At 62.4% G+C, this 57,671-nt stretch carries 49 protein-coding genes, 1 tRNA gene and 1 pseudogene; 35 read left to right on the top strand and 16 right to left on the bottom strand.

Features of this window, described 5'->3' with window-relative positions; all coding sequences use genetic code 11:
- Positions 1-30 precede the first annotated feature (30 nt).
- Complete coding sequence (locus tag GCN74_RS17720) at positions 31-1,917, top strand: propionate--CoA ligase (RefSeq protein ID WP_152257898.1); 1,887 nt, start codon at positions 31-33, stop codon at positions 1,915-1,917.
- A 44-nt stretch (positions 1,918-1,961) separates the two neighbouring features.
- Here the strand turns inward: GCN74_RS17720 and GCN74_RS17715 are convergent, their stop codons facing one another.
- Positions 1,962-2,675 (bottom strand): helix-turn-helix transcriptional regulator, encoded by a 714-nt coding sequence (locus GCN74_RS17715; protein WP_152257897.1) that lies wholly within the window; start codon positions 2,673-2,675, stop codon positions 1,962-1,964.
- A gap of 149 nt (positions 2,676-2,824) precedes the next feature.
- Here GCN74_RS17715 and GCN74_RS17710 point away from each other — a divergent pair, with 149 nt between their 5' ends.
- The 19 genes from GCN74_RS17710 (at position 2,825) to GCN74_RS17620 (ending at position 22,821) form a co-directional block, all read left to right on the top strand.
- Entirely contained in the window at positions 2,825-3,238 is a 414-nt protein-coding gene (locus GCN74_RS17710) for a FeoC-like transcriptional regulator (protein ID WP_152257896.1), read from the top strand.
- A 24-nt stretch (positions 3,239-3,262) separates the two neighbouring features.
- Positions 3,263-3,805, top strand: a complete 543-nt coding sequence (locus GCN74_RS17705) for a hypothetical protein (RefSeq protein WP_152257895.1) — start codon at positions 3,263-3,265, stop codon at positions 3,803-3,805.
- Between the two features lie 340 nt (positions 3,806-4,145).
- The gene (locus GCN74_RS17700; protein ID WP_152257894.1) at positions 4,146-5,351 is read left to right on the top strand and encodes a phage tail tube protein; all 1,206 of its coding nucleotides are present in this window, start codon (positions 4,146-4,148) and stop codon (positions 5,349-5,351) included.
- A 78-nt stretch (positions 5,352-5,429) separates the two neighbouring features.
- The gene (locus GCN74_RS17695; protein WP_152257893.1) at positions 5,430-5,873 is read left to right on the top strand and encodes a hypothetical protein; all 444 of its coding nucleotides are present in this window, start codon (positions 5,430-5,432) and stop codon (positions 5,871-5,873) included.
- A 140-nt stretch (positions 5,874-6,013) separates the two neighbouring features.
- Complete coding sequence (locus GCN74_RS17690) at positions 6,014-6,217, top strand: hypothetical protein (RefSeq protein ID WP_070289667.1); 204 nt, start codon at positions 6,014-6,016, stop codon at positions 6,215-6,217.
- A gap of 88 nt (positions 6,218-6,305) precedes the next feature.
- The gene (locus GCN74_RS17685) at positions 6,306-9,548 is read left to right on the top strand and encodes a hypothetical protein (RefSeq protein WP_152257892.1); all 3,243 of its coding nucleotides are present in this window, start codon (positions 6,306-6,308) and stop codon (positions 9,546-9,548) included.
- Positions 9,545-11,014, top strand: a complete 1,470-nt coding sequence (locus GCN74_RS17680; RefSeq protein ID WP_152257891.1) for a hypothetical protein — start codon at positions 9,545-9,547, stop codon at positions 11,012-11,014. Before GCN74_RS17685 ends, GCN74_RS17680 begins: the two co-directional genes overlap by 4 nt.
- A complete protein-coding gene (locus GCN74_RS17675) occupies positions 11,011-12,588 on the top strand; it encodes a hypothetical protein (protein ID WP_152257890.1) in 1,578 nt (525 codons plus the stop codon). Before GCN74_RS17680 ends, GCN74_RS17675 begins: the two co-directional genes overlap by 4 nt.
- Entirely contained in the window at positions 12,585-12,869 is a 285-nt protein-coding gene (locus GCN74_RS17670; RefSeq protein WP_152257889.1) for a hypothetical protein, read from the top strand. Before GCN74_RS17675 ends, GCN74_RS17670 begins: the two co-directional genes overlap by 4 nt.
- A gap of 239 nt (positions 12,870-13,108) precedes the next feature.
- Entirely contained in the window at positions 13,109-13,582 is a 474-nt protein-coding gene (locus tag GCN74_RS17665; protein ID WP_152257888.1) for a hypothetical protein, read from the top strand.
- 20 nt (positions 13,583-13,602) lie between these two features.
- Positions 13,603-14,433 (top strand): hypothetical protein, encoded by an 831-nt coding sequence (locus GCN74_RS17660; RefSeq protein WP_152257887.1) that lies wholly within the window; start codon positions 13,603-13,605, stop codon positions 14,431-14,433.
- The gene (locus GCN74_RS17655) at positions 14,433-16,271 is read left to right on the top strand and encodes a hypothetical protein (protein ID WP_152257886.1); all 1,839 of its coding nucleotides are present in this window, start codon (positions 14,433-14,435) and stop codon (positions 16,269-16,271) included. Before GCN74_RS17660 ends, GCN74_RS17655 begins: the two co-directional genes overlap by 1 nt.
- A 183-nt stretch (positions 16,272-16,454) precedes the next feature.
- Complete coding sequence (locus GCN74_RS17650; RefSeq protein ID WP_152257885.1) at positions 16,455-17,309, top strand: hypothetical protein; 855 nt, start codon at positions 16,455-16,457, stop codon at positions 17,307-17,309.
- Positions 17,310-19,109, top strand: coding sequence for a hypothetical protein (locus GCN74_RS17645; protein WP_152257884.1), 1,800 nt, complete (start codon positions 17,310-17,312; stop codon positions 19,107-19,109).
- Between the two features lie 68 nt (positions 19,110-19,177).
- Positions 19,178-19,606 (top strand): hypothetical protein, encoded by a 429-nt coding sequence (locus GCN74_RS17640; protein ID WP_152257883.1) that lies wholly within the window; start codon positions 19,178-19,180, stop codon positions 19,604-19,606.
- Between the two features lie 14 nt (positions 19,607-19,620).
- Complete coding sequence (locus GCN74_RS17635) at positions 19,621-20,118, top strand: glycoside hydrolase family 19 protein (RefSeq protein ID WP_152257882.1); 498 nt, start codon at positions 19,621-19,623, stop codon at positions 20,116-20,118.
- Positions 20,115-20,465, top strand: coding sequence for a hypothetical protein (locus tag GCN74_RS17630; RefSeq protein WP_152257881.1), 351 nt, complete (start codon positions 20,115-20,117; stop codon positions 20,463-20,465). The genes GCN74_RS17635 and GCN74_RS17630 overlap by 4 nt, the downstream gene beginning before the upstream one ends.
- The gene (locus GCN74_RS17625) at positions 20,462-20,797 is read left to right on the top strand and encodes a hypothetical protein (RefSeq protein ID WP_152257880.1); all 336 of its coding nucleotides are present in this window, start codon (positions 20,462-20,464) and stop codon (positions 20,795-20,797) included. The genes GCN74_RS17630 and GCN74_RS17625 overlap by 4 nt, the downstream gene beginning before the upstream one ends.
- A gap of 524 nt (positions 20,798-21,321) precedes the next feature.
- Positions 21,322-22,821 carry a nucleobase:cation symporter-2 family protein gene (locus tag GCN74_RS17620; RefSeq protein ID WP_193317139.1) on the top strand — a complete coding sequence of 500 codons (1,500 nt, stop codon included), beginning with the start codon at positions 21,322-21,324 and terminating at the stop codon, positions 22,819-22,821.
- A gap of 50 nt (positions 22,822-22,871) precedes the next feature.
- Here GCN74_RS17620 and GCN74_RS17615 read toward each other — a convergent pair whose 3' ends face one another.
- The 4 genes from GCN74_RS17615 to GCN74_RS17600 all read right to left on the bottom strand — a co-directional run bounded on the left by GCN74_RS17615 (position 22,872) and on the right by GCN74_RS17600 (position 29,721).
- On the bottom strand, positions 22,872-27,926 hold the full coding sequence (locus GCN74_RS17615) for a diguanylate cyclase domain-containing protein (RefSeq protein WP_152257879.1): 5,055 nt from the start codon (positions 27,924-27,926) through the stop codon (positions 22,872-22,874).
- Positions 27,927-28,324: 398 nt separating this feature from the next.
- Complete coding sequence (locus tag GCN74_RS17610; protein ID WP_152257878.1) at positions 28,325-28,726, bottom strand: hypothetical protein; 402 nt, start codon at positions 28,724-28,726, stop codon at positions 28,325-28,327.
- Between the two features lie 274 nt (positions 28,727-29,000).
- Entirely contained in the window at positions 29,001-29,279 is a 279-nt protein-coding gene (locus GCN74_RS17605; RefSeq protein ID WP_152257877.1) for a baseplate J/gp47 family protein, read from the bottom strand.
- A gap of 88 nt (positions 29,280-29,367) precedes the next feature.
- Positions 29,368-29,721, bottom strand: a complete 354-nt coding sequence (locus GCN74_RS17600; protein WP_226939098.1) for a phage tail protein — start codon at positions 29,719-29,721, stop codon at positions 29,368-29,370.
- Between the two features lie 167 nt (positions 29,722-29,888).
- Here GCN74_RS17600 and GCN74_RS17595 point away from each other — a divergent pair.
- The 8 genes and pseudogenes from GCN74_RS17595 to GCN74_RS17570 all read left to right on the top strand — a co-directional run bounded on the left by GCN74_RS17595 (position 29,889) and on the right by GCN74_RS17570 (position 36,029).
- Positions 29,889-29,975 (top strand) — tRNA-Leu (locus GCN74_RS17595).
- Positions 29,976-30,148: 173 nt separating this feature from the next.
- Positions 30,149-31,357, top strand: a complete 1,209-nt coding sequence (locus GCN74_RS17590; protein WP_152257875.1) for a tyrosine-type recombinase/integrase — start codon at positions 30,149-30,151, stop codon at positions 31,355-31,357.
- Between the two features lie 319 nt (positions 31,358-31,676).
- Positions 31,677-32,069, top strand: a complete 393-nt coding sequence (locus GCN74_RS17585; protein ID WP_152257874.1) for a plasmid mobilization protein — start codon at positions 31,677-31,679, stop codon at positions 32,067-32,069.
- Positions 32,059-32,424: pseudogene (locus GCN74_RS29725) on the top strand (relaxase/mobilization nuclease domain-containing protein); the annotation flags it as partial. The gene GCN74_RS17585 and the pseudogene GCN74_RS29725, both read left to right, overlap by 11 nt.
- A 376-nt stretch (positions 32,425-32,800) precedes the next feature.
- Positions 32,801-33,301 (top strand): IncQ-type mobilization protein MobB, encoded by a 501-nt coding sequence (locus GCN74_RS29345; protein ID WP_226939104.1) that lies wholly within the window; start codon positions 32,801-32,803, stop codon positions 33,299-33,301.
- On the top strand, positions 33,286-33,897 hold the full coding sequence (locus GCN74_RS29340) for a DNA-primase RepB domain-containing protein (protein WP_226939103.1): 612 nt from the start codon (positions 33,286-33,288) through the stop codon (positions 33,895-33,897). Before GCN74_RS29345 ends, GCN74_RS29340 begins: the two co-directional genes overlap by 16 nt.
- A gap of 381 nt (positions 33,898-34,278) precedes the next feature.
- Positions 34,279-35,337 carry a DUF262 domain-containing protein gene (locus GCN74_RS17575; RefSeq protein ID WP_152257872.1) on the top strand — a complete coding sequence of 353 codons (1,059 nt, stop codon included), beginning with the start codon at positions 34,279-34,281 and terminating at the stop codon, positions 35,335-35,337.
- Positions 35,338-35,342: 5 nt separating this feature from the next.
- Positions 35,343-36,029: an MAE_28990/MAE_18760 family HEPN-like nuclease gene (locus tag GCN74_RS17570; protein ID WP_152257871.1), complete on the top strand. Its 687-nt coding sequence runs from the start codon at positions 35,343-35,345 to the stop codon at positions 36,027-36,029.
- A gap of 391 nt (positions 36,030-36,420) precedes the next feature.
- Here GCN74_RS17570 and GCN74_RS17565 read toward each other — a convergent pair whose 3' ends face one another.
- From GCN74_RS17565 to GCN74_RS17545, 5 genes are all read right to left on the bottom strand, one after another.
- Positions 36,421-36,669, bottom strand: a complete 249-nt coding sequence (locus tag GCN74_RS17565; RefSeq protein ID WP_152257870.1) for a hypothetical protein — start codon at positions 36,667-36,669, stop codon at positions 36,421-36,423.
- A gap of 3 nt (positions 36,670-36,672) precedes the next feature.
- Positions 36,673-38,943 (bottom strand): TonB-dependent receptor, encoded by a 2,271-nt coding sequence (locus tag GCN74_RS17560; protein ID WP_152257925.1) that lies wholly within the window; start codon positions 38,941-38,943, stop codon positions 36,673-36,675.
- 119 nt (positions 38,944-39,062) lie between these two features.
- A complete protein-coding gene (locus tag GCN74_RS29650; RefSeq protein ID WP_193317138.1) occupies positions 39,063-39,635 on the bottom strand; it encodes a hypothetical protein in 573 nt (190 codons plus the stop codon).
- Positions 39,636-39,834: 199 nt separating this feature from the next.
- Positions 39,835-40,236, bottom strand: a complete 402-nt coding sequence (locus GCN74_RS17550; protein WP_226939097.1) for a DUF4440 domain-containing protein — start codon at positions 40,234-40,236, stop codon at positions 39,835-39,837.
- 5 nt (positions 40,237-40,241) lie between these two features.
- Positions 40,242-40,454: a hypothetical protein gene (locus GCN74_RS17545; RefSeq protein ID WP_010399127.1), complete on the bottom strand. Its 213-nt coding sequence runs from the start codon at positions 40,452-40,454 to the stop codon at positions 40,242-40,244.
- A 269-nt stretch (positions 40,455-40,723) separates the two neighbouring features.
- Here GCN74_RS17545 and GCN74_RS17540 point away from each other — a divergent pair, with 269 nt between their 5' ends.
- A complete protein-coding gene (locus tag GCN74_RS17540) occupies positions 40,724-42,061 on the top strand; it encodes a polysaccharide deacetylase family protein (protein ID WP_152257868.1) in 1,338 nt (445 codons plus the stop codon).
- A 30-nt stretch (positions 42,062-42,091) separates the two neighbouring features.
- Here the strand turns inward: GCN74_RS17540 and GCN74_RS17535 are convergent, their stop codons facing one another.
- Both GCN74_RS17535 and GCN74_RS17530 read right to left on the bottom strand, forming a co-directional pair.
- Positions 42,092-42,592, bottom strand: a complete 501-nt coding sequence (locus GCN74_RS17535; RefSeq protein WP_193317137.1) for a DUF2939 domain-containing protein — start codon at positions 42,590-42,592, stop codon at positions 42,092-42,094.
- A 128-nt stretch (positions 42,593-42,720) separates the two neighbouring features.
- Positions 42,721-43,167 (bottom strand): DUF2939 domain-containing protein, encoded by a 447-nt coding sequence (locus GCN74_RS17530; protein ID WP_152257866.1) that lies wholly within the window; start codon positions 43,165-43,167, stop codon positions 42,721-42,723.
- A gap of 112 nt (positions 43,168-43,279) precedes the next feature.
- Here GCN74_RS17530 and GCN74_RS17525 point away from each other — a divergent pair, with 112 nt between their 5' ends.
- Together GCN74_RS17525 and GCN74_RS17520 are read left to right on the top strand one after the other, a co-directional pair.
- Positions 43,280-44,116, top strand: a complete 837-nt coding sequence (locus GCN74_RS17525; protein ID WP_152257865.1) for a hypothetical protein — start codon at positions 43,280-43,282, stop codon at positions 44,114-44,116.
- Positions 44,117-44,130: 14 nt separating this feature from the next.
- A complete protein-coding gene (locus GCN74_RS17520; protein ID WP_152257864.1) occupies positions 44,131-46,353 on the top strand; it encodes a penicillin acylase family protein in 2,223 nt (740 codons plus the stop codon).
- A gap of 78 nt (positions 46,354-46,431) precedes the next feature.
- Here GCN74_RS17520 and GCN74_RS17515 read toward each other — a convergent pair whose 3' ends face one another.
- Together GCN74_RS17515 and GCN74_RS17510 are read right to left on the bottom strand one after the other, a co-directional pair.
- Positions 46,432-47,613 carry a trans-sulfuration enzyme family protein gene (locus GCN74_RS17515; protein ID WP_152257863.1) on the bottom strand — a complete coding sequence of 394 codons (1,182 nt, stop codon included), beginning with the start codon at positions 47,611-47,613 and terminating at the stop codon, positions 46,432-46,434.
- Complete coding sequence (locus GCN74_RS17510; RefSeq protein WP_152257862.1) at positions 47,610-48,989, bottom strand: pyridoxal-phosphate dependent enzyme; 1,380 nt, start codon at positions 48,987-48,989, stop codon at positions 47,610-47,612. The genes GCN74_RS17515 and GCN74_RS17510 overlap by 4 nt, the downstream gene beginning before the upstream one ends.
- Positions 48,990-49,300: 311 nt before the next feature.
- Between GCN74_RS17510 and GCN74_RS17505 the strand changes: the two genes are divergently transcribed.
- Positions 49,301-49,849: a thymidine kinase gene (locus GCN74_RS17505; RefSeq protein ID WP_099667472.1), complete on the top strand. Its 549-nt coding sequence runs from the start codon at positions 49,301-49,303 to the stop codon at positions 49,847-49,849.
- A 2-nt stretch (positions 49,850-49,851) separates the two neighbouring features.
- On the opposite strand, the gene GCN74_RS17500 is transcribed toward GCN74_RS17505, so the two are convergent.
- The gene (locus tag GCN74_RS17500; protein WP_152257861.1) at positions 49,852-50,124 is read right to left on the bottom strand and encodes a putative signal transducing protein; all 273 of its coding nucleotides are present in this window, start codon (positions 50,122-50,124) and stop codon (positions 49,852-49,854) included.
- A gap of 49 nt (positions 50,125-50,173) precedes the next feature.
- Positions 50,174-52,144 carry a Cache 3/Cache 2 fusion domain-containing protein gene (locus GCN74_RS17495; RefSeq protein ID WP_193317136.1) on the bottom strand — a complete coding sequence of 657 codons (1,971 nt, stop codon included), beginning with the start codon at positions 52,142-52,144 and terminating at the stop codon, positions 50,174-50,176.
- A gap of 521 nt (positions 52,145-52,665) precedes the next feature.
- Between GCN74_RS17495 and GCN74_RS17490 the strand changes: the two genes are divergently transcribed.
- From GCN74_RS17490 to GCN74_RS17480, 3 genes are all read left to right on the top strand, one after another.
- Positions 52,666-54,933 (top strand): carboxy terminal-processing peptidase, encoded by a 2,268-nt coding sequence (locus tag GCN74_RS17490; protein WP_152257860.1) that lies wholly within the window; start codon positions 52,666-52,668, stop codon positions 54,931-54,933.
- A gap of 534 nt (positions 54,934-55,467) precedes the next feature.
- Positions 55,468-57,135, top strand: a complete 1,668-nt coding sequence (locus GCN74_RS17485; RefSeq protein WP_226939096.1) for a ShlB/FhaC/HecB family hemolysin secretion/activation protein — start codon at positions 55,468-55,470, stop codon at positions 57,133-57,135.
- Positions 57,136-57,279: 144 nt separating this feature from the next.
- On the top strand, positions 57,280-57,671 hold a 392-nt coding region (locus tag GCN74_RS17480), incomplete at its 3' end, for an ESPR-type extended signal peptide-containing protein (RefSeq protein WP_193317141.1).

Genomic DNA, 57,671 nt, shown 5'->3' with positions numbered 1-57,671 from the left:
ACGACAGATTGCACGCCTACCGGAGGAGACATGAATTTCGCAGCATTTTATCAACGCTCGATCGACACGCCTGACGCTTTCTGGCGCGAGGAAGCGGCAAAGATCGATTGGCATGCCCCGTTTTCGCAAGTGCTCGATTATTCGCGCCCGCCGTTCGCCAGATGGTTCGTCGGCGGCACCACCAATTTGTGCCACAACGCCGTGGACCGCTGGGTGGACAGCCAGGGCGATGCCGCTGCGCTGATCGCCATTTCCACGGAAACCAATACGGAGCGCAGCTACAGCTTCCGCGAGCTGCAGCGCGAAGTGGAGCGCTGCGCCGCCATCCTGCAGTCGCTGGGCGTGGTCAAGGGCGACCGCGTGCTGATCTACATGCCGATGATCGCCGAGGCGGCTTTCGCCATGCTCGCCTGCGCCCGCATCGGCGCCGTGCATTCCGTGGTGTTCGGCGGCTTTGCCGCCAACAGCCTGGCCAGCCGCATCGACGATGCGCAGCCCAAACTGGTATTCTCCGCCGATGCCGGCTCGCGCAATGGCAAGGCGATCCCCTACAAGCCGCTGCTCGACGAAGCCATCCGCCTGGCCAGCCACAAGCCGCAGCACGTGCTGCTGGTCGACCGCCACCTGGTGCCGATGGAACTGGTAGAGGACCGCGACGCCGATTACGCGGCGCTGCGCGCGCAGCATCTCGACGCGCAGGTGCCCGTCGCGTGGCTCGAATCGAACGAACCGTCGTACGTGCTGTACACCTCGGGCACGACGGGCAAGCCCAAGGGCGTGCAGCGCGACGTGGGCGGCTATGCGGTGGCGCTGGCGTCGTCGATGCAGTACAACTTCTGCGGCAAGCCCGGCGAGACCTTCTTTGCCACCTCGGATATCGGCTGGGTGGTGGGCCATTCCTATATCGTCTACGGCCCGCTGATCGCCGGCATGGCCACCATCCTGTACGAAGGCCTGCCCATCTGTCCCGATGCGGGCATCTGGTGGAGCATCGTCGAAAAATACCGGGTTACGCGCATGTTTTCGGCGCCCACGGCCATCCGCGTGCTGCGCAAGCACCCGGTGGAACTGATGCGCAAATACGACTTGTCTTCCCTGAAGGCGCTGTACCTGGCGGGCGAGCCGCTCGATGAAACCACCTCGCAATGGATCGCCGATGAACTGCAAGTGGACATCATCGACAACTACTGGCAGACGGAGACGGGCTGGCCGATCCTGTCGGTGGCCAAAGGGGTGGCGGCCACGCCCACGCGCCTGGGCAGCCCGGGCATGGCCATGTATGGCTACCAGGTCAAGCTGCTCAACGAGGCGACGGGCGAAGAGTGCGGCGCCAACGAGAAGGGCGTGCTGGTGCTGGAAGGCCCGCTGCCGCCCGGCTGCATGCAGACCGTGTACGGCGACGATGAGCGTTTCGTCGACACCTACTGGTCCACCTTCAGCGGCCGGCAAGTGTATTCCACCTTCGACTGGGGCGTGCGCGACGCGGACGGCTACTACTTCATCCTGGGCCGCACGGACGATGTGATCAACGTGGCCGGCCACCGCCTGGGCACGCGCGAGATCGAGGAAAGCATCACCAGCCACCCAAACGTGTCGGAAGTGGCGGTGGTGGGCGTGGAGGACAAGCTCAAGGGACAGATGGCGATGGCCTTCGTGATCCTGAAGGACCCGCAGGGTGTCGACGGCGTCGAAGCGAAAGCGGCGCTGGAGCGCGAAGTGATGGCCGTGGTCGACCGCCAGCTGGGCGCCGTGGCGCGGCCCGCGCGCGTGCTGTTCGTGGCGCAGCTGCCGAAGACGCGTTCGGGCAAGCTGCTGCGCCGCTCGATCCAGGCCATTTGCGAAGGGCGCAGCCCGGGCGACCTGACGTCGATGGATGACCCGGCATCGCTGCAGCAGATCCAGGCAGCACTGGCGTAAACGCCAAGTTGAGAGCGAAGTTTATCAATCGATAAATTTCGCTCTCAGATGCGGTCGCTTTCCTTGCGCACGACCCTGCCCACGATCAGGCATTCATTGCCGCGGCACAGCTTGCGGTGGTATTTGCGCTGGTCCGGGTTGTCCGAGGTCAGCCACCACTCGCCGATGTCGCGCGCCATGCGCTTGACCACCGGTTCGCCTTCGTAATTGACGGCAAACACGATGCCGTCGGCCGGCCGGTTGTCGGCCGTATTGATGATCACCACGTCGTCCTCGTACAGGGCCGGCTCCATGCTCTCGCCCTTGACCTTGATCGCCACCAGTTTTTCAGGGCGGTAGCCGTTGCGCTCGACCCAGCTGCGCGGCACGCTGATGGTGCTGCCGTCGTGCGTTTCCGGTTCGATGGCAAAGCCCGTGATGCCGGCCGACAGGCGCAACTTGACCTTGCGGATCGGGTAGAAGCGCTCGTCTTCGCCATCGACCACCTCCACCGGCTGCACCTCGCCCAGCGCGCGCGCGGCCAGCGCCGCCTGGTCGGGCGCCGCGCCCTGGTCGAAGTACATGCTGTCGAGCTGCAGGTCCGCTTCCAGCTTGCGCGCGATCTTTTCGCTGAACGCGCGTCCCTCGCGGTAGGTGGGCGAGAGGATTTGCGAGATGCGCGCCTCGCTCCAGCCGCTGACGTCGGAAATTTTCTTGCGCGTGTTGTCGTAGCGCTCGCCGATCAGGGCCAGCAGGCGGTCGCGTCTGTATTGATACATATCCATCTCCACATTAAACCTGAAATTTACCGTTTGATAAATTACCAAATGCTTGACTTTAACATTAGCGATTGATAAAGTCTACATGTTGCCTGTCGCAAACGCACTACAGCGTCTGCCGGTTGGCGACACCACGGGAGGTCAGGCAGATGTTGAACAGCAGTCAGTTGGTTGAAAGCAGGGCGGCGCCGCGGCAGGGGCGCCAGTTACAGGGACGCAGCAAGAAGTCGCAGCTGCATATCGCCCGCATCGCGCAATACATCCGCGAGCAGGGCCAGGCCAGCGCGGCGCAATTGTCCGCCTTGCTGGGACTCGATGCGGGCACCATGAGCCGCTATCTGCGCCACATGTGCGGCATGGGACAGATCCACCTGGCGCAGCGCCACTGCACCGAGCCGGGGCGCCAGCGACCCGCCCTGTACGCGCTGGGCGAACAGGATGACGACGCCGATGGCTGGGCCGAGCTGCCGCCGCAGGTGCGCCGCACGGCCTGCTGGCCCAGTGGCGCGGCGCGCCGCGATCCGCTGGTGGCGGCCCTGTTCGGGCCGGCGCAGGAAAACTGAGACAAGAATCAACGAGGAGAAATCATGGGATTTGCAGAAAAATTCATCGCATCGCTGTCATCGCAGAATTTGCGCGACGATGCCGTCCACCACGACCTGGATGTCATCGCGGCGGCGGCGCTGGCCGGCGACATGGGCGCCTTGCTGTGCCGCGTCAAGTACGCGGACGGCACCGTCAGCCGCCTGTTCGAAGGCAATGCGGGCAACCTGGCGCAGCTGCTGCGCGCCTGGACGGCAGCCGTCGCGGAAAAAGGCCGTGCGCGGCGCTGGGTCAAGGCGCAGACGGCCTGGGATGCGCAGGCCGCCGCTACCCTGTACCGCCGCGTGGCCGAAGCGTCGCTCGCGCATTGGCTCGACAGCAAATGCAAGGTCTGCCACGGCACGGGCGTGGTCGCCGCCATGCAGGCTGGCGCGCCTGTCGCCTGCAAGGCTTGCCACGGCGCCGGCGAAGCGGCCATCAGCTGCTCTGGCGGCTTCGAGCTCGAACGCATCAAGGACATGGTCAGCGAGCTGGAGTCCATCTTCCAGTCGCACGGCGCCCGTGCCATGCGCCGCCTCGGTCATTAAAAAGATTTTGCAATATGCCTGGCACGGAAAAAAATGCCCCTACAATAGAGTCTCGATCACGCAGCAACAGCAACACCGGCAACATGGCAGTACGGCAGCACCACATGCTTCTCCACTCGTAATAGACGCGCTCACGGCGCGACACCGATAGGAGAAATCAGCGCAGCGAACGGCCTTCACGGTCCTTACGCCCATTTTTCGTCCGGCACGGCCCCGCGCCGTCCGGACGCCAGCCCGCCGCCTCACCGTGCGCGGGCTTTTTATTTTCCTGATTATCGGCAGTTCCCCCCTCAAGACCGCAGACGCGGTCTTTTTTTTCATCCCACGAAAGGTATTACTTATGGCATCGACAGCAAACGGCATCGACAGCTTGATCGTTATCAGCAAACAAAGCGCGGAAGGCAGCAAGGCTGCCGCCGGCGGCGGCCAGATCTATCCCCGCGTCACGGCCACCTTCGACACGGAAGCGGACAAATACGCAAGCGCCGAAATCGACGCCAGCCAGCAGCAGGGCGATACCCGCCTGGGCAATTTCCGCACCACGGGCGCCATCAAGGCCGAAGCGGCATGCGGCACGTATGCACCGCTGATGGCCGCGCTGCTGCGCCGCGACTTCACGGCCGGCGGCGTCGCTGCCGCGCAAACCACCATCGCCGCCGCCGCCACGGGCCTGACCCGCAGCGCCGGTTCCTGGCTGTCGGAAGGCTTCCGCGCCGGCAGCGTGGTGCGCATCACCGGCATGACGGCGCCGGCCGCCGCCAACAATGCGAAGAACTTCTTCGTCACGTCGGTGACGGCCACCAACCTGAATGGCCAGTTCATGGACGGTTCGGCCATGATCGTCAAGGCGGCCGGCGATTCCGTCGGCGTGGCGGCGGTGGGCAAGCGCAGCTTCACCCCGTTGACGGGCCATACCACCGACTGGTTCACGGCCGAAGTGCAGGACCCGAAGATCGGCGTGCACCGCAGCTTCGTCGACCAGCTGGTCAGCAAGATGGACATCGCCGTGCAGCCGAACGGCATCACCAGCCTGGACTTCACCCTGATGGGCAAGGCGGAAGGCCCGACCACGGCCGTGCCGTATTTCCCTACGCCGCTGGCCGCGCCGGGCAACGGCAAGTTCTCGGGCGCCACGGCGATGCTGTCGGTGAACGGCATCCCGTCGCAGATCTGCACCGGCATGTCCGTCTCGCTCGACGGCCAGGTCAAGGTCGATCCCGTGATCGGCTCGAAGTACGCGACGGCTGCCTCGCGCGGCAAGGTGATGGGCTCGGGCCAGTTCACGGTGCTGCTGCAGGACGCCACCTACCTCGACTACTTCAAGTCCGAGACGGAAATCCCGCTGGCCTACGCCATGGCGTCGGGCACGGCGCCGACCGCCGACGTGCTGGCGCTGGCCATGGGCCGCATCAAGATCACCTCGGCCAAGATCGACGACGGCGAGAAAAACAAGATCGTCACCTGCGCCTTCGACGTCCTGCGCTACAAGGGCACGGACGCGCAGCACGAAGCGACCACCTTGAGCATCCAGGACAGCGCGCTGTAAGCGGCTAGCACCTGCACCGGGGCCGCCGTGATGGCGGCCTTTTTTATACTTTTCTACTTCATCCAGAAAGCAGCACACATGAACAACGCACAAAAAATCCAGGCAGGTTTCGACATCGGCAACATCCACGCGGCTGCCACTCCCGTCACCTTCGACGTGCCCGTCATCTTTGACGCGGATGGCGAAGCGGTGGCCGGCCTGACCATCGTCGGCAAGAACAGCGAACAATACCGCCTGGCCAACAACGCCGTGCGCGCCGAGGGCTACAAGAAATCGGCGCGCCGCAAGACCGCCATCGACGCGTCCACCGACGAAGGCGCGGAGCTGCTGGTGCAAGCCATCGACGGCAACCAGAAGCGCCTGGCGTTGGCCGTGGTCACCGGCTGGTATGGCTTCACCAGCAATGGCGCGCCTGTGCCGCTCGATCCGGCACTGCTGGAAGCGGCCTTTGAAAAATACCCGACCTGGCAGGAAAAGGTCACCACGGCGCTGGAAAACGAGGCCAATTTTTTGAAACTCTGACGGCTAGCCTGCTGCGCTACGCCGGGCACCAGTTCGAGCGCGGCGCGCGGGCTGCCGATGGCCATGCGAAGGGCGAGCATATCGATGCGGCCCGGCGCCATCCGCTGTACCGCGCGCCGCCCGAAGAGGCGACGCCGCCCATGCCGTTCGAGCTGGCCCACGTGTGGGAGTGGTTCGCGCAATTGAACCGCAAGCGCCAGAACGGCATGGCCGTCAACCCCATCGCCAGCACGGAAATCCTCGCCTGGCAGGCGCGCCACGGCATCGCCATCGAGCCGTTCGAGCACCAGCTGCTGGACCAGCTCGACGCGTTGTTTTTGTCGCACCAGCATGCGGCGGGCTGACCCGCATTTTCCAACCCGGCCGCCATGCGCGGCTTTTTTTTATGGGCCAACCATGCCAGAGATAACAGAATTAAAACTTGTCATTGATTTGACGAAGGCGACCGACACCGCGCAGGTACTGAAAGCAATCAGCGAGGCCAGCCTGGCTGCGGCCGAAGGCATGAAGGCGGCCAATATGGAGGCGGAATCGTCGGCGCTGTTGCTGCGCGCCCTGGCGGAGCAGGCACGCGATGCCACTGCCGCCTCGAAGGCCTTGGGAGCACTCAATAGCGGCGAGGCGAAATCGCTGGCCGATGCATTCAAGGTGGTCAATGGACTGGGCAATGCCTATACGCGGCTGGCGGCCTTCCGCGCCGCAGGGAGCGCCGCCACAGCCGGCGCAGGCGCCAAATATGGCGCTTTTGCGTTTGATGAACAGCGCCAGGACAAGCTCGATACCGCCGGAAAAGACGCGGCGGATGCCAAGGCAAAGGCGGCACCGGCGGCGCCCGCGCGCAAATATAGCGAGGCGGAGTGGAAGGAAACAGGGGAATTTGCCGATAAGTTGGCGAAAAAACTGGAGAAGGCCTTTGGCAAGGTCGGCGGCACCATCGGCAAAATGACCACAGCCTTGCTGGGCTTCAGGAAGGCGCAAGATGATATCGATTTCACTTTTTCCAAGGAAATGGGCGAGGCGAAGACCGACAAAGACAAGGACAAGGCACAAGACAAAAAACACATGTCGACCGTCAAGCAATACCGCGAAATGGCCACGGCGGCGAAAGGCTTCTTCAAGGAGCACTCGACCGGTTATGAAGTCATGGAAAAGGTGGAGAAGGGTTTTCGTGCCTATGAGTTCGCCATGAATGCCAAGTCGCTGTTTGAAAAGCTGACGAATATCACCCTGGTGACGACGGCGAAAACAGCCGCAACGACGGCTGAGATTACCAGTGCCGCAGCCTCAGTTGGTCCGGTGGCTGCCGCGGAAGCGGCCAAGTCCAGCGCCTTTGGCACGTCGGCCCTTGCCGCTTCGCTGGCAGCCCCATTTCCCGCCAACATAGGCGCATTTGCCATGGTGGCCGGCATGCTGGCGGCAATCGGTGTCGCCGTTTCCGGCAGCGGTGGTGGCGATACCACTGCCAAGGACCGACAAACGGCAACTGGCACGGGCACGGTATTGGGTGACAGCAGCGCAAAGAGCAATTCGATCGAGAATTCGCTGGAAATCATGGAGAAAAACTCCGGACTTGGGCTCGCTTATTCGGCATCGATGGCCTACTCGCTGCGCCAGGTGGCGGCGGGCATAGGTGGCTTGGGCGGACTGTTGATGCGCAATTCCGGCGTGACAGGCGCCATGGCGCCGGATAGCAAGGGCAGTGCGGCGACGTTTGGCTCTTCCGCGCTCGCCGTTGCCATCACGGGCGGCGTCATTGGCCTGACACTCGATAAGCTGACGGGGGGCCTGGTCGGGAAAATCACGGGCGGCGTCCTGGGTTCCATCTTTGGCGGCAAAACGACGACGATCGACACAGGCTTGATATTGAACAAGGCCTCTCTGGATAGCATTCAGACGGGTGGTGTGTCGGCGAGCCAGTATACGGATACCAAGACGTCGGGTGGCTGGTTTTCCAGTGACAAGAAACGTACGGCGTTGAGTGGCCTTGACCGCGAGGCGAACGACCAGTTCGGCAAAGTCATTCTCGGCCTGTCCGATACCGTCAAGGCGGCTGCCGGCATGCTGGGCATGGGCGGTGACGCATTTAACGCACGGCTGAAGTCCTTCGTGGTCGATCTGGGCAAGATATCGCTGAAAGACTTGAAGGGGGACGAAATCCAGAAGGCGCTGGAAGCAGCATTCTCCAAGCTGGGCGACGACATGGCCAAATTTGGCGTGGGAGGACTGGAACAGTACCAGAAAGTCGGCGAGGGTTATCTGGAGACCCTGGCGCGCGTTGCGAATGACTACATACAAGTGGCGGATGTGCTGGCGGTGCTGGGTAAGTCGTTTAATACGACAGGCCTGGGCGCCGTGAAATTGAGTGAGCGTCTGATCGAAGTGACCGGTGGCATCGACAAGCTGACCAGCGGCACGGCGTTCTTTGTGCAGAATTTCCTTACTGAAGCGGAGCGTATGGCGCCGATTAGCAAATCGGTCAATGACGCCATGGGTAAACTGGGCATGGCGGGAGTGACGACCATGGAGGGTTTCAAGGCTGCCGTGCTCGCGGCTGCCGATGGTGTCGCAATGGGCCGGGATGGGGCTGCCGAGCTGTACGCGTCTTTGTTGGCTCTTGCGGAACCATTTAAGACTGCCGCGGACTATGCCTCCGACCTGGCCGGGGCCACGGGCGAGCTGGCCGAAGCAAGCAAGACGGCCAGCGAGATCGCCAGCGAACGGCGGGACCTGCAACAGCAGTTGAATCAGCTGACGCAAAGCGAAGCGCAGCTGCTGGCCGCCCAGCGCGCCAGCATCGCGGAAGGCAACCGGGGCTTGTTCGACCAGATCCAGGCCGTCAAGGCAGTGACCAGCGCGAAGGATGCGCTGGCCAAGGCGTATGAAACGGAATCGGCGGCGGCCAAGTCGGCGCTGGAGAAATCGAAATCGTGGGTGACGACCTTGAACGGACTCAATTCCAGCATGGCGCTGGGCGCCCAGTCGACGCTCACGCCGGAGCAGAAGTATGCGGAGGCGCGGGCCCAGTTCGAGAAAACCCTGGCGGCCGCGAACGCGGGCGACGCGACGGCGCAATCGGGCTTGTCCGCCGCCGAGCAGGCCTTCCTGACGGCGTCGCAGGTGGTCAACGCTTCCGACGCCCGCTATGCGGCCGATTACGCCCGCGTGGTGGAAGCGAACAAGGAAGCCTTGAAATGGGCTGCCGCGCAAGTCGACGTGCAGCAGGCCAGCCTCGATGCGCTCAATGCCCAGGTATCGGGATTGGTCAAGATCAATGACAGCGTGCTGACGGTGGCGCAGGCCATTGCCGGCTTGCGGGCGGCGATGGGCGGTGCGGCAGATCTTGGCGTGCAGTTCAGCAATCCTCCCGCCGTCGCCGCGCTGGCGGCGATGACTTCCCCCGTGACGGCGGCCGTGTTCGACCCCGTGCGCTACTCGTCGTCGGCGAACGTCGGTGCCGACGTCCTGGTGGCGGAAATCCGCGGCCTGCGCGAAGACAACCAGGCCATGCGCGCCGAATTGGAAGGCTTGCGCGCCGACCAGCGGGCGCAGACGGGCGCCACCATCCAGGCCACCGTCGAATCGAACGCCCATGCCGCCAGGACGGTGGTCGATGGCGTGGACAAATCGTCCCGGGCATCCGCCTGGGCCAATGCAGTGAAAGGAGAGTACGCATGACCGATGCGCAATTTCAGCAGTGGCTGCAAAGTCCGTCGGCCATCCGCATGGTGCTGATCGAAGCACAGGTGAATGTGGCCGGCAGCGAGGTGACGCGGTATATCGCCTCGCGGCCATACATTACCGGTCCGGCTGAAGTGCCGGCAAATACCGCCTACCAGCCGCTGGCCAAGGGCGGCCTGGCCTTCACCGAGCAGGTCAGCCTGTCCGGCGAGGCGGGGCTGTCGGGCGGCGATATCGAACTCGATAACGCCGATGGCGCGCTCGATGGCTGGCTGGGCGACGTGTGGATGAACCGGCCCATCAAGGCCTGGGCCGGCGATCCTTCCTGGCCGCGTGCCGACTTCCAGCTGGTCTTCGACGGCATCATCGCCGACGTGGCCAGCCCGGGGCGCGAGTCGGTCAACCTGGTGCTGCGCGATAAGCTGCAGCGCCTGAATACGCCGATCTCCGAGGCGAAGCTGGGGGGCGCGACGCCCAACAAGGACGCCATCCTGCCGATACCGTTTGGCGAGTGCCACAACGTCACGCCATTGCTGACCAACCCGGCCACCCTGGAGTACGGTTTTCTCGGCGCCGTGGAGTCGACCTTCGAGGTGCGCACCAACGGCAAGCCGATTGCCGTGGCGCTCAATGACCAGGCGGGGCGCTTCAACCTGACCACCGATCCGTTTTCCACGACGATCACGGCCAGCGTGCAGGGCGACAAGGGCGGCGGCTATGCGCCGCGCATCGCCCCGCTGGTGCAGCGCATCGCCACTGCCTACGGCAAGGCGGCCGACCGTTTTACCCCGGCCGACCTGGACCTGGTCAACCTGGCTGCCTTCGATGCGGCCCACCCGCAGCCCGTGGGCCTGTATGTTGCGGACCGCACGAACCAGGCGCAGGCCATCCAGCAACTGGCGGCCAGCGTGGGCGCCCAGGCGGTCATGTCGCGCACCGGCCAGTTGCGCCTGGTGCAGATCGCGCTGCCGGCCGCCGGCGTGCTGCTGGAAATCGGTCCGGAACAGATGCGCGAGCGCTCCTTGCGTCCCGCGCAGCGTCTGCCCGTGACGGCCGCCGTGAAGATCGGCTTCGACCGCAACTGGACGCTGCAGGCGGCCCTGACGACGAGCATTCCGCCCGCGCATGCCGACCTGTATGCGACGGAATGGCTGACGGAGACCGTGGTGGACGAGGCGGTGCGCGCGCGTTATCGCCTGAGCGACGACCCGGTGCAGATCGATACCTGCCTGAAGACGCGGGCCGACGCCCGCGCGGAAGCGCAGCGGCGCCTGGCCCTGAACAAGGTACCGCGCACCATTTATGAATTCGATGGAGAACCCGAGATGATGATGCTGGAACTGGGACAGCCCGTGCGGCTGCGCGCCGAACGCTTCGGCTTGCAGGATGGCGTGCCGGGCGTGGTGGTGCTGCTGTCGCGCTTCTGGCTGACGGGCAGAGTGACGGTGGGGGTGCTGGCATGAGCGCGATTGTGGGAGAGCGCGATACGCTGCTGCAGGCGACTGCGGAGCGCTTCAGCACGACGGCCGATGGCAAGGCGATCCTGATGGCCGCCAGCACACCCGTGTTTCGCGTCAATAGCGCGGGCGAGGGTGCGCCCGCATCGATCGCCATTACCGCCAAGCCCGTGAACGTGACGGGCGATATCGTGTTTTCGGTATCGTCCGGCACGGCGTTGCGGGTCAACGGCAACGTGGCCACGGTTGATTTTTCCAGTATGACTACCGATACGGCCCTGGTGCAGGCCCGTATCCGGGAGTTTGGCGTCGACTATGTAGCTAATTACATGATCAGCAAGGTTTTCGATGGCGCTGCCGGTGAGACGGGCCTGTCCGGTTTGAACACGGGCCAGGCCTTCGCCTACAAGCGTGCCGCTGCGCCGCCCGGTGATACCCCGGGCGGCGTGATCTTTAACTTTGCTATCGCCGCGATCACGACGCCGGCCGGCAACGACCTGGCCAATGGCTGGTCGAAAAATATTCCGCCCGGCACGGCGCCGTTGTACGTGCGCGTGGCCACCGCCAGTTCGCGCAATGCCACGGACAGTATCGCCGCCAATGAGTGGGCGGGGGCGGTGCAACTTGACAAGGATGGCGTCGATGGTTTGAACGTGATTTCCGTGCCCATCTACCAGCGCGGCGCGACCAATATTGCGCCGCCGCTGCCCACGGCCGTCTGTACGTTTACGTTTGCCACGGGCAAATTGGCAGGACTGAACAATGGGTGGTCGACCCAGGTCCCGTCGGCGGGCGGCGCCTATCTGTTCATGTCCGGCGCCACGGCCGTTTCAAGCGCGGCGACCGACGACATCGCCCCAGGCGAATGGGCCGCCGCTGCGCGCCTGGCCGCCGATGGCGCCCCCGGCCAGCGCGGCACGGTGACGGTGACGGCACCTGGCTACTCGGCCTGGTCGGATGCGTCGGCCGTATACGAACTGGGATGCGCAGGCTATGGCGCGCCTATGAATCGCGACGTGGTGACCTTGTATGACGCGACGCATGTCGTAACGAGGTATTTTGATAATGGCACCTGGCTGGATCTGGGAACGGTGTTGAATGGCAACTTGCTGATCGATGGATCGATCGCTGGCAAAGCGCTTGCCGTTGACAATCTGGGTGCCCTCAAAGCCAAGCTTGGTACTGTGGTGGCCGGCGATATTTCCTCCTCGACCATCCATGGCGGCTCAGGTTATCCGACTGCCAGTTATACCTGGCCCAATGGCGTGGGCAATGGGCAGGGCTTTCACCTGAGTGCGCAGGGTTTGCGCTTTGGTGACTACAACAACGGAGCAGGAAAACAGTATTTCGAAATCTCGTCGGACGGACGTATCTTTGCCCCGGGATTCACTATCGCAGCCGGGAACGCCACCTTTAGCGGAGTGCTGTCGGCTGTCACGGGGTCGTTCGCGCTGATCCGCAGCCCTGCGCGTGCTGCAAATGGCACTGGCGCCGGCTATGACATGACCAGTAGCGGACTGTATTTTTACGACGGCGTTAATTCGCTGCCCTATATTGAGTTGGGAGAATACATCAAATGAGTACCGGTCTGAAAATCCGCCGCGACGGTTCGGTGGTCTTCGATTCGCGCATTGCTGCCGGGGGAGTTTGTCTCGACATCATTGAAATATCGGGTGCCGAGATTGTGCGTTCCTATCCCCTTATGCCCAGAGGCCGTACGCCGATGGTGGTCTACAGCGATGGTGCGACGCACAGTAACTGGAGCTACGACGAACGATCGGGCGTTCCGCGTTTCAGTTTTCCGGCAACGGGGACGGGATCTTCTCAAAACCGCACATTTGCCGGAGTCTATCTCAAATGAATACTGGACTCAGGATTAGCAATGCAATGCAGGAATTGGTAGTGCACAGCGAATCACGTGGCACGGAGTGTATTGGCAAGGCAACGTTATCGCACGTGGAACAGCCATCGACTTCCGGAGGCGTTCGCACCGCCGGTTATTCCAGGTATACCTTCACATCCGCCAGGCCTGTTTTATGGGCTGTCGATCTACCCTTGGGCCGGCGGGTAGGTATTGTCGGTACCGGTTATAGAAATGGCGTGTACACCATCGGCGCCTATTGCGGCGGCAACCCCGATTATGCGGGATTCGATCAGCAGTACGCGGTTGATATATGGGCATTTTCAACGATTTCCGCAGCCAGTTCACGGGGCAGTTCAGGATTTGGTTTGCTATTGAGAAATAGCAATGGCGCCATTGCCCATGACTTTGCCGCACCCAATATCACGTTTCCTGTCGCTGCGGGCAATGTGTCTTCCGCTGCGCACTTGCCCGCCACTGGCCGTCCAGTTGCCATCGGTAACAGTCCTTACTACGACGTTGACTATATCGACCGGGAACCCGGTTATATAAAGGTGGACAGCCGGCAATTTCTGCTGCGTGAAAATGATCGCGTCGCATATTCGACAGGTCTGATGTTCATGTCGGGCCTCATGAGCGGGAATCCGCCGGAAGGGTCGACGGTCAGCGATCCTTCGCCTTTCTTCGTAATCGACGGGCAGTTTCTGCCATAAAGTTCATTACTGGAATCTATATGAAAAATCTTTGTATTATTTATGACAACGCGGCCGACCGCGCGGTGTTGGCGGCATCGAGCCAGGCCGGCACGCTGGGCCCGGCTAACCTGCAACGTGAAAGCAAGTCCTCAGTGCTTCGTGCGGTTGGCACCCAGTTAAGCATTACGGCGACGTGGCCGGCACCGGAAATTGTCGGTGGCGTGGCGCTGCCGTTTTGCAACTTGACTCCAGCGGCGACCATTCGCGTGCGCGGCTATATCGAGCCTGGCGATGCTTGGCCAACGTTCGATTCCGGCGTCATGGAGGCGTGCGAGTATGCGCGGCTGGGCATGTGGGATTGGGGCGCGCTGCCGCTGGGCGTGAACGCCTACAGCTACGGCGGCGGTACCTACGCCCGTTGCTGGTTCCAGATGCGCAGCGTCAGGAAACTGGTGATCGACCTGGCCGATCCTGACAATCCGGCGGGCTATATCGAAGCCGCGCGCCTGGTGGCAGGCGCTTACTGGAGTCCTGAGCGGAACGCCTCGTATGGGTCTGGCATTACGCCGGTCGACACCAGCAGCCAGTACCGCAACGGCGCTGGCAGCCAGAAGGTCGAACGGGGCGCGAGGTACCGCAAGCTGTCGCTGACGCTCGATCACATGACGCCGCTGGACCGTGCCGAGTTGTGGCGCATCGTGCGCGGCAACGGTCTTTCGCTGCCGCTCTTCGTCAGCCTGTATCCGGATAACGACGACGTCGAACTGGAGCAGACGCACCAGGTGTATGGACGCCTGGCCAACCTGGCCGCCATCACCACGCCATCTTTCCAGGCTTACGCCACCAACATTGAAATCGAGGAACTGTAATGGGTGATTTTTTCTACTATGGACAAAAGGATACGATCCAGCGCTTGAACGAGCTGGCCGGGCGCGGTGCCGTGGTGGCGTCGTATGCGCCGAAGGTGGGCATGTCGCCGGTGGGCGGGCCGAATGGATTCATGAATCCGGCGTGGCTTGATCCGAACATCCCAATTGCAACAAATTCTCCTGTGGCGGTGGGTGTTACCAATAAATATGGATACAGCTACATTGGACAAAACCCCCCGACAGACCTCTGGTATCGGATTGCCGCATTTGCCATGGATAGCAGCTCCAATGCACAGCATCTGCGCATTGACGGGGTATTGAATGATAGCTGGGCAGCAGACGCCAGTTCCCCCTTCGTCCTCATGCTGGGTGTTCGGGGTGGCTTTTACTACGATTCGACGTTTAATGGCACCATTTCGATAAACGCGCGGATACAGGTTTTTCAGCAAGTGAACGGAACTTTCGAGGTGTACTTGAATTTCCGAGCCGGGACGTTTGGTTCGGCGTCATTTAGTCTGCAGGGCTTTACCGCTACAACATACGCACAGCCAGTATCAGTGACAGCGACGCCCGCTGGAACAATGGTGTATGACTCGGGAAATACTGCGGCCTATCCGCCAAGATACAGGGGGGTTGCACCTGCGGAGACGAATGCATCTACTGCAGCCACTATGTTCAGGTCTACCGTATTTGTTGGAAACGGTGGCCCCAGCACATCATTTCTTAACTCGGGCAGCGAAGAAAATACAATGGCCGGTGGCGCATATCGGAATATGCTGACACTGGGTATAGGCGGTATAGCTGGCCTTGCGTATCCGGGAACATTTCATTGGGATGTTTCTGCCGGTAACAACGTACCATACTATCAGGGCTATCGTATGCGCCTCAAGGCCTTCGATGCTGGTTCTGGAAATCACTCGGGAACATTGCTTTCCGTCTCAGGAGATGGGCAAATCTACATGCCGCGACTTCGGGCGGGTACTCCGACTGAAGTAGCCACGACATATTCCCATACCATAGCGCAGGATGGGGTGCAGGGCGCAGATATTTTGGTTGTGTCTAGTTCGGCTGGGTTCCGAAGGTGCGATGGGGACTGGGGTAACACAGCAAACGCAGCAATGATCGTAATGGCTAATACTGTCACTGGACGCAGTAGTAATAACAAAGGCACGGTCAATACGATGGGTAATGACTATGCTGAATATATTTTCAAAAGCTCGATGTGCGGCATCGTAGCGCCAGGCCAGATTGTCGGTATCACTGCGGGAAATAAGGTCACCGATCTGTGGGCCGATGCCGTCATGTTCTCGATCAAATCGACCGCTCCCTCGTTTGTCGGCGGTGATTCCTGGGCGAATGACGTAGGGCAGCGCCCAGCGCCCCAGGCAGGGCCTGTGCCGATTCCACCCCTCCGCCGTGAAGACAAGGTCGCGCAGCAGGCAGTACCTGGCACCAACCCGCCGGAATACGAGGACGTGGTAACCGAACCGGGCGACAGCGATGAGGTCTGGGCCCAAAAGCAGGTGACCTTTGCGGCGGCATTGGCTTCCTACAACACTGCTGTGCAGCAGGACACTGAAGCCATGGCCGCCTTCGACGCCGCACTGGAAGCGGCGCGCCAGAAGGTCGACCGCATCGCCATCGCCGGCCGCGTGCCGGTCAACGTGCTGGGCGCGCTGCCTGGCGACTACATCGTGCCGGTGCAGGACGGCGCCGGCATCAAGGGCATCGCCGTGCATGAGGACGATCTCAGCATGAAGCAGTACCTGCAGGCGGTCGGGCGCGTCATTTCGATCGAGCCGGACGGCCGGGCCTACGTGATGGTCAAGGCCGTGTAGCAAATCAGTCGCTCACCCCACACCCGCTTCGGCGGGTTTTTTTATTTCGTCCACCAGTATCGGGATAGCCGAGGTGATGCTGTCGAAGCGGCGCCGGGAATATGCCGCCCCCGGGCATATCGGCGTTGCCACCGGGTTTATTTCACCAACCATTTATCTCACTCTGGAAGGGGTACTGCTGCCATGAGCAATCTTCGCATCATCCACGACAACGCCGCTGACCGCGCGGTGCTGACGGCATCAAGCCAAACCGGCGAACTGGGTCCGGCCAACCTGCAGCGCGACAGCAAGAATGCCGTGCTACGCGCCAGCGGCACGGCACAGACCATCACCGCCACCTGGCCGACACAGGAGTCCATCGCCTGCGTGGCGCTGATCTCTACCAATATGACCAGCAGCGCGCGCATGCGCGTGCGCGGCTATGCCCAGCCGGGCGACGCCGTGCCGGTGTTCGACACTGGCAGCATCTTCCCGTGCCCGGCTGCTGTGCATGGTTCCTATCCCTGGGGGGGGCTGCCGCTCGGCTGGAACGCCTATCAATGGGGGGGCGTGAATACCTGGGCACGCGGCGGCGGCTCGGACGGCGTGACATGGTTCGCCCCTGCGCGCGTGCGCCAGATAGTGATCGATGTGTCTGCGCCACAAAGCCCGGAAGGCTACCTGGAAATTTCGCGTCTGGTGGTGGGCAACTACTGGTCACCGCAATGTAACGCCGAGTATGGCGCCCAGTTGCAGACGCTCGATAGCAGTGAAAATTACCGCACGGGTGCTGGTGCCTTGAAAACCGCACTGGGCGCGACCAGCGACAAGCTGAGCATCAATCTGACGCACCTGACGCCCATGGACCGTGCCCGCTTCATGCGCATCCTGCGCGAGAGCGGCAAGGGCAAGGCGATGCTGTTCAGCCTGTTTCCGGAAAATCCGGATCCGCTGCTGGAGCAGGACTACATGCTGTATGGCAAAGCCAGCAATAGCGACGCGGTAACGACGCCGTACTTTGACACTTATTCTGCACCACTACAAATTGAAGGAATTTAAATGGCCGATAAATTTTATGACGGCATGCCTAACGTCAACGAGAAACTGAATGAAATGGATCGGGCGTTTGCGGCGGGACCGTACAATGCGCTGCCTTTAACTGGCGGCACCATGTCAGGACCGATCACGACGCCGAGCTTCATTACCATGGCGGTGCGTGGCCCTGGCCAGCAGCAAAATGTTGGATTAAGCAATGGCTGGTGGCGTGTTGCGAAGTTTAATGTGGCTGCATCGGGTGGCGAAGCTACTATCCGGATTTCCGGCGCGACCTCGTATTCATCCTATGAAGGTTTTTCCAATGGTATCGAAACGGTGATTTTGCTGCGTTGTGATAACGACGGCAAGATTCGCGGCTCTTGGTACAGCACCGGCGATGGCAAGCATGCCGATATTCAGGGAGTAAAGATAGGCAGCGATGGCGTCATCTATGTTGGCGCGGTGCAGTTTTCCACGCTGTCCTGCTACATCGATTCAAACATGTGGTTTCAGCAAAAGCTCGAGTTCCTGGGTGGCGAGCCGCCCAAGGATTCGTGGGATGCCATCGCTGTGTATGCGGTGAGTGTTGGCGGCGCACCAGCCATGACGGTGCGACCGGGAGCCGTCGAGTTGCACACCAATTCAACGTTAAATGGTCCTAAAACCATTCATGCAGGTACGCGCGGCGCACAGCAAAGCAGCTTGTCGATACCGAATGGCGGCAATCCATTGTTGGCAAACACATATTACGAAGTGGGCGCGTTTGGTGTCGGTGGCATACCTGGTGCTGCGTTTCCCGGCCGCTTCCTCTGGTCCACCTCGGCAGGAGCCGATAGCCTTTACTATCAAGGCTACAAGATGAGTTTGCAGGCCTATGACGAAAGCAGCGGGACTTTCTCCGCACCTTTGCTGGGCGTTACTGGCACGGGCCAGCTGGCGTGGCCGGGCAATATGCGCTGCGGTCCTGCCTCCACAAGCGGGGGGGCGCGCGATCTCCATACTATTTACAAGGACACGACACCGGCGGGAGAGATACTGTACGTGGGCCGTACTGGCGAACCGGCGACGGCGACCCTGGCGGTACTGGCTGGCGCCGGTACGGCATCGTGGGCAGGGAGCATCGCCGTGCTGTATGTGGGCGTCCAGGCCACCGGCCGCAGCATCAATGCCGCCGGCACGATCAATGCCAGTGGCGCCGATTATGCCGAATACCTGTTCAAGAGCCCTGCATGCGGCATCGTCGCGGCAGGGCAAGTGATCGGCATCGGCGCAGATGGCAAGCTTACCGATCGTTGGGCCGACGCTATCTCGTTTGCCGTGAAATCCACGGATCCTTGCATGGTGGGCGGCGATAAATGGTCGCAACAACTTGGCCAGCGTCCGGCATCCGTGACGCGTACTGTAGATCGCGTTGAATCGCAGTTGGTCAGCGAGGCGCAACCAGCTGTCGAGGCCGTCTACGATGGCCTCACCCTGCTCACGCCGGCGATTCCCGCCAAGGCCGCCGTGTATCGGGAAGTGCCGCTGGCGGGCGATACCGATGAAGAGTGGGCAGCGCGGCAGGCTCCCGGACTTGCCTTCGACGCGGCGCTCGAAGCGCTGCGCCAGACGGTGGACCGCGTCGCTTTCGCCGGCCAGGTGCCATGCAACATCCAGGGGGCGGTTCCAGGCCAGTTCATCGTGCCGGTACAGCATGGTGAAGGCATTGCAGGCACTGCTATCAATGAGGAGGACTTGACACTCCAGCAATACATGCGCGCCATCGGCAAGGTCATCGCCATCGAAGACGATGGGCGCGCCCGTGTCATCGTGAAGGTGGCATAAAGATTGTGCTTGCTAGATTTCAACCCGCTTCGGCGGGTTTTTTCATTTCCACCGTCTGAAAGGTAACCATGGCCCTCGAAACCACCGCCGCCGGCGGCGCATTGATCAAACTGTTTGGCGTGCCCGTGCTGGCCGGCGCCGCCGCCACGTCGCTGGGCTTCATGTTCATGTGGCCCCGATCCACGAAGGAGGCATTCATCCGTTTTTGTTCCAGCATCATCATTTCCACCTTTCTCGGTCCCGTGCTGGTGGCCGCCGTGCTGTCGTGGTGGCCCAGCCTGTTCGACAGCGCGAAGACGGTGGCGGGCCTGTATGGCGGCGACCCGGCCACGGGTTTCCTCTTCATTGCCGCGCCGCTGATGGTGGCGGCCGGCTTGCCCGCCTGGTGGGTGCTGGGCGCCTGCGTGCGCTGGTTTGACAAGCGGCGCGGCAAGGACATCGGCGAGCTGGCGGCCGATGCGGCCGCTGCCGTCAAGGACGTGCGGGGCATGCTGTGACAGGCGCGCAATTGATGCAGATCATGCCGCTGGCCGGCCGCCGCGCTACGCTGTTCCTGGCGCCCCTGAATGCGGCGATGGCGGAATTCGGCATCGATACGCCGCTGCGCCAGGCGGCATTCCTGGCGCAGGTGGGCCACGAATCGGGGCAGCTGCGCTATGTGCGCGAGCTGGCCAGCGGCGCCGCTTATGAAGGACGTGCCGACCTGGGCAACGTGGTCGCCGGCGATGGCGTGCGCTTCAAGGGACGCGGCTTGCTGCAGGTGACGGGGCGTGCCAATTATGCGGCGTGCGGCGTGGCGCTGGGCCTGGACCTGCTGGCGGCGCCGCAGTTGCTGGAACAGGCGGCTGCCGCTTGCCGCTCGGCAGGCTGGTTCTGGCAATCGCGCGGCTTGAACCGCCTGGCCGATGCGGGCGACCAGGAGCGTGTGACGCGCCGCATCAACGGTGGCGTAAACGGCCTGGCCGAACGTCTGGCCTTGTATGTCGTCGCGCGCAAGGTGCTGGCATGAAGCCGTCGTTGACCATAGTGGCCATGCTGCTGTTGCTGGGCGCGGCCGTGTATTGCGCCCAGCGCTGGGGACGCGAAGCGGGCCGGGCCGCGTGCGCGGCCCAGGTGCTGCAGGTGCAAGGCGTGTTGCGGCGCCAGAACCAGGCGCTGAATGTTTTGCGGGAGGAGGGCGTGCGACGGTCGGCGCGGGCAAGGCAGGCGTTGGCCACGGCGCAGGCCGGACAGGCAGACGCACAGGCGGCAGCGGCGCGCATCCTGGCATTGCAGCCCGAAGGCGATGCCTGCCGCGCTGCCGAGGCGCTGATCGCCCGCGAAACGGCTGAGAGAATCGCTGGCGGGACGCCATGAACGCGGCAATGACGAGTGCGGCACCGCTGCTGCGGGCCACGCTGTGGGCCTGGAACTATTGGCGTGCTTGCTCGCCGGCCTGTTTATGGGTTTGCCTGCTGGTTTGCCTGCTGGGCGGCTGCGCGGCAGGCCGGCCGGCGCAGGATGCGGCAGCGGAAACGCTGCCCATTGCCGTGCCCTGCAAGGTTGCCCGTCCGTCGGCGCCCGTCTTGCCAGCCGTGCCGCAGCACGGTATTTTTGCACAGGCGCAAGCCTTGCTGGCGCGCGAGCAGTTGCGCGCGGCCTATGTGCGGCAACTGGAAGCGCTCGTTGATGGCTGCGCCGGAAGCTAGCACAGGCTTGTATTCAGCGATGTCGATGCCTGCGCTGCGGCTTGTTTACGTACGCCGCGCGCGATTCCCTTGGCCGCGCGCCTGCCATCGCGCTTGGCTTGCGCTTGACTTGGTCTCGGCCTGGCATCGGCCTGGTATTGCACCGGCTATCGCTACCTCGCGCCAGGCTCGGATGCGGCTTCCGTTTCCGCTGTCGCTGCCGCCTCCGTTGCCGCCGTCTGCTGCCGCCTTCTGGTGCAGCTGCATGGTGCAGCGCGTCGTTGCGCGCTAGAAAACAGTGCACCGCAGCGCGTTCAGTGCCCGATTTTCATGGCCGCAGTGATATTTCGGCACAATTTCTGTATACAATCATCGCTGGCACGAAGCGTGCATAGCTTGCTGGAGTCGTCCCATCCAAGGAGCTTCGCATGCATCATCGGCCGCTGGTGTGTTCCTGTCGTCCCGTTTCTTGTCCCGTTTCTCTCTTGCTTTTCCCTTTGATCTGCGCCCATCCGGGCTGCGGTAACCCAGGAAATGGAGCGTAAATGGCCTCTCTCCGCTTGAAATCCATCCACCGCGGCGCTCCCGGCACGGTACCCGCTGCCCCGTCCCCTGTCGATGAAGTGCTGCCTGCCGGCAAGTTGTTCACCCTGGGCTTGCAGCACGTGCTCGTCATGTATGCGGGCGCCATCGCCGTGCCGCTGATCGTCGGCCGTGCGCTCAAGCTGCCGCCCGGGCAGGTGGCGGCGCTGATCAGCGCCGACCTGTTCTGTTGCGGCCTGGTGACCCTGATCCAGTCCCTGGGGATTGGCAAGTACTTCGGCATCCGCCTGCCCGTGATGATGGGCGTCACCTTTGCCGCCGTCAGTCCCATGCTGGCCATGGCGAATAACCCGACCCTGGGCATCACGGGCATCTTTGGCGCCGTGATCGGCGCCGGCGTCGTGTCCATGCTGATCGCTCCCTTCATCAGCCGCCTGCTGGCCCTGTTTCCGCCCGTGGTTACCGGCAGCATCATCGCCGTGATCGGGGTGTCGCTGATGCGCGTGGGCGTGAACTGGGCCATGGGCGGGCCGCCTGCGATGGCGCAAATTGCCGATCCCGCCTTCCTCAAGATGGCCGCAGCGGCCACGGCGGCCGGCTTGCCCGCGCCAGCCGGCCCCGTGCCCCTGATTGCCAACCCCGGCTATGGCGCGCTGGATAATATGGGCATCGCCTTCTTCGTGCTGGCCATTATCTTGCTCGTCGCCAAGTATGGCCGGGGTTTCCTGTCGAATATTGCGGTACTGGTCGGTATCATCGCCGGCACGGCCCTGTCGTTTGCGCTGGGCAAGGCTGATTTCGCCAAGGTGGCCAGCGCCAAGGCCTTTGCCATCGTCACGCCGTTCCAGTTCGGCATGCCCACCTTCGACGCGGTCGCCATCGTGACCATGAGCCTGGTGATGATCGTCGTCATGATCGAGTCGCTGGGCATGTTTTTGGCGCTGGGCGAGATGACGGACAAGCGCATCACGCAGGCCGACATCAGCCGTGGCTTGCGCGTCGATGGCCTGGGCACCTTGATCGGCGGCATTTTCAATACTTTCCCCTATACCTCGTTTTCGCAGAACGTGGGCCTGGTGGGCGTGACGGGCGTGCGCAGCCGCTGGGTTTGCGTGGCGGCCGGTATCCTCCTGCTGGTCATGGGCGTGATCCCGAAAATTGCGCAGACGGCCGAGGCAGTACCTGCGTTCGTGCTGGGCGGGGCAGGGCTGGTGATGTTCGGCATGGTGGCCGCCACCGGCATCCGTATCCTGGCCGGTGTCGACTACAAGAATAACCGCAACAACCTGTTCATCGTGGCCTTGTCCATCGGCTTCGGCATGCTGCCGCTGGTGGCCGAGCAATACGCGCAGCATATGCCCAAGGCCTTGTCGCCCCTGCTGCATAGCGGCATCCTGCTGGCCGCCATCGTCGCCGTGCTGCTCAATCTGTTTTTCAACGGGCTGGCCTCAAGGGCGGAAGCGAGCCAGCAGGCGCGCGAGAACAGTCACGGCAGCGATTGAGATGTCGCCCGTCGCAATGCATTGTGGGCGTGCCGTGCGCTGCGCGCCGCTCAGCCAGGCGGCAGAAGCTTGAGCACCACGCAATTGCGTCCCGCATCCTTGGCGTGGTACAGCGCCGCGTCGGCCAGGCGCAGCAGGGCGTCCGGATCGGCGGCGCCCGGTGGCGGCTGGATGGCGATGCCGACGCTGATCGTCACGTGTTGCGCATCCGCGCTCGCGTGGGCGATGCCCAGGTCGTCGATGGCGCGCCGCAGCGCTTCGCCGATCTGGCGCGCCTCGTCTGCGCCGGTGTTCGGCAGCACGATCGAAAACTCTTCGCCGCCGTAGCGCGCCGTCAGGTCGCCTGCACGCCGCATGCCGGCCGTCAGCGCCTGCGCGACACGGATCAGGCATGCGTCGCCGGCCTGGTGGCCGTGGCGGTCGTTGTAGCGCTTGAAGTAGTCGACATCGAGCATGACGACGGCAAGCGGCTGGCCGACGCGCGTGGCGCGCGCGCATTCGGTGCGCAACACGTCGTCGAAATGGCGCCGGTTCGCCAGGCCGGTCAGGCCGTCGGTGATGGACAGGGTCGCCAGTTTGCGGTTGGCGTCCTCCAGCTGTTCGGTGCGTTCGGCAACGCGCCGCTCCAGGCTGTCATGCAGCCGGGCGCTGGAGATCGAGATCATCGCCTGCGCGCCGAGCATGCGCAGGAAGGCGACGCGCTCGCCCGTGAACGAGGCTTCGGCAAGCCGGTTCTCGAAGTACAGGATGCCGTCGATCTGGCCGCCGTGCCGGACCGGCAGGCACATGACGGCGCGCGGCCGCTGCAGCTGCACGTACGGGTCGGCGGCAAAACGCGAGACGCCCGTGATGCTGTCTTCGATCACCTCGGCACCGGTGCGGATGACGTAGCGAAGCAGCGACAGGGGAAACTGCGGGTCGCTGGCGGCGTTCAGGTCGAGCCGCCGCGCTTGCAGGACGGTGACGACATCGCCGTCGCTGTCGCCATCGATATTCGCCTCCAGCTGGTAGCTGTCTTCGGCGCGCAGCAGCAGGCGCGCCACCTGTCCGCCGGCGTTTTCGCACACGATGGAAATGAGGCGTGTCAGCACGTTGCGCAGGCCGACTTCGTTCGACAGGATCTGTGTCGCTTTCAGCAGCGACACCAGGTCGAGCGCGGAACTGCCGCGCGCGTGGGGGCCGCCGTGCGACGCCGCGCCGCGGCCGTCCATCCGTGACAGCAGCGCAGGGTGGCGCGCGCGCAGTTGCGCCACCTTGCCTTCCGCGCCCCACTGGCCGTAATGCGCGATGGCGTCCTGGATGAAAACTGCGGCCACGCGCGCATGCCCCTGTTCGAGCCAGCATTCGCCGCACAGCTCGTTGCCCAGCGCCTGCACGTTGACGTAGCCAGCCAGGCCGGCGGCATCGATGGCCTGCTGGTAGCAGCGCGTGGCCAGCTGCAGATCCCCCTGGTAGCGTGCCATCTCGGCCATCACCAGCAGATGCCTGGCGCCGCTATTGTCCGAGCCTTGCTGGGCCCAGCCGGCCAGGTTCGCCTGCAGCGCCGCGATCGTGGCCAGCACCTCGGCCGCATCGGCGCGCGCCGGAGCGCGCCGCAACGCGCGTATCCATATCAGCGCCGCGTAGTAGCTCGATTCGACGACCTTGGCCTGGCCGCGCATGATCTGGGTGATGATGCCGAGCTGGCCGGCCAGCAGTTCGGCGTCGGCGCTGTCGAACAGGCAGGCATTGCGGATCTTCCCTTGCAAATAGTAGGCGCGGTACAGGTGCGAGTCGCCATATTGTTCGAGGAAGCGCGCCTCGCTGAACGTCGCGTCGTCGTAGCTGTCGTGGCGGGGCAGGAGGCCCATCAGGCATTTGATCGGCTGGACCGCGGCGGCGACGCAGCAATCGGCCATCGCCTGCTGGCCGTTGGCGCGCATCAGCGAAAGGTCGTGCTCGATGTCGTGCATCAGGTGCGGCAGGTAGTCGCCGAGGATCATCCGGTCGGTGGCGCGCACGGCTGCCACCACGCCCACCTGCACGAAATCGGCGATTTCCAGTGCCCAGCCAAAGGCTTCCTCGTACAGGGCGTCGGAGCTGCGCAGCGGCTGCGTCCAGTGGTTGCAGAGCGCGCCGAACATCAGGCCCGTGAGCGTGCGCGTCTGCAGGTTGGCGCGCCGCCTGGCCAGCGCCATCGCCATCGCGCCGAAGTCGTAGCCGCGCGCGACGTCGCCGCCGTACAGCGCAAGCATCATCGCGTAACCGACATAGGCGACGGCGCTGAAATCGCTGCTTCCCCGCTGCATGGACAGGCGCGTCATCGACACCACCATCAGCGCGCTCAGGTCCTGCTGGCCGGCGTAATAGCTGGCCATCCACAGGCCCTGCATCAACTGCATTGCGGCCAGCGCGTCCGGCTCGCACATTTCGGGGGCCGCCAGCAAGGTGGCGGGCGCCTGTGCGCCGTGCAGGCGTCCGAGGTCGGCGAGAATCTCGGCGAAGCGCGCCTTCATGTGCACTACCTCGTGCGGTATGTCGATACTCAACTGCGCCAGGCCATCGCGCTGCACGGCAATGGCGTCGAGCAGGCGGCCCTGCAGTTGATACTGGTGCGCCTGGATGGCAATGCAGCGCACCTGCAGCAGCGGCGTCAGGGAGCGGGCCCGCACCAGCGGATAGATCGCCTCGGCAGCATCGAACTGGCCGCACAGGTAGGCCGCTTCGGCCGCGCCCAGCTGCAGGTCGAGCCAGAGGCCGGCGTTCCCGCTCCATGCCTCAGGCGGCAGCAGGCCGAGACCGATCCGCATGTGCTCCAGGGTGGCCTGGAACGCGGCAGAACGCCGCGCCTTGACGCCGGCCTGGAGATTGAGCGCGGCCAGCTGCACGCGCTCGCCCGCATCGTCGATCAGCGTGCGGCCGGCGTTGAGCTGTTCGACGATTTCAAACAGCGTTTCATCGTCGCGTTCCGGCGGCGCGTGCCGCAGGAGCAAGCGGCCGATGAGCAGATGGTTGGCCGCGCGCGTGCCGGCATCGGCGACCAGATAGGCGGCCTGCTGCACCCGGTCATGCAGGAATCGGTAGCTGACGCCGCTTTGGCCCGCGTCGGTGCCGCCATGCACGTATTTATAGCGTTCGTCGAGCGGCTGGATCAGTCCTGCCTTGAGCGCCGGCCACAGGTCTTGCTGCGTGTCCCAGGGCGTGCGGCTTGCCGCCAGCGCGAGCGTGTCGAGCGTGAAGCGGTTGCCGCTGGAGGCGGCCAGTTGCAGCAGGCGCTGCGCCACGTCGGGCAGGCGGCGGATTTTCTCCAGCAGTACCTCGACCACGTTGTCGGTGTATCTGGCCTGTTCTATCGCGGGCAGGTCCCAGTCCCAGCAATCGTCGGCGGCCCGGTAGCGCAGATGGCCCGCCTCATTGAGCGCGGCCAGGAACTGGTTGAGGAAAAATGGGTTGCCGGCAGTCTTGCGGTAGCAAATGCGGGTCAATGGCGCGCAGCCGGCGGCCGGCACGCGCACGGTGGCCGATACCATTTGCGCCACCTGCGGCTCGGTCAGTGCGCTCAGTAACAGCGTCGACAGGCGCACGCCGCGTGCGCGCAGCTTGTCGCGCAGCGCGACGAGCGGATGCGCGTCGCCCACTTCGTTGTCGCGGTAGGCGCCGATCAGCAGCATGCAGCAATTGTCGCCGGAGACCATCAGCAGTTCGATCATCCGCAGCGTGGCCGCATCGGCCCATTGCAGGTCGTCGAGGAACAGCACCAGCGGATGCCCGGCGGCGGCGAAGACGTCGACGAAGCGGGGGAACAGCCGGTCCAGGCGGTGCTGGGCCTGCGTCGGCGCCGACTCCGGCATCGCGCCGGTGGGCCCGACGATCAATGCCAGCTGGGGTATCAGTTCGACCAGCACGCCCATGCCGCTGCCCAGGGCGGCGTGCAGTTTTCCCGACCATTGCCGCAGCGTTTCCTCGGGCAGGCCCAGCAACTGGCGCACCAGTCCCTGGAAGGCCTGGATCAGCGGCGCATAGGGGACGTCGCGCTGCAGCTGGTCGAATTTACCGGACAGGAAACAGCCGCGCCGGGCGATGATCGGCTTCTGCACTTCGTTGACGACCGCCGACTTGCCGATGCCGGAGTGGCCGGCCACCAGCAGCATTTCGCAGGTGCCCGCCGCGCTGCGCTCGAACGCCGCCAGCAGCGCGGCGATGGCATCTTCGCGCCCATGCAGCGTCTGCGGGACAAGGAAGCGGCCATTGTGGTCGGACAGCTTGAGCGCCTGCGCCGGCTTGTCCGCGCGGCAGGCGGCGAGGTCGCTGCGCAGGCCCTGCAAGCTCTGGTAGCGCTGATCGGCATTTTTCTCCAGCAGCCGCTGGATGATCGGCAGCAGCTGGCCCGGCAAGCTTGCCAGCGCGGGGTGCGACCAGTCGGGACTGCGCGCAATGTGGCAATGCACGAGTTCCATCTCGTCGCCCGTCTCGAACGGCGCCTGGCCGGCCAGCAATTCGTACAAGGTGGCGCCGAGCGCATAGAAATCGGCGCGCCAGTCGACCCGCCGGTTCATGCGCCCCGTCTGTTCCGGCGCCATGTAGCGCAGCGTGCCTTCCAGCGTACTGAGATTGACGATGCCCTGGCTTTCGTATGGCAGTTCGCAGGCGATGCCGAAATCGGTCAGCTGCAGCCGCCGCTGCCCTGCATTCCACACCAGGTTGGAAGGATTGATATCCTTGTGGATCACGCCCTGGCGATGGACCTCCTCCAGCGCGGCGCACAGCTGCAGCGCGATGTCGAAAAAATCGTCGAGCGCCAACGCGGGCTGCGACGGCGTCCTGCGCGCCGCCACCTGCGCGCGCAGAATCTGGTCGAGCGCCTGGCCACCCGTATCTTCCTGGATCATCGTCCAGCGCCCGCCGTGCAGCTGCAGGGCAAGCGGATGCACCACGCCCGGATGGCGGCAGCGGCGCGCGATCGCATATTCGCGCTTGAACTGCGCCAATTGCTGAAAGGAGGGGAAGGGCTGATTCGGTTTCTTGACGACCAGCGCCGTGCCATCGGCGGCCCGGGCGCGGTAAACCTGCGAGCGGGAACCGCTGTGCAGCTGTTTGAGGATCTCGTGGTCGAAAAAGGAGCTCATGGGCTGTAGCGGGACACAGACGGTTGCGGGAGCCTTGAGGCGCAGATTTCGTGGTATTACTTGATTGTAAGTATTATATCAGCAGGGCGTCTTGGAGTGAGCGCGGGGCACGTGGTGCGATGGGCGGTGTTGTATAAAAGCTGGCAGGGCCATGACGGCTGCGTCCGGGCTTCCGGCAGCAGGCTGGCCAGGTATTCCTTGCGCGCGGCGGCGATGGTTTCGAAGTCCTGCACTTTCACTACGCAGGGCGCCGGCGACAGGCCCGGTCGGTGGGGGCGTGGGCTGCGCTTACTTGTTTTACGGGCACGGCCAAGGTGATGGCTTGGCCGGACAGGTTGGCGTTCATGTAATGTCTGCTGCCGAAATCCGCATGCGGATGCGCGCGGTAGCGCGGTGATTCAGTTCTTTATCATTTTTATGAAGCCGATCAGGACAATGAAAAAGACAATAATGCTGATCCAGATAGTGACGTTATTCGTTTTTGTAGCGTTATCTAAAAGTTGATTGGCAGTTTGTGAATTAATTGCCATGGTCTTGTCGATCGAGGCTTGGGTAGCTGCATTCAACTCCTGTTCGTAAAGCGTGGAGAATTTTGATCTATCTTCAGGCGGCAAAGTTTTGATGAAGTCCTCTATATCGTCGCTCTGGTCAAGGGCTAGTTGGTGAGTATTCTTCCCAGCGATGGCGGCTGCCTGTAGAGCCTCAAAGTTTTTAACGGCCAGGTTTCTGACAAATGCTCTATCTACCGTGGGAGCAATGTTGCCATCGGCGGATGATGGCATTTCTTTTTCTAAATTCATACTTTCCTCAGCTTGCTATTGTGAAAAATCATTATGTTTTGCGACGTCTTGTCTTCCAACCATGCTTCGCCATACCACCGATAGTGACCAGGGAAGTTCATCGTTTCGAAGCGCAAGATAATCCCCATTGAGCGGAATCAATTCAAAAGCGACTTCGCCGGTAGCAACTATGCCACGTTGCCTGTGTTTTTTGAAGGTGGCTTCCCCCATGCCAATTTTTTGCGGCCAAATACTCGCTCACTTGTGGTTCCCACTCGGCGGTGACTTTGGCTGCCTACGCCGTCAGGCGGTTGCCCAAGGGACGCACTTCCTCGGCGTTGAGCGCGTGCGCCACAGTGGCCAGCAGCTCGGCGCTGGCGATGCCGATGCCGATGGCCTCCATTGACAGCACCGTGACGGTGATGCTGGCCGGCGCTGGGCTTGTGGCGCTCGCGTCCTTGACGCGGCCGTTGCTGCTGCGGGCGTGGAATTCATAGGGTGCTTTCGGGCCGGCCACGGACAGGCCATCCGGCGCTTCCTGGATGTGCAGGCGGTAGGCGTCGTGGTCTTCCATAATGGCGGCCAAGGGCGGCAGGGCGTTGGGATTGGCCGGCGTGATGACCAGGCACGCTACGTTGACGTTGGCGCCCAGTTGCTCCAGGTTACCATCTGACGGCCTGCCAGCTTCGTTGACGCGGTTGCGCAGGATAGTTTCCTGATAGCTGTTCTCTTCCAGCAGTTTGTTGGCCTGTTCCGATACCAGCTCTAGCAGTGCCAGGACCGTGACGGCGGCGCGCTCGGCTTCCGGCAGCAGGCTGGCCAGGTGGGCTTTGCGCGTGGGCAGTCAGATTTTGCAGCAAGCGGAGGAGGTCGGCCAGGTGCTTGAGGTCCGGGCGGCCCGCCTCGCCGGTCTTGACGGCCACGCGCTCGGTCAGGTTCAGCTTGATCGAGCTATCGACCGTTTCGAGGTGATTGAAGTCCACCTCGAAGACGATGCCGTGCTCATTGGATGCCATTCGAACAGGTCGGGTCGAGCATGGCCGTGCAGGGCTGAGCCAGCGATTACATTGCGTGCGGCGCCGTCCGGCCCGATCACGCCAGCGCGCACGCGCCATCCAGAATGACTTCCTCTCGGCACAGAATGGCGTTATGAGCATCACCTGTGCTAGAATCTCGCCGCGCTGCCCGGATGGTGAAACTGGTAGACACTGGAGACTTAAAATCTCCCGCCTGTAAGGGCGTGCCGGTTCGATTCCGGCTCCGGGCACCAAGAACTCAGCCGTAAAAATCCAAGAACGTCCAAAAACCCGCCTTCGTCATAGGAGCGCGGGTTTTTTGTTGTCCATTCGCGTCCCTTGGCGTACATTAAAAGCCATGAACTTTGTTGGTACTTTTTGCTGGATTTAGGATTTTCTCTAAAAAAATACCATCAGGGAGTGCGCCATGCCACTGTCCGATCTGCTTATCCGCCATGCCGTCTACAAGGGCACGCCCAGCGGCGACAAGTATCCCGACCTGTACGGCATGTACCTGCTGGTCACCCGTACTGGCAAGTACTGGCGGATGAATTACCGCCATGCAGGCAAGCAAAAAACGCTGGCCCTGGGCGTCTATCCCCGCGTGAGCCTGGCCCAGGCGCGGCGCAAGGCCGAAGACGCGCGCAAGGCGCTGGCCGAAGGGATCGATCCGAACGCCGTCAAGCGCGCGCAGAAGGCCGAGCAGCGCAGCGCCGCCCTGAACACCTTCGACAAGCTGGCACGCCAGTGGCTGCTCACCATCCAGCGCAACGGCAGCGCCAGTACGCAAAAGAAAGTCGGCAACTGGCTCGAAGGCGACGTCATCCCCTATCTTGGCAAGATGCCGCTCAATACCATCCGCCCGCGCGACGTGCTGCGCGTGGTGCAGCGCGTCGAAGCGCGCGGCGCGATCGATTCGGCGCACCGCATCAAGCAGCTGTGCGGCCAGGTGCTGCGCTTCGGCGTGGCGATGGACCTCGTCGAGCGCGACGTCACGGCGGACCTGAAAGGCGCATTGACGCCGGTGCCGAGAACGCACTATCCGGCACTGACGGAACCGGGCGATGTCGCGCCGCTGCTGCGCGCTATTTATGGCTACCACGGCCACGTCACGGCGGTGGCGGCGCTGAAACTGGCGCCCATGCTGTTCGTGCGTCCCGGCGAACTGCGCGCCGCCGAATGGAGCGAAATCCATCTCGATGCCGCCGAGTGGCGCATCCCGGCCAGGAAAATGAAAATGCAGCTCGAACACCTGGTGCCGCTGCCGACACAGGCCGTGGCGATCCTTCGCGCGCTGCAGCCTGTCACCGGCGAAGGCCGCTACGTGTTTCCCGGCCTGCGCGGCGGCCAGCGCTGCATGAGCGAAAACACCATCAACGCTGCGTTGCGTTCCCTCGGCTATGCCAAGGAAATCATGACCGGCCACGGTTTCCGTGCCATGGCCCGCACCATCCTCGACGAAGTGCTGCAAGAGCGCGTGGACCTGATCGAGCACCAGCTGGCGCACAGCGTCATCGACCCGAACGGGCGCGCCTACAACCGCACGGCGCACCTGCCTGCGCGCCGCGCCATGATGCAGCGCTGGGCCGACTATCTCGACGCCCTGCGCAACGGCGTCGCCACGCCGCCAGCCTGACGGCGACGCCCGCCTGGAGAAAGAAAACCAGCGGCGGCGCTGGCCGGAACAGGTGCCGCGCCACGCATGCCTGTCGCCGCCGCGCCACGATGGGCGACACGGCGTGCGTCCACCCGCATCCGCCGCCGTCCTGTTTCGCGACAGCGCCCGCGCTGTTTGATATCGCATAAGGAAAGCGGCGAGCACGCGCCTACATTAAAGACCGGGAAGCCGCGGGCGCGTGGGCTGGCGAGGAGCAAGCCATGTTTTCGCTTCGCTCAAACCGGCTTGCCCTGCGGGGCCATCCTCGCTGCGCTCGCCCACCACGCCAGGAGCATCGATGCACGCCGAGACCACGCCACGCAAGCGACAAGGTGGCCGCCCGAAAGGCGACCCGGCCGCCGTGCGCGGCGCCACCATCGGCGTGCGCGTCTCGGCCGCCGAACATGCGGCGCTGCTGGAACGCGCCGCCCGCATGCAGATGCGTCCCGCGCAATGGCTGCGCGCCGCAGCGCTGGCGCGCGCCTTGCCCTCGCCGCCCGTCGCCGCCATCAACCGCGAACACTACGTGGAACTGGCCCGCCTGGCGTCCAACCTGAATCAATTGACCCATCTCGCCAACGAGGGCGGCCGCGTCGCCGTGGCCGACGCCCTGCTGCAGCGGCTGATCGCGGAAACGCGCCGCCTGCGGCTGGCACTGCTGGGCGTCAAGGAGCAGGACGATGATCGCTAAGGCCATCAAGGGACGCGGCTTTCGCGGCGTGCTGGCGTATGACCTGGGCAAGGAGCAGGCGCGCGTGATCGACACCAACATGACCGGCCGCACGCCGCGCGAACTGGCGCAGGAATTCGGCGCCGTGCGCAAGCTGCGCCCGGGCTTGGGCAAGGCGGTGCTGCACGTATCGCTGTCGGCCGCGCCGGGAGAGCAGCTGTCCGACGCCCAGTGGACACAGATCGCGGGCCGCTATCTGGCGGGCATGGGCCTGGACGACAACCAGTACCTGCTGACGCGCCATGCCGACACCCGGCATGAGCACGTGCACCTGCTGGTCAACCGCGTCCGCTGCGATGGCGGCGTGACCAGCGACAGCCACGACTACCGGCGCCAGGAAAGCATCATGCGCGCCGTCGAACGCGACTTCGGCCTGCAGCAGCTGCGCCCCTCCGTCGAGGCGCCGCGCCGCGCGGCGAGCCGGGGCGAGATCGAGGCAGGCCTGCGCACCGGCATCGCCTCGACGCGGCAACGGCTGCAGCAACTGTGCGACGCCGCCATCACCGGCTGCGGCAGTTTCACCGCTTTCATGCAGCGCCTGGCAGCGGCGGGCGTGGCCCTGGTGCCGGCAACGCAGCGCCATGACAGCACCCTGGCGGGCCTGTCCTACCGCCTCGATGGCGTGCTGATGAAGGGCAGCGACCTGGGACGCGGATACAGCCCGATGGGTTTGGCGAAACGAGGAGTCCACTATGACAAAGAGCGAGACCTTGCGGCAGTTGGCCACTGCCGAGAACACGGCGCAACTGGACGCGCTGGCGTGCAAAATGGCGCAGCTGCACCAGGCGAAGCTGGCCAGCGCCGAGGAGCTGGCGGCGACCCTGGAGCCGCTGGCGCAGGCGATGGCGGCGCTGACGGACGAGGCGCGCCAGACGATGCAGCAGCTGGGCCTCGACGGCACGCGCCAGGGCGAGCAGTTCCGGCGCCAGATCGAGGCGGCGACGAGCGCCTGGCGCAGCGCGGAACAGGCGGCGCGCGAGAGCGCCCAGGCAATCGACTGCAGCAGCCGTACGCTGTCGCAGCGCCAGTACCTGCTGGCCGCGCTGGTGGGCATGATGACGGGGCTGCTCGCCAGCGCATTGTGGCTCTGGCTGGCACCTGCCCCCAGGCTGCAGAACGTGCTGGACGCGCAGCAGCTGGCCGCGCTGATCCGGCCCGCGACCGCAGCCTGGAAGCCGTGCGCGGGCAAATGACGGCACTGGGCTGCGCGCAGTTCGTCGTCAGGCTGGTGCATGCAAGGGACGGCAAAGAAGAGACGCGGCAGTGGTGCGGGCTGGAACTGCTGCGTAGCCTTGCCTGGCTCAAGCGCATGAATGCGCGCGGCTACGACGTCACCCTGCGGCCCGCAGGCCAGCATGGCCTGGTGCTGCTCGACGGCTTGCAACAAGACGACTTGCAGCGCCTGGACGCGCGCGGCTGGCACAGCGCCGCCGTGGTGGAAGTGCTGCATGGCCGCTTCCAGGCCTGGATCAAACTGTCCGGGCAGCGACTCGCCGACGCCTTGCGCGGCCAGGCGGCATCCCGCCTGGCGTCCGACCTTTGCCGCAGTGGCAGCGCCATCACGGTCGCGGAATTTGGCGCGCTGGCCGGGTTGACCTGCCACGCATCGGCCATGGCCGAAGGGCAAGCGGCACGCTATGCGCTGCTGCAGGCATCGAGCGGAACAGTGGCCGCCGCCGCAGCGCCCTGCCTGGAGCGCATGGCGCACCTGCCGGACCTGCCACCGCCGCCCAGGCTGTCCATGCCGCAGGGCGCTGTCCGGAAGCGCTCAAGCGGGCGCGCCAGATAATCGGCATGCCGGTGCTGGCGTCCCCAGCAGCCGCGTTACCGATTGCATTTCGGTATGGCGGAGACCGTCTGGCGTATGGGAAAGCCATTTTCCAGAGGATGATAATGCGTGTGGTTTTCCGTTCGGCAATTTGCTATTCTAGGGGCTGCTGCCGACTGCGGATGCAATTAGTTGACGACGGCAACCGGCCAGGAGTAGTCATTCTCCTTAACTTGATAATATGCAATTTTCCCAGATTGATATTTAGTGATGCTTTTGGCTCGCCATCGGCCATGCGCAGACTTCCAAGAAGTCTAAATTGAAAAGCGGTGTAGACAAAAAAGTACCTGAGATAATTTCAATTTAATAAAATTATTTTTTAACTATTTTCTTCGACGAACAATGACATTAAAAACCAATTCTATTCAAGAGTTGCAAGGGCAGCTTGAAACAGAGAGACGACTTGTCTCATTCGATAGTTACGACATGACTGTGCGTCAAATTTTTGAGATGTTCACTGAAGGACAGATTTTCGTTCCTCCTGAATATCAGAGGCAGTTCGTATGGAAAGAAGATCGTGAATCAGAATTGATCGAATCCATATTTTTAGGGATTCCCGTGCCAAGCCTGTTCATGGCAACAAATCCCGATGCCACGTGGGAAATTGTGGATGGCGTGCAAAGGGTATCCTCCCTTGTACATTTTATTTCAGACAATGCAGATCAACTAAAAAAAATCAATAGGGCATCTTCATTAGAGATAAAGGATCTTGAGAAGTTGGATGCATTAAATGGGATCGTTTTTAGTGAGTTGCCAAAATCCGTTCAATTGATGTTTATGACACGACCAATCCGGGTAACCGTCCTCAATGATAAGAGCGACCTAAATGTTCGTTTTGATCTATTTGAAAGGTTAAATACCGGAGGCGTGCTTCTAACAAATCAGGAAATTAGGAATTGCATATTCCGTGGCCCATTAAATGATTCATTGCGAAAAGTAGCAGCTCTTCCGGAATTTAAAAAAGTTGTAAATTTGCGCGAGAATGATTTGCAGAATGGCACCGGAGAGGAATATGCACTTCGATACCTTGCTTATCTTTATAATTATCATGGATTTAAGAAAAGTGTTAAAGATTTCCTCAACGATTACATGAAGGAAAACGCATCAAAACCTATATCCACTGCTAAAATTTCGTTGATGAAAAAGGTAATGAATGCAATGGCTACGGCCTATCCTACAGGACTCTCCCGAGGAAAGACGAAAGTTACGCCTGCCAACCTGTTCGAGGCAATATCTGTGGGGGCCGCGTTAGCCATTCAAGCTGGCGCGGTTTTAGACCATAAAAAGCTTGCTGGATTGGTTGACGATAAAGAATTAAAGAAACTTACCAGTGGAGGCACTAATAATCCACGCATGGTGACGGGGCGGATAGAACTTGTACGCGACCGATTACTGGCATAATGACGATGCAAGTTTCTCGCACTCAGATAAACGAACGGTTTCGTGAGGGTCGTGCATTTTTATCTTACATTAAGACCTGTGAATCTACATTAGTACCTCCGGTTGACACCGAAGAGGTAAAGATAATTCGAGGAATGTTTTATGTGAATTTATATGCAATACTGGAGTATTCGATAAATCATATCATCGAAGAATTTTTAACCGCCGTTTCATCACTTCAGCTAAAAAATTTCGAGTTTTCCTTACTCTTCCTGCCAACTGCCATGAATGCGCAATTCAAAAGTATCGCTGATGCTCAATCGGAGCGAAAATGGCAAAAACGGGTCGATTTCGTGAATGCTATATTCAGTGGAGAAGATGCGAAAATAGAGAGTTTGGTATTTGGCCCCCATTTGCAAAGCTGTACAAATATGACGATGTCGTCGGTGCTATCATATATTGGGATGCCGTCAATGGCAATATTATCAAATCCAGATCGGCATTATGTCGATGAGATAGTAAATAAACGGCATGCAATAGCGCACGGTCGTACTAGCCCCGCTGTGGTTGGGGCTAACGGACGTTCATCAGATCTTGAGCTTCGCTTTGATGCTGTACAACGCAGTGTTGATTTATTTATTTCACAAATTGAAAACTATTATAATTCATATGATTTTATTAACATTTCGGCGAAATCTCGTTTTATTACTTAGAAAATTTTCTTGCTAAATTCAGCAATGTCGCTCTGAGGTTTGGCCTCGATATGGACTACAAAGTTTATGCCGAGGTGAAATATAAAAATAGTTCCGAATGTTCGGTAAGGAGTGCGAATTTAAGTAGGCACCGTTCTAGAAAAGCCGCCACCTCAAAGCAAATCGCGGTAATTTTCGGCAATAATTTTGAAATAATACTACTTTTCTGTCGGTGCTTACTGAGAGGAAAATAAAAAGTTAAAAAATTCAACGTGCGCACTCTCATTCGACGTTTTTTGTACTAGACTGTTTGTCTGAAGTCACCAGCAACCGCTCCAAATGGAATGGTAACGAAGAACTTTTTCTCCAATGATGGTATTTATGATGGTATTTTTGGATATTCGCTGAATTCTCATAGCGGTTTTCGATTCGGCTCCGGCACCAGCGCATAGAATTCGGCCGCATAAAAAGCCACTAAGCCCAATGCAATCAACGGGCTGGTGGCTTTTTTTACGTCCCGCCATTCCTCTTGCTCCTGATTAAATCCGACAAAACCAGTTGCGATTGCGCGCGCGGGTTTCTGGTGCCAGCTTAGGCGCCGTGTTGGGGGAGAACCGTCCCCAACACGAACGAGGCCGAAGTTTTTATTGTCGCCGATCAAACATCAAAACGTCGCCTTGAACTGCACCCCGTACGTGCGCGGTTCGTTGATGATGCCCGTCAGGTTGTCGAAGTCGATGGCGCCCAGCGACTGGATCTGGTTGGTGATGTTGCGGCCGTAGGCGGAGATTTCGTATTTGTCCCATTTGTAGCCGACGCGCAAGCCGCCTTCGAGCAATTCCTTGGCCTTGTATTCCTTCGCTTCATACAGGAAGAAGTTGTAGCTGGTGCGGTAAGCCCAGTCCGTGTAGGCGTAGAACTCGCCATTGGCGAGGGGAATGCTGTATTTCAGGGTGAAGTTGGTCTGCCATTCCGGCGCGCGGGGCAGCGGGTTGCCGTCGATGTAGGCCGTGCCCTTGAACGGACCGACGGGGTCGGTGACGGTGCAGCCGCTGGCCGGGTTGTTTTGCGCATTGCCGCAACTGAGGACGAACAGTTTCTTGTCCTGGATTTCCGTGTGGTTGTAGCTGCCGCCCAGGGTCATGCTGAGCGAATCGCTGAGATTGGCCTGGAAGTCCAGTTCCACGCCCCGGCCCGTGGCCTTGTCGGCGTTGATCAGCTGGTTCATGTTGACGGCGCCGCTGCCGGCCGTCAGCTGCTTGTCCTTCACGCGGTACTGGAACACGGCCACGCTGAGACGGGCGCGCTTGTCGAACAGGTCCTGCTTGATGCCCGCTTCGACGGACAGCGCTTTCTCGGCGCCCGCGAACGAGGGCCGGTCGGCCAGGCCGTTCAGGCGGCCTTGCATCGACGGCGCGCGGTAGCCGGTGGCGATGCGCGCGTAGGCATTCGTTTCCGGCGTCAGCACATAGGTGCCGCTCAAGTCCCAGCTGACGTTGTGCGAGGTGTCGTGCAAATTGAATGGGCCGGCCGTGGTCGCTTCCACGCGCTTGGCCGAGAAATCCTTCTTGTCGCTCGTGTAGCGCAGGCCGGCGCGCAGTTTCAGGGCGTCCGAGACCGTGTAGTTGAGCGAGCCGAAGGCCGCATACGACTTCGAGCTCTGGTTTTGCGTGGCGTAGGCGCTGTTTTGCGGGTTGCCTGGCGCCAGGCTGTCAAAGCTGATGCTGTCGATCTGGATGTCTTCCTTGAAATAGAACAGGCCGGCGATCCATTGCAGGGGCCCCTTGGCGCTCGATTCGGCGCGGAATTCCTGCGAAATCTGCTTGTGGTTGGGAATCACGTCGGCCGTTTCCACGACGAAGGGAATGAAGCCGGGGCCCATGGGCGGGGCGTACACGGCGCCATAGCCGCCGTCCACGTCGGCACGGCTGTAGAAATCGAGTTTTTCGTAGCCCGTGATCGAATGCAGGGTGACGCCGGGCAAGTCCCATTTCAGGCGCATGCTGCCGCCCTTGGTTTTCAGGTGCTGGCGGTTGATGCCGTCGGTCGGGTAGGAGCCGTAGTCGAAATTGTCGACCAGGTCATTCGTACCCTGTTTCAGGATGTTGGCGCGGAACAAGGTGGCCGTGCCATCGAGGTTGCGCGCATGCACGTTGAACAGGGCCGTGAAGTCGCGCGTGGGCTTGACCAGCACCTGCAGGCGGGCGGCGCTGTCTTCATAGCCTTCGAAGTCGCGCGTGCCGGTGGGGCGGGGGTTGTGCACGCGGTCGTCGCGGCGCTGCGTCTGGCCGGAAAAGCGCAGGGCCACCGTGTCGCTGACGGGCACGTTGAACGCGCCTTCCAGGTTCTTCATGCCATCCTTGCCGAAGCCGCCGCTCAGGTAGCCTTCCGTCTTGAAGACGGGCTTGGCGGAATCGAACTTGATCACGCCAGCCGGCGAGTTGCGGCCGAACAGGGTGCCTTGCGGGCCGCGCAGCACCTCGACCTGGTCCACGTCGAACACGGGAAAGCCTTTCAACATGGCATTTTCCTGCACCACGTCGTCCATCACCAGGCCCACCGGTTGCGAGGCGTTCAGGTCGAAGTCGGTATTGCCCAGGCCGCGGATGTAAAAGCGGGGGAAGGTGCGGCCGTAATCCGACTCCACGGAGACGCTGGGCGAGCGGCTGTTGAGGAAGCGGATGTCGGCGCCGCCGGCCGTCAGCGTATCGAGCTTGTCGCCTTTCAGGGTGGCGATGGACATGGGCACGTCCTTGATGTTTTCCGCGCGCCGCTGCGCCGTCACGATCACCGTTTCCAGCTGGCCGGGGCCGGCCTGCGCTGCCGGGGCGGCTGGCTCCGCGACGCTGTCCTGCGCCATCGCTTGCAAGGGGAAGGCGGCAGCGATTGCCAGGGCAATCAGGGTGTGGCGTACGGTGCTGGCATGCGGTGTCATCATGAAACGGCTCCTGTCGGTCAAGGTTGTTCGAAAGGTCCAGGCTGGCGCTAGTCCGCTAGACGAAAAATCATGCTAGCACGGAAAGTTTTGGTATTCATGCCATTTTCCAGCGGCGGCTATTCATATCTGTTTCGACTCAATACACGAATAAAATCGTATTTGTCGTCAATATCTGGCGGGTGCATAGTGGAGTGCCGGCAGGCTTGTGCGAGCGCAAAAGCGGCCGGGCGCGGCGACGGGGTTTCCTGCGGAAGCGCAAAAAACAGGGGCTGGTTTAGCCGTGCTGCCCGTCTGCTGGCAGTGGAAATACAACAGCTGCCGGGGATTTTTTGCGGCAGGGGATTGTTGTTGCCGCGCGACAGAGGCGGCGCCAGCGGTGATCCCCTGTGCCGGTTTGCTTGGAACTCTTCCCAATCGCCGGTCGTCACGGCTTCCGCTTGCACCGCACGGGGTTTTGCCGGCGCGGCCTGGCGCTTGGCGGTACTGCTGGCTGGCGCCGTTACCAGGCGCACCGGCTTGTGGCTGGGGCGCGTCGATGCTGCTGCCAGCGTGGGCGTCGCCACATGGCTGTCGTGCGTCTTGAAGATGCTTACGGTTTGCACCAAGTGGCTGGCCTGGTCGCGCAGGGATTCGGCGGCCGCCACCGCTTCTTCCACCAGCGAGGCGTTTTGTTGCGTGACGCTAGCCATCTCCAGAACACGGATTCGTGGTGTGAGGATCGCGCTACTTAACAAGCGATTTCAATAATTCATTTGTTTTATTTATTAAAATCATTGCCGCATAAAAAATTAGTAAATCGATGCGATTTTACGTGCCAAAAAATAACTTTTCGGCACGGAACGCTTGTTCCCACGCCGCTGGAGCGGGAACAAGCGCCTGGGTGGGGGATCAGGCGGGAATGGGCGTACCCTGGTGGAAAACCATTTGCCAGCGGCCATCGCGCCGCTTCCACAGCGAGCTGCGCAAGCTGGCGCTGGCGGCCAGGGCGGTGCTGGCGAGGCGCTGCGAGCGGTAGGTAACGAAGGCCACATCGTCGGACAGCAAGCGGGCTTGAAAATCGCTGATGCTGCGCGGGCAAAAATCTTCAGCCGGCAAGTCCGCCAGGGTCGCCGCGCGCGTCCAGAGATTGCCCGAGCTGCCAAATTCGACGAACTCGTCGGCCAGCAATGCTGCCAGCCTGGCGCTGTCGGCGCGCACCGCCTGGCTTTGCAGCGCCGCTTCCAGCGCCTGCAGATGCGCCGCCAGGTGTGCGTTGTCCTGCGTATTGTCCTGCGTCTCGTGCGTTGCCAAGGCCATCAAATGGGGAACGCGCCCGCGCCCGACACATTCAGGCAGGCTACCTTGTCGCTGGAAAAATACTTGATCTGTCCCAGGCCGATCGCATAGCAGCCGTCGCTGAGCGGGGAAATGGGGCCCGTGAGTTTTTCGCCGCTGATCAAGGTCACCACCCAGGGCGTGGTGGCCGGTTTGCCCGCGTGGGCCAGCGCGTGTTGTACCAGGTCTGACATGCTGCCTCCGATGAAAATCAAAGCCTGATGATAGCAGTGCCGCGCAGGCGCTTGGCGTTGGCGTGCGGGCCTGGCGTGCGGTCTGCGCCACGGATGGCGCGAAAAGTATGAACTATTGGCATTATTTATTTTCATATTGGCAATCAAATGATATAGTTGACAAGTACTCCCGGCCGAGAAATTTGCCAGAGGCGATGTTTATCGACCATCTTCTGCCGCGCTGTGTTTGTCCGTCGGGCGCCGCGCGCAGTACTTTTGAAAGCCGCACCATGACCAGTCCCTGCCACGACGCACCCCCGCGCTTTTCCATGCCCCCGCCGCCCGTCACCAATACGCCGCTGGAATTCATGCCCACGCACGACCTGTCCTTCTGGGACAGCGATGTGTCGCCGGGCTGCACGGTGTCGCTCGATGCCGCCATGTCGTTCAAGGATGGCTATCCCTCCTTGCGCGTGGATTTGCCCGCGGGCTTGCCTGCAGGCACCGTGGTGCGCGTGGGCACGTCGGGCGCGACGGGCAAAGGCCAGCCCCGCATTCCCTTCGGCTGGGACTTGCGGCGCTTTTCCTTTGCCTTGCGCTCCACCAATGCCGCCATCATGCAGATCGGCGGCATGATTTACCTGGGCGATAGCGAATGGAGCAATTACTGGTATGGCGCGCTGAATGCCTTGCATTACGGCGGCTCGGCCGGCGCGGACACGGTGATGTTCATCGACAATGAATGGTGGGTGCCCAAGCTGGACGCACCGCTCGATTGCGAAGGCGTGCCGACGGCGGCGACCCTGGCGCGCGGCAAGTTTACGGTGCAACTGTCCGCGGACACCACGCAGCCGGAAACGATCTGGCTGGGCATGTTTGCAGCCTTGCCCAAGCGTACCTTGCCCACCGTGATACTGTCGTTTGACGACGGCTTTGCCTCCTGGGATACGTATCTGATGGAGCGGTTGAAGTACTATGGGCTGCCCGCCTCGTTTGCCATCGTCACGTCCCTGCTGGGCCAGCCCGATTACATGTCGGCCGAGCGCATGAAAGTGCGCTTCGACGATCCGTCGCGCCTGTTCGACTTCATCCTGCACCAGAGCGTGCACGACAATGTCGTGGTGCAGGGTTCCGCCAATTATGTGACGGCGCTGCAGGTGGGCCGCGACCAGATGCGCGCGGCCGGCATCAGCGGCGATGGCCCATCGCACCATGCCTGGGTCGAATCGCTGTGGACCGATACGGCCATCGACGCCATGCGCAAGGCCGGTTTCCTGTCGGCCCGCGCTGCCGGCTACACGGCCGAGAGCGGCTTTGACCAGGTGTTTTTCACCGGCAAGGACAAGGCCGCGTTCATCCTGAATACGGCTTCCGTGAGCCTGACGAACGATGTCACGTTTGCGCAAGTGCAAACGGCCATCGAAGAGGCGGTGGACAATGACAGCTTTGTCTTTGTGAACGGCCACGATATCGTCAGGACGCCCGAGTCGACGTACCAGACTTCGTATGCCGTCATCGATGAATTGCTGGCGTGGCTGGCGGGGCAGGTGGCGGCCGGCACGCTGCAGGTGGTGTCGCATAGCCGCTGGTTTGCCGATACGACGGGCAGGGTGACGGACCGGCGCTGACCACCCCGGGAGCAGGGCTGCGCCGGCGCCTTAGGCGTCGGCCAGCAAGTTCTTCGGCAGTGCCACCGATACCAGTTTCCAGCGCCACAGGCCGTCGCGCGCCAGGGTCAGCTCGCCGATATGGCTTTTGCTGTGGGCGCGCTGCACCACGACGCTGTCCCACGAGGTGTAGCGCAGCTTGTAGTCGGGCTTGGTATTGCGCTTGCGACCGCTGATGTCGCTGACCTTGGCGATCGGATTTTCGTAGCGGTCATTGAGCTTCATCAGGGCGACGATGCCTTCGGGCATCAGCATGGTGTCGAGCAAGGGATCGATGACGTCGGGACTGATGTCGTCGGCCACTTCCGGTGCCGAAAACAGCGCATGCAATTGCTCCCCCAGGCTGCCGCGCAGCTGTGCCATGTCGATCTGCGCCGCCAGGGCCTGGGTATCCTCGTCCATGGTTGCCGTGCGGATCTTGTTCATGGTGAAATACGGGCTGGCATAGAAAGCGCCGGCCAGCGCGACCAGTGCCACTACAGCGAGCAGCATCATTCTTTTCATTGTGCAATCTCTCGGATGCCTGGCGACCCGGTGCGCCTGAAGTGTTGGCATTCTACATAATATTTCCAAAAATCAATATAGATGTTTAGGTAAGTGTTGTTTTAGATCAAGTTTCTTTAAAGTAATTCCGGCGGCAAGGTGATGTCCGTCAATTTCCAGTCCCAGATGCCGTGGCGGTGCAGCAAAAACCGGCTGGCGGCGGGGCCGGCGCCGGTGCGCTGCAGCACCACTTCGTTCCACGAGCGGTACGCCATGCCGAAGTCGTGGCGCTTGCCGTCCGCTCCCTGTTTGCCGTGCAGGATCAGTACCGTGAGGCCGGGTGGCGAAACGATGGTGTCGAGCATTTCCTGGAACTCTGCCTCGCTGGCCGTTTCGCCCGCCGCCCGCAGCTGGCGCGCCACGCTGGCCCGCACGGCGGGCAGGTCGGCCTGCTGCGCCAGGTTTTCCAGGCGCACGGATTTCGCCGCAATGCTGATGCGGTACATGGCGATGTAGGGGCTGACCCAGGTGAAGCCGATGGCGGCGACGGCAAAAATGAGCGCGGTGGCGTACTTTCTTTTCATGGTCTGTGTTCTGGAATGAGCTGTGCCGCCGTGATTTTACCCGGCCAGGGCCTGTGGATGGTGTAGCATTCGTGCCGGCGCGGACCATCGCGCCGCAATATTGAGGACAACCATGAATATCACTATCAATCAGGTGCTGCAGTCGTATATCGACCCGCTCACCGCCAGCGAATATGCGGCGCTCGAACGCAGCCTGCTGGCCGAAGGCTGCCGCGACGCCCTGGTGCTGTGGAACGACGTGCTGATCGACGGGCATAACCGCTACGCCATCTGCCGCCAGCACGGCATCGAATTCAAGACCATCCAGAACACCAGCTTTACCTCGCTCGACGACGTCATGCTGTGGATGATCGACAATCACCTGGCGCGCCGCAGCGTGTCGGACTTCCAGCGCGGCGTGCTGGCCTTGCGCAAGAAGGAAATCGTCGCCGCGCGCAGCCCGGCGCCCGTCAGCGCCCAGGATGCGCCCGAAGGCGAAAACGCGCCGAAGCCGCCCATGAGCACGCGCGAAGAAGTGGCCAAGGCGGCGCGCCTGAGCAGCAACCAGATCAGCCAGATCGAGAAGATCCAGAAAGCGGCGTCGCCGGAACTGGTGGAAGCGGTCCGCTCGGGTACGATCTCCATCAATGCGGCAGCCACGGTGGCGTCGCTGCCGCCGGAAGAACAGGTGGCGGCCGTCGCCGGCGGCAAGAAGTTATTACGCCAGGCGGCCAAGGAAATCCGCGAACAGCGCGCCGCCACGCGCACGCCGCGCGAGCCGAAAGTCCACGTGTCGCAGGATACGCCGGAGACGGGCAACGAGCCGTGGGCCGAGAACGCGGCCCAGGCGCCGTCCGAAGCGGAACGTCTGCGCGGCGAAATCGCCGGCCTGAAACAGCGGGTGGCGCAGCTGCAGGCGGAAAATACCGAGTTGAACCAGCGTATCGCCGCCTTGATTGACGCATCCTGATCCGGAGTTCGTACATGTTACGTTGCAGTGCCCTGTTTGCCTCCGCCGCCGTCGCCAGTATTCCCGCGCTGGCCGCGCCCGCCGCTTCCAGCGCCCTTGCTGCCGCCGACATGGCCCGCTGGCAGGCGCAGGCCGCCAATGTCAGCATCGCGCGCGACACCTGGGGCATCCCCCATGTGACGGGCAAGAGCGATGCCGATGCCGTGTTTGGCCTGATGTATGCGCAGGCCGAGGACGATTTCCCGAGGGTCGAACTCAATTACATCAACGCCATGGGGCGCCTGGCGGAAGTGGAGGGCGAACGGGAGCTGTACCGCGACCTGCGCATGAAGCTCTTCATCGATCCGCAGGAGCTGCAAGCGCAGTACCGCGCCAGCCCGCCGTGGCTGCGCAAGTTGATGGATGCGTTTGCCGATGGGCTGAACTTCTACCTGGCCACGCACCCGCAGGCGAAGCCGCGGCTGATCGCCCATTTCGAGCCGTGGATGGCCTTGAGCTTCAGCGAAGGCAGCATCGGCGGCGACATCGAATCGGTCAGCCTGGCGCAGCTCGAGGCGTTTTACGGCCAGCAGGCCAGTCCTGCCGCCGTGGCGCTGGCCAGCGCGGAAACCGGGTTGGCGTCGGGCCTGGACCCTGAGCCGAGCGGCTCGAACGGCTTCGCCATCGCGCCCGCCATCACCAAAAATGGCCACGCGCTGCTGATGATCAACCCGCACACCTCGTTCTACTTCCGTCCCGAAGTGCACATGAGCAGCAGCGAAGGCTTGAACGCGTATGGTGCCGTCACCTGGGGCCAGTTCTTCGTCTACCAGGGTTTCAATGAGCGCCTCGGCTGGATGCATACCTCGGGCGGCGGCGACGTCATCGACGAATACCTGGAAAGCATCGTCGACAAGGACGGCGCCTGGTTCTACCGCTATGACGGCGGCTTGCGCCCCTTGAAAGCCGTGCCCATCACCTTGCCATATAAACTGGCCGATGGCGCCATGGGGTCGAAAACCGTCACCGTCTATTACAGCCACCACGGTCCCATCGTGCGCGCGCAGGACGGCAAATGGGTGGCCGTGCGGCTGATGAACGAGCCCTTGAAGGCGCTCACGCAATCGTACTCGCGCACCAAGGCGCGCGACTATGCGGCGTTCTACAAGACGATGGAACTGCGCACGAATTCGTCGAACAACACGGTGTATGCGGATGCGGATGGCAACATCGCCTATTTTCACGGCAATTTCATCCCCGTGCGCGACCCGCGCTTCAACTGGAAGCAGCCCGTCGACGGCAGCGACCCGGCCACCGAGTGGCAGGGACTGCACACGGTGGCGCAAACCATCACCCTGTTCAATCCGAAGAATGGCTGGATACAGAACACGAACAACTGGCCGTATTCGGCGGCCGGCGCCAACAGCCCGCGCCAGAGCGACTATCCCGCCTACATGTCCGTGTATGGCGAAAACGCGCGCGGCCTGCACGCCGTCAAGGTCTTCCGGAACAAGAGCGGATTTACCCTGGACAGCCTGATCGCCGCTTCCTACGACAGCGAACTGACGGCCTTTGAATCCCTGCTGCCGCCGCTGTTCGCTGCATACGATGCGCTACCGGCCGGCGGCGCGCAACAGCTGGCGCTGGCCGGCAAGATCGCGCTGCTGCGGGCCTGGGACTGGCGCTATGCGCTCGATTCCACGGCCACCTCGCTGGCCGTGTTCTGGGGCCAGGAGCTGGCCGAACTGACGGGCAAGCAGGCGAGGGAACTGGGCGTGCCCGTGGTCGACTTCATGGCCACGGACAAGGTCGGCGCGGCGCAGCGGCTGGAAGCCCTGGCCAGTGCCGCGGCCAAGCTGCAGCGCGATTTCGGCAACTGGCAAACCCCGTGGGGCGAGATCAACCGCTTTCAGCGCCTGACGGGCGACATCGTGCAGCCGTTCGACGATGCGCAAGCCAGCCTGCCCGTGCCGTATGCGTCGGGCAACTGGGGCGCGCTGGCCGCGTACGGCCAGAGCAGCAAGAGCACCACGCGCAGGATCTACGGCGAACGTGGCAACAGCTTTGTGGCGGCCGTGGAATTCGGCCCCCGCATCAAGGCGAAAAGCATTCTCGCCGGCGGCCAGAGCGGCGACCCGCGCTCCCCGCATTTCAGGGACCAGGCGGCCATGTATGCGCGCGGCGAGTTCAAGGAGGTGCTGTTCTATCCCGAGGACCTGGCCCGGCACCTGGAACGCAGGTACCGGCCGGGGGAATAAGGAAACCCGCAGCAAGAGCCGGGGGCGTACCCTCAGGGTACGACCCCGGTCGTTCTGGTCTTGGGGTGATTTGAAATATCAGATCGCGTCCAGCGCCGTGCGCAGGTCGTGGCGCAGATCCTCGATATCCTCGATGCCCACGGACAGGCGGATCAAGCCGTCGCCGATGCCCAGCCTTGCCCGCTGTTCCGCCGGGATGCTGGCATGCGTCATCAGGGCCGGGTGCTCGATCAGGCTTTCCACGCCGCCCAGGCTTTCGGCCAGGGCGAACACTTCGCAGCGCTCGAGGAAGCGGCGCGCGCCCGCCAGGTCCGTATCGAGGTCGACGGAGATGATGCCGCCGAAGCCGTCCATCTGGCGCTGCGCCAGCGCATGCTGCGGGTGCGATGCCAGGCCCGGATAGAACACCTTGCGCACTTCCTTTTGCTGCTCCAGCCACTGCGCCAGCGCCAGGGCGCTTTCGCAATGGCGCTGCATGCGGATGGCCAGGGTCTTCACGCCGCGCAGGGCCAGGAAGCTGTCGAACGGCCCCGCAATCGCGCCCACGGAGTTTTGCAAAAAGCCCAGCTGCTCGCGCCATTCCGCCTGGCGTTCTTCCGCGCCCGCGATGGCGATGCCGCCGATGATGTCCGAATGGCCGTTCAGATACTTGGTGGTCGAATGCACGACGATGTCGAAGCCGTGTTCCAGGGGGCGCTGCACCAGCGGACTGGCAAACGTGTTGTCGGCCACGGCGATGATGCCCCGCTCGCGGCAGATGTCGGCAATCGCCCGCAGGTCCGCCAGTTTCAGCATGGGGTTGGTGGGCGTTTCCACCCACACCATTTTCGTTTCCGGGCGCAGCGCGGCCAGCAGGTTTTCGGGATTGGTCAGGTCCACGTACGTGAACTGGTGGCCGGCCGAGCGGCGGCGCACGCGCTCAAACAAACGGTAGGTGCCGCCGTACATGTCGTCGCCGGCCACGATATGGCTGCCGGCGGCCAGCAATTCCAGCACGGACGAGATGGCGGCCAGGCCCGAGGCGAACGCGAACGCGGCGCTGCCGCCTTCCAGGTCGGCCACGCAGCGTTCGAGTGCCCAGCGCGTGGGATTGTGCGAGCGGCCATAATCGAGTCCCTTGTGCACGCCGGGACTGTCCTGCACGAAGGTGGAGGTGGCGTAAATGGGCGGCATGATGGCGCCCGTCGACGGGTCGGGCGACTGGCCGGCGTGGATGACGCGGGTGGCGAGGCGGCTCTTGCGGGGTGTTTGCTGGCTCAAGATAGTGTCCTGCGTAAGTGGTTGAGAAGGTCGAAGCGGGTGATCAGGCCATAGAAGGCGCTATCGTCGGCGACGACGGCCGTCAGGCCCCGGTCCAGGGTGGCGCGCAGGGCGGGCAAGCCGCTTGACGGCGCCAGCGTTTCGATCTGTGTCGTCATGGTGGCGCCCACCAGCGACGCGAAATGGGCGGCGTCGCCGGAGACGTGCAGCAGCAGGTCCGATTCGTCGAGGATGCCCACCAGCTGGCCGCCATCGATGACGGGCAGCTGCGCCAGGTCGCTGGCGCGCATGCGGTTGAAGGCGGTGAGCAGGGTGTCGCCCGGCGCCACGCTGACCACGTCGCCCTCGTCGTAGCGGCGGCCGATCAGGTCGCGCAAGTCGCCGGACGGCGCGCGCTGCAATAAACCCTGGTCGCGCATCCAGCCATCGTTGTAGACCTTCGACAGGTAGCGCGTGCCCGTGTCGCACACGAAGGTGACGACGCGCTTCGGGGTCGTCTGTTCGCGGCAGTACTTGAGGGCGGCGGCCAGCAGGGTGCCCGTGGACGAGCCGCCCAGGATGCCTTCGGCCAGCAGCAGGGCGCGCGCGGAATCAAAGCTTTCCTGGTCGCTGATGGTGTAGGCGCGGCGCACGCTGTCCATGTCGGCGATGGAGGGAATGAAGTCTTCGCCGATGCCTTCCACGGCCCACGAACCGCTGGTGTCCGAGACCTTGCCCGATTCGATGTATTCGGTGAGGATGGAGCCTTGCGGGTCGGCCAGCACGAATTCCAGCTTCGGCTGCACCTTGCGGAAGTAGCGCGTCAGGCCCGTCAGGGTGCCGGACGAGCCCACGCCGACGACGATGGCGTCCACGTCATGCCCGCTTTGCTCCCAGATTTCGGGAGCCGTCGTCGTTTCGTGGGCCAGCGGATTGGCGGGATTGTTGAACTGGTCGGCAAAGAAGGCGCCCGGCAGTTCGCGCGCCAGGCGCGCCGCGTAATCCTGGTAGTACTCGGGATGACCCTTGCCCACGTCCGAGCGCGTGGTGTGCACTTCCGCGCCCAGGGCTTTCAGGTGCAGCACTTTTTCCGTCGACATCTTGTCGGGCACCACCAGGATCACGCGGTAGCCCTTGATGCGGCCAACGAGGGCCAGGCCGATGCCCGTATTGCCGGCCGTGGCTTCGATGATGGTGCCGCCCGGCTGCAAACGGCCGTCGGCTTCGGCCGCTTCGATGATGGACAGGCCGATGCGGTCCTTGATGGAACCGCCGGGATTCTGCGATTCCAGTTTCAGGAACAGCCGGCACAGGCCCGTGTCGAGCCTGGTCACTTCGACCAGCGGGGTATTGCCGATCAGCTTGTATAGCGCCGGCGGCGAGGGTGGGGTTGGCATTCGGTCATTCATGGTGGCTCCTGTCAGCGAAACAGCCGCTCCGGATTGTGTCCCGAGCCGCTTTCCGTGCAAAAGGGCGGAGTGTAGGCTTGCGGACATGGCCTGCGAACGAATGTTTTAATGCTTGCATATGCGGCTTTCGCATATGCCCGGGAATGTGAACCATCGCAGTATGCACCGTTTTCAGGCGCCTTGCCTCGGCAATGGCGCCCGTATTAAGCTGCCGCAAGCCCGCCATTGCGATTTATAATCACGCCTCGAAAAGGTGCTAAACAGTATCCTGAAAATCCAGACGAACAGGACAGGCGGCAGTGGCAAAACTTTATTTCCGGTATTCCGCAATGAACGCGGGCAAGTCGACGGCCTTGTTGCAGGTCGCGCACAACTATGAAGAGCAGGGCCAGCAGGTGCGCCTGTACACGGCGGCCATCGACAGCCGCTACGGCGTGGGCAGGGTCACTTCGCGCCTGGGGCCGCAGCGCCAGGTCGATATCTTCCATGCCGACACAAATTTCCTGGACGCTATTCCCCAGGTGGCTTGTTTGCTGGTGGACGAAGCGCAGTTTCTCAGCACGGCACAAGTGCAGCAGCTGCACCAGCTGGCGCAAGTGAAGGGCGTGCCCGTCATCTGCTACGGCTTGCGCACGGATTTCAAGGGCGAGCCGTTCCCCGGCTCGGCCTATCTGCTGGCGCTGGCCGACGATATCGAGGAATTGAAGAATATCTGTACTTGCGGCAAGAAGGCCACGATGAACATCCGCGTGGACGAGCAGGGCCGCCGCATCAAGGAAGGTGAGCAGATCAGTATTGGCGGCAACGAGAGTTACCGCCAGGCGTGCGGGCGCTGCTTCTACGCCTGAGCCTACTCGGCCGCCGGCGCGCCCACGTCGGCATCATCGGCCAGCGCCAGGTCGCCCCGTTCGAAGGCGGCGAGGATTTCATTGGCACGCGGTAAGTCTTTCTCCCGCACCATGACGCGCGCGCCGCCGATGGCGGGTGCCAGCAGCAAATTGGCCTGCATGTGCTGGTCATCCGTGAGGATGACGTCGATACCGGCCGCTGCCAGGCAGCCGCGGATGACGTGCGCATCCGTGGGTATCATCAGCCGGGCTATCAAAACATAGTCGTTGTGCATCGGGTCTCCTGGCGCTGTGGTCTGCGCCATCTTAGCATCCCGCCGCCGCTTACAGCTTGAATACACCCACCACCTGGTTCAGCTCTTGCGCCTGCTCCTGCAGGGCGTCGGCGGCCGCGGCCGCTTCTTCCACCAGGGCCGCGTTCTGCTGGGTCACCTGGTCCATCTGGGCGATGGCCTGGTTGACTTGCTCGATGCCGCTGCGCTGCTCTTCGCTGGCTTGTGCGATCTCGGCCATGATGCTGCTCACTTGCTGCACGCTGGACACCACGATATCCATGGTGGCGCTGGCCTGGCTCACTTGCGCGTGGCCCAGGTCCACCGTGCCGGCCGATGCCTGGATCAGATTCTTGATGTCTTTCGCCGCGGCCGTCGAGCGCTGCGCCAGGGTGCGCACCTCGGTGGCGACGACGGCAAAGCCCCGTCCCTGCTCGCCGGCGCGCGCCGCTTCCACGGCCGCGTTCAAGGCCAGGATATTCGTCTGGAAGGCGATGCCGTCGATCACGCCGATGATGTCGGCGATCTTGCCCGACGAGCTGCGGATGGCGTCCATGGTGCTGGCCACCTGCGCCACGGCCGCGCCGCCTTCGGCCGCCAGGCCGGACGAGGCGTGCGCCAGGCGGCTTGCCTGCTGCGCGTGCTCCACGTTCTGCCTGACGGTCGAGCTCAATTCTTCCATCGAGGCGGCCGTCTCCTCCAGCGAACTGGCTTGCTGTTCCGTGCGGCTCGACAGATCCAGGTTGCCGCTGGCAATCTCACCGGACGCCGTGGCGATCTGCCCGGCGCTGCCGCGCACGTTGCTGACCACTTGCGACAGGTTGTCGCTGATGCGGTTCATGGCGCGCAGCAGGCGGCCGATCTCGTCGTGGCTGTTCGTATCCAGGTGCACGGTCAGGTCGCCGGCGGCAATTTGCGCGGCGGCCGTTTCGGCCGCGGCCAGCGGGCGCGACACGAGCGCGCGCACCAGCCAGTACAGCAGCAGGGTGAAGACGAGCAGGGCGACGAAGCCGGAAATGGCCAGCTGGTTGCGCAGCTGGCGCGCTTCCACGGTGATCTCGTCCGTGAAGGTGCCGCCCGCGATGATCCATTGCCAATCCTTGAATTGACGGTAGTACAGCTGCTTTTCGCGCGCGAGGGCAGCCGTTTCGCCGGGCGCCATCCACGTGTAGCGCATGGCGCCGTCCTTTTGCGCCAGCATCTCCTGGATGAAGGGGCGGCCGTCGCTGGCCTTGAAGTCGAGCGCGCTCTTGCCTTCGCTGTTCGGGTGCAGCACCATGTGGCCGTAATTGGCGCCGGGCGCCGTGTCGAGGATATAGATGTAGCCCGTCTGGCCGATCTTGACCTGGCGGATCTTGTCTTTCAGCATGGTCAGATTCTTGCTGATATCGAGGCCGATGAACAGCACGCCCACCACCTTGCCGCCCGCATCGCGCACGGGGTCGTACTGGGTGATGTATTGCTTGCCGAACAAGGTGGCCATGCCGACGAAGCGCTGGCCCGCGCGCAGCGGCGCGTAGCTGGGGTGGTTGTGATCGAGCTGGGTGCCGACGGCCCGTTCGCCATCCTGCTTCTTCAGCGAGGTGCTGATACGCACGAATTCATCGCCGTTGGCGGCAAAGATGGTGGCGATCACGCCCGTCTGCGCCGTGTAGCGGTCGACCAGGGCCGTGTCGAGGTTGAGCACCTTGCCGCCGTTGGCCAGGGCGGGCGTGGCCTTGCCGGCCACGGCCACCATGGTGCCCGTGTCGACCGTGAACGGGCCGGGAAATTCGGCCGCGAACAGGCGGGCAAAGCTGGCCGCCTCGTTGACCATGGCCGTATGGAATACTTCCGTGGTCGTCATGACGCTATTGAGTTCGCTGGTGACGGCCGCTTCGGCGCGCTGTTCCAGCACGCGGGACGTGTTGATACTCATCAGTGCAGTCAGGCTGGCCAGGATCAGGCTGACCAGCGCAAACGTGAAGACGGTAATCTTGCCGCCGACACTACAGTGGCGGAGGGAGAAGGAAATTGTAGGCATAGTGTGAGTCTGGCAAATGGTAATCAGCTCGGCCATTCCTGGTCATGACATGACACGCGGGGAGGGGATCTGGTGGGGAATGCGCTTGAAACGGAGGCGTGCGGGCGTGGGAGCCGCGCACAGGCAAGCTGGATTTCAGGGCGCGATGATAGCATGTCGCTTGCGTTTTGTTACTAAGTGTTTCCCACAAGAATCATTTTTTTTCGCATAAAAACATCACCTGGATCAAGCATTGCAAAAATGACCCATTGACTTTTCGGATTTGCATGGATGTATTGCGATTTGTGAAGGCTGGCGGCGATGCATATCCTCACGAATGTTTCACTTTGTAATGAATGAGACGCCGCCTTTAATCCGCGTTTAAGCTTCCGGGAAGAAACTGATATTCCATGGGAGACTGCCAGGCCGTATCCTGTAGAATAATATGCAGACCAGTCGTGTATTCCCCTTACTGTCTTGCTGGCTGGCGCATGAGCAGCTGCGCCGCCTGGAATTGATTTAACTAATTTTCGGAGAAGCCGATGAAGAAGCAAATGATGCTGGTCACCCTGGTGCTTGCACTGTCAGCCCACGCTGGCGCAGCCCAGACGGACAAGAGCGCCGCTCCTCCGCCCCCCATGAAGCCGCTGGCCCAGCAAACGCAGGCCGCCTTGTGGGCATCGCGCGTCTTGACGCGCGTCCATTACAAGGCCATGCCGCTCGACGACGCCATGTCGGAGAAAATCTTCGACCGTTATTTCAAGTCCCTGGACGCGGAAAAACTGTTCTTCGTGCAGGCCGACATCGACCGTTTCGCGCCGCTGCGCACCAAGCTCGATGACGCCATCATCAATGAAGACCTGACGGCGCCGTTTGCCATCTACAACCTGTACCAGCAGCGTTTCGACGAGCGCATGGCGTATGCGCGTGAGCTGCTGAAAACCAAGTTCGACTTCACGGCCGACGAGAGCTACCAGATCGACCGCGAAAAGGCCGCCTGGCCGAAGAACGACGAGGAAGTGCGCGACCTGTGGCGCAAGCGCGTCAAGAACGACTGGCTGCGCCTGAAACTGGCGGGCAAGGAAGACAAGGCCATCCGCGAGACCCTGGACAAGCGCTATGAAGGCTACACGACCCGTTCGCGCAAGCTCAACAGCGAAGACGTGTTCCAGATCTTCATGAACGCCTACGCCATGTCGATCGAACCGCACACCAATTACCTGGGCCCCCGCGCCTCGGATAACTTCGACATCGCCATGCGCTTGTCGCTCGAGGGCATCGGCGCCGTGCTGCAGACGCGCGACGAATACACGGTGGTGCGCGAAGTGGTGCCGGGCAGCCCGGCCGGCTTGTCGGGCAAGCTGAAAGTGGGCGACCGCATCGTCGGCGTGGGGCAGGGCGAAAGCGGCCCCATCACCGAAGTGCTGGGCATGCGCATCGACGACGTGGTGCAGCTGATCCGCGGCGCCAAGGATTCCACCGTGCGCCTCGACATCCTGCCGGCCGATGCCGGCCCCGACGCCAAGCACGTGATCGTGCCGCTGGTGCGCAAGAAAATCAGCATGGAAGAGCAGGCGGCGAAGAAATCCGTCATCGAAGTGCGCGACAACGGCGTCAAGCGCCGCATCGGCGTCATTTCCCTGCCGACCTTCTACCAGGACTTCGAAGCGCGCCGCCGCGGCGACAAGGACTTCAAGAGCGCCACGCGCGACGTCAGCCGCTTGCTGGGCGAGTTGAAGAAGGACAAGGTCGACAACGTCCTCATCGACTTGCGCAACAACGGCGGCGGTTCGCTGAACGAAGCCGTCGAACTGACGGGCCTGTTCATCGACAAGGGCCCTGTCGTGATGCAGCGCAATGCCGAAGGCAAGGTCGACGTGGAAAGCGACACGAACGCGGGCCTGGCCTGGGACGGCCCGATGGGCGTGCTGATCAACCGCGGCTCCGCCTCCGCTTCCGAGATTTTCGCCGCCGCCGTGCAGGATTACGGCCGTGGCGTGATCATCGGCGAAGGCAGCTTCGGCAAGGGCACGGTGCAGACCCTGTTCAACCTCGACCGTTTCGGCGGCAGCGAGAAAGCCCGTTTCGGCGAGCTGAAAATGACCATCGCCCAGTTCTTCCGCATCAATGGCGGCACCACGCAGCTGCGCGGCGTCACGCCCGACATCAAGCTGCCAGCCATGTCGGACACGGAAAACTTCGGCGAATCGAGCTATGACAATGCCTTGCCATGGGTGGCCATCAAGCCGGCGCAATACATGCCGACGGGCGACCTGAAGGAGATCGTGCCGCTGCTGGACAAGAAGCATGAAGCGCGCGTGGCCAAGGACAAGGATTTCCAGTACTTGCTCGATGACATAGCCCTGGTCGTCAAGCAGCGCAAGGAAAACCAGATATCGCTCAATGAAACCGTGCGCCGCAAGGAACGCGATGCCCAGGAAGCGCGCGCCAAGGCCCGTGAAAAACGCCTGATCGCGCAGATTTCGAATCCGTCCGACGACCTGGTGGTGATTCCCGATCCGAAAGATGTGCTGAAAGGCGCGAAAGCGGCCAGCAAGACGGCCAAGCAGATCGCCGCCGTGAAGGGCGCCTTGCGCACCGACGACGGCTTGCAGGGCGACGAGCGGGCCCTGAGCGCGGAACTGGACGCCGAAACGGCCGCCAAGAGCGCCAAGGACGTGCTGCTGAACGAAGCGGCGCGCATCCTGGCCGACGAAGTGGCGCTGATCAAGGCCGATACCCGCATGGCGTCCAAGGTCTTGCCATATGGCGCGGATACCAAGGCAACGCCGGTGACGGCAGCGAAGTAAACGTGCTTGTACCGTAAAAAACCGGTTCCTCGCGGAACCGGTTTTTTTTCGCCCCGTCAGTTATCTGTTTTGTGTATCTCTATCATTTCAACAATCAATTGGATTGATATGCCGCGATGCAGCATAATTCATCCGTCTCCTCTATTCTCCTCCAAGAAAATAGATTCAGCCCGCTCCCGTAGCGGGCTTTTTTTTGCCTTGTGTTTTGCGTGGCGCCCGCCGCGTTCTTTCAAAGCCATCCCTCCGCCCTCCTCACGCCGCCGCAAGCGTTTAATCCCGACTGGATTTGTCGGGAATCGCTCAGATTTGCTCCGTTATAAATTTCCCATTCTTGTTACATTCCCACAAAGAAATTTTATTTGGCTTTCCGTAATGGCAGCGCGGGTCCAGCGCGGCAGCAAAGTGCCTTATCCGCCACGCAGTGCAGCGTCCCATGGCAGCCTGCGACTGAGGCATGGCGGCCGCTGCCGGCACCGCATGCTTTTTTCTTTATTCATGTTCGTCATGCCGACAGCGGCGACCGAGAGGCTTATCTTGCGTTGTAAACTATTTCCCCTGACCCTGCTGCCCTTGCTGGCGCTGATACAGACCGCCTGGGCCGTCGATCCTCCCGGTGCCGGCAGCCAGCTGCAGCAGATTCCCGCCGCACCGCCGTTGCCGAAAGCGCCGCCCGCCATCCGTGTCCAGCAGGGCAATGTGCCCGCCACCACGGTGGGCGACACCACGCGCATCACGGTGCAGCGCCTGCAGATCACGGCACCGCCAGTCTTCGCCGAGAGCGAACTGCTGGCCGCCTCGGGATTTGCTCCCGGCAGCGAACTGACCCTGGGCGAGCTGCGCGCCATGGCGTCCAAGATTGCCAGCTATTACCAGAACCGCGGCTATTTCCTCGCGCAGGCCTATTTGCCCGCGCAAGATATCCAGGATGGCGTCGTCACGATCAGCGTCTTGCCAGGCCAGTATGGCCGGGTACAACTGCGCAACCAGAGCAATCTGTCCGACGGCCTGGCCGGCACCGTGCTGGCGGGCCTGGACGGGCAGGTGATCGCCACGGCGCCGCTGGAACGCCGCTTGCTGCTGCTGTCGGACTTGCCGGGCGTGCAGGTCAGCTCCACGCTGGCGCCGGGGGCGTCCTTGGGCGCGTCCGACCTGATCGTCGACGTGCAGCCGGGATCGCGGTTCAGCGGCAGCATCGACCTGGACAACCAGGGCAACCGCTACACGGGCCGCAACCGCATCGGCGCCACCCTGAACATCAACGAACTGGCCGGCATCGGCGACGTGGCCACCGTGCGCGCGTTCACCTCGGCCGACGGCTTGAACTATGGCCGCCTGGCCTACCAGGGGCAGGCCGGCTTGCTGCGCCTGGGCGGCGCCTACACGTATATGGACTACAAGCTGGGCAAGGAATTCGCCGTGCTCGACGCCAAGGGTACGGCGAAGATCGCCAGCGCCTACGGCAGTTATCCGCTGGTCCGCTCGCGCAGCAACAACCTGTATGCGCAAGTGAGCTATGACGACAAGACCTTCCAGGACCGCACGGAATCGACGGGCAGCGTCAACGACAAGAAGGCCAGGGTGTGGATGCTGAACCTGAATGGCGACAGCAAGGATGGCTGGGGCGGCGGTGGCGCCAGCACGTATTCCGTCACGTACACCACGGGCAAGATCGATATCGGGACACCGGTAGCGCTGCTGATCGACCAGTTGACGGTGAAGAGCAACGGCCACTTCAACAAGCTGGCCTTCAATGGCGCGCGCGTGCAAAGCCTGGGCGGCGAGACGAGCCTGTTCGGCACTATCAGCGGCCAGGCCGCGTCGAAAAACCTCGATGTGTCGGAAAAGATGGGCATCGGCGGCGTGGGCGGCGTGCGCGCCTATCCGGGCGGCGAGGCGTATGGCGACCAGGGTTATGTGCTGAATGTGGAACTGCGCCAGAACGTGACGGCGTTCACGGCCTTTCCCGGCCAGTTGCAGGTGCTGGCGTTTGCCGACACGGGCACCGTCAAGCTGAACCGCGATGCCTGGAGCGCCGGCGACAACCGCCGCACCCTGAGCGGCGCCGGCGTGGGCGCGACGTGGACGGGCGCCAACGCGCTCGTGCTGAAGGCGTATTACGCGCACAAGCTGGGCAATGCCAAGGCGACCTCGGCACCGGATGCGGCGGGCCGCTTCTGGCTGCAAGCCGTCAAGTACTTTTAAAAACCTGCTGCGCGTCGCGATTTGCAGCTGGCGATGCTCACTGTGCGTGCGCACAGCTGCGCTTCTCAGCCGCAACTCACATCCGCTCGCTACGGTTTTTTAGATATTGAAAATAAATTAAATCAAGATTACCAGGACACAGCCATGAACCGCATCTACCGCTCCATCTGGAACCAGGCCACCGGCGCTTACGCCGCCGTTTCCGAAAACGTCAAATCCGCCGGCAAGCGCTCGATGCCGGGCAGCAGCGGGGGCGGCGCGCATTTCGCCCTGACCAGCATGGCGGCGGCGCTGATGCTCGGGTATGGCTCCCTGGCCCTGGCGGGGCCGGCGGGCGGCACGGTGGTGGCGGGGCAGGCGTCGATCAACGGTGCGCCGGGCAATACCGTGATCCAGCAGGGCAGCCAACACGCCGTCATCAACTGGGCCAGTTTTAATATCGGCAAGGGCGAATCGGTGCAGTTCCAGCAGCCCAACAGCAACGCGGTGGCCCTGAACCGCGTGCTGGGCAATGACGGCACGACCATCCTGGGCAA

The sequence above is a fragment of the Janthinobacterium sp. FT14W genome (genome assembly GCF_009208755.1).
In the GTDB taxonomy this organism is placed as follows: domain Bacteria; phylum Pseudomonadota; class Gammaproteobacteria; order Burkholderiales; family Burkholderiaceae_D; genus Janthinobacterium; species Janthinobacterium violaceinigrum.
This window is presented reverse-complemented; position numbering and strand designations above follow the sequence as displayed.

Coding starts and splice junctions, on each gene's coding strand:
- GCN74_RS17720 (WP_152257898.1), top strand. CDS start 31: ATGAATTTCGCAGCATTTTATCAACGCTCGATCGACACGCCTGACGCT.
- GCN74_RS17715 (WP_152257897.1), bottom strand. CDS start 2,675: ATGTATCAATACAGACGCGACCGCCTGCTGGCCCTGATCGGCGAGCGC.
- GCN74_RS17710 (WP_152257896.1), top strand. CDS start 2,825: ATGTTGAACAGCAGTCAGTTGGTTGAAAGCAGGGCGGCGCCGCGGCAG.
- GCN74_RS17705 (WP_152257895.1), top strand. CDS start 3,263: ATGGGATTTGCAGAAAAATTCATCGCATCGCTGTCATCGCAGAATTTG.
- GCN74_RS17700 (WP_152257894.1), top strand. CDS start 4,146: ATGGCATCGACAGCAAACGGCATCGACAGCTTGATCGTTATCAGCAAA.
- GCN74_RS17695 (WP_152257893.1), top strand. CDS start 5,430: ATGAACAACGCACAAAAAATCCAGGCAGGTTTCGACATCGGCAACATC.
- GCN74_RS17690 (WP_070289667.1), top strand. CDS start 6,014: ATGCCGTTCGAGCTGGCCCACGTGTGGGAGTGGTTCGCGCAATTGAAC.
- GCN74_RS17680 (WP_152257891.1), top strand. CDS start 9,545: ATGACCGATGCGCAATTTCAGCAGTGGCTGCAAAGTCCGTCGGCCATC.
- GCN74_RS17675 (WP_152257890.1), top strand. CDS start 11,011: ATGAGCGCGATTGTGGGAGAGCGCGATACGCTGCTGCAGGCGACTGCG.
- GCN74_RS17670 (WP_152257889.1), top strand. CDS start 12,585: ATGAGTACCGGTCTGAAAATCCGCCGCGACGGTTCGGTGGTCTTCGAT.
- GCN74_RS17660 (WP_152257887.1), top strand. CDS start 13,603: ATGAAAAATCTTTGTATTATTTATGACAACGCGGCCGACCGCGCGGTG.
- GCN74_RS17655 (WP_152257886.1), top strand. CDS start 14,433: ATGGGTGATTTTTTCTACTATGGACAAAAGGATACGATCCAGCGCTTG.
- GCN74_RS17650 (WP_152257885.1), top strand. CDS start 16,455: ATGAGCAATCTTCGCATCATCCACGACAACGCCGCTGACCGCGCGGTG.
- GCN74_RS17645 (WP_152257884.1), top strand. CDS start 17,310: ATGGCCGATAAATTTTATGACGGCATGCCTAACGTCAACGAGAAACTG.
- GCN74_RS17640 (WP_152257883.1), top strand. CDS start 19,178: ATGGCCCTCGAAACCACCGCCGCCGGCGGCGCATTGATCAAACTGTTT.
- GCN74_RS17635 (WP_152257882.1), top strand. CDS start 19,621: ATGCAGATCATGCCGCTGGCCGGCCGCCGCGCTACGCTGTTCCTGGCG.
- GCN74_RS17630 (WP_152257881.1), top strand. CDS start 20,115: ATGAAGCCGTCGTTGACCATAGTGGCCATGCTGCTGTTGCTGGGCGCG.
- GCN74_RS17625 (WP_152257880.1), top strand. CDS start 20,462: ATGAACGCGGCAATGACGAGTGCGGCACCGCTGCTGCGGGCCACGCTG.
- GCN74_RS17620 (WP_193317139.1), top strand. CDS start 21,322: ATGGCCTCTCTCCGCTTGAAATCCATCCACCGCGGCGCTCCCGGCACG.
- GCN74_RS17615 (WP_152257879.1), bottom strand. CDS start 27,926: ATGAGCTCCTTTTTCGACCACGAGATCCTCAAACAGCTGCACAGCGGT.
- GCN74_RS17610 (WP_152257878.1), bottom strand. CDS start 28,726: ATGAATTTAGAAAAAGAAATGCCATCATCCGCCGATGGCAACATTGCT.
- GCN74_RS17605 (WP_152257877.1), bottom strand. CDS start 29,279: ATGGAAGACCACGACGCCTACCGCCTGCACATCCAGGAAGCGCCGGAT.
- GCN74_RS17600 (WP_226939098.1), bottom strand. CDS start 29,721: ATGGCATCCAATGAGCACGGCATCGTCTTCGAGGTGGACTTCAATCAC.
- GCN74_RS17590 (WP_152257875.1), top strand. CDS start 30,149: ATGCCACTGTCCGATCTGCTTATCCGCCATGCCGTCTACAAGGGCACG.
- GCN74_RS17585 (WP_152257874.1), top strand. CDS start 31,677: ATGCACGCCGAGACCACGCCACGCAAGCGACAAGGTGGCCGCCCGAAA.
- GCN74_RS29345 (WP_226939104.1), top strand. CDS start 32,801: ATGACAAAGAGCGAGACCTTGCGGCAGTTGGCCACTGCCGAGAACACG.
- GCN74_RS17575 (WP_152257872.1), top strand. CDS start 34,279: ATGACATTAAAAACCAATTCTATTCAAGAGTTGCAAGGGCAGCTTGAA.
- GCN74_RS17570 (WP_152257871.1), top strand. CDS start 35,343: ATGCAAGTTTCTCGCACTCAGATAAACGAACGGTTTCGTGAGGGTCGT.
- GCN74_RS17560 (WP_152257925.1), bottom strand. CDS start 38,943: ATGACACCGCATGCCAGCACCGTACGCCACACCCTGATTGCCCTGGCA.
- GCN74_RS29650 (WP_193317138.1), bottom strand. CDS start 39,635: ATGGCTAGCGTCACGCAACAAAACGCCTCGCTGGTGGAAGAAGCGGTG.
- GCN74_RS17545 (WP_010399127.1), bottom strand. CDS start 40,454: ATGTCAGACCTGGTACAACACGCGCTGGCCCACGCGGGCAAACCGGCC.
- GCN74_RS17540 (WP_152257868.1), top strand. CDS start 40,724: ATGACCAGTCCCTGCCACGACGCACCCCCGCGCTTTTCCATGCCCCCG.
- GCN74_RS17535 (WP_193317137.1), bottom strand. CDS start 42,592: ATGCTGCTCGCTGTAGTGGCACTGGTCGCGCTGGCCGGCGCTTTCTAT.
- GCN74_RS17530 (WP_152257866.1), bottom strand. CDS start 43,167: ATGAAAAGAAAGTACGCCACCGCGCTCATTTTTGCCGTCGCCGCCATC.
- GCN74_RS17525 (WP_152257865.1), top strand. CDS start 43,280: ATGAATATCACTATCAATCAGGTGCTGCAGTCGTATATCGACCCGCTC.
- GCN74_RS17520 (WP_152257864.1), top strand. CDS start 44,131: ATGTTACGTTGCAGTGCCCTGTTTGCCTCCGCCGCCGTCGCCAGTATT.
- GCN74_RS17510 (WP_152257862.1), bottom strand. CDS start 48,989: ATGCCAACCCCACCCTCGCCGCCGGCGCTATACAAGCTGATCGGCAAT.
- GCN74_RS17500 (WP_152257861.1), bottom strand. CDS start 50,124: ATGCACAACGACTATGTTTTGATAGCCCGGCTGATGATACCCACGGAT.
- GCN74_RS17495 (WP_193317136.1), bottom strand. CDS start 52,144: ATGCCTACAATTTCCTTCTCCCTCCGCCACTGTAGTGTCGGCGGCAAG.
- GCN74_RS17490 (WP_152257860.1), top strand. CDS start 52,666: ATGAAGAAGCAAATGATGCTGGTCACCCTGGTGCTTGCACTGTCAGCC.